Source organism: Arthrobacter sp. 10T413_2 (genome assembly GCF_056394205.1).
Window position 1 is genome coordinate 1 of sequence record NZ_JBFTHK010000005.1, and the last position, 57,671, is coordinate 57,671.

The 57,671-nt window shown below is 67.7% G+C and carries 51 protein-coding genes and 3 tRNA genes (1 of these 54 running past the window's edge); 23 read left to right on the plus strand and 31 right to left on the minus strand.

The features are described 5' to 3' along the window. The 6 genes from kdpA to AC1DBQ_RS01745 form a co-directional block, all read left to right on the plus strand. A partial coding sequence (gene kdpA / locus AC1DBQ_RS01720) for a potassium-transporting ATPase subunit KdpA (RefSeq protein WP_476926848.1) occupies positions 1–1,319 on the plus strand: 1,319 nt, incomplete at its 5' end. Then, a complete protein-coding gene (gene kdpB / locus AC1DBQ_RS01725; RefSeq protein WP_476926849.1) occupies positions 1,316–3,454 on the plus strand; it encodes a potassium-transporting ATPase subunit KdpB in 2,139 nt (712 codons plus the stop codon). The genes kdpA and kdpB, both read left to right, overlap by 4 nt. A 10-nt stretch (positions 3,455–3,464) precedes the next feature. Continuing rightward, complete coding sequence (gene kdpC, locus AC1DBQ_RS01730; protein WP_476926850.1) at positions 3,465–4,085, plus strand: K(+)-transporting ATPase subunit C; 621 nt, start codon at positions 3,465–3,467, stop codon at positions 4,083–4,085. Between the two features lie 12 nt (positions 4,086–4,097). Continuing rightward, positions 4,098–6,767 carry a DUF4118 domain-containing protein gene (locus tag AC1DBQ_RS01735; RefSeq protein WP_476926851.1) on the plus strand — a complete coding sequence of 890 codons (2,670 nt, stop codon included), beginning with the start codon at positions 4,098–4,100 and terminating at the stop codon, positions 6,765–6,767. Then, on the plus strand, positions 6,764–7,438 hold the full coding sequence (locus AC1DBQ_RS01740) for a response regulator (protein ID WP_476926852.1): 675 nt from the start codon (positions 6,764–6,766) through the stop codon (positions 7,436–7,438). The genes AC1DBQ_RS01735 and AC1DBQ_RS01740 overlap by 4 nt, the downstream gene beginning before the upstream one ends. Before the next feature lie 77 nt (positions 7,439–7,515). Then, the gene (locus AC1DBQ_RS01745) at positions 7,516–9,324 is read left to right on the plus strand and encodes a sensor domain-containing diguanylate cyclase (RefSeq protein WP_476926853.1); all 1,809 of its coding nucleotides are present in this window, start codon (positions 7,516–7,518) and stop codon (positions 9,322–9,324) included. Between the two features lie 43 nt (positions 9,325–9,367). Here AC1DBQ_RS01745 and AC1DBQ_RS01750 read toward each other — a convergent pair whose 3' ends face one another. Further along, positions 9,368–10,054: a FadR/GntR family transcriptional regulator gene (locus AC1DBQ_RS01750; protein ID WP_476926854.1), complete on the minus strand. Its 687-nt coding sequence runs from the start codon at positions 10,052–10,054 to the stop codon at positions 9,368–9,370. 262 nt (positions 10,055–10,316) lie between these two features. Here AC1DBQ_RS01750 and eat point away from each other — a divergent pair, with 262 nt between their 5' ends. From eat to AC1DBQ_RS01775, 5 genes are read left to right on the plus strand one after another with little or no spacing between them, the layout of a single operon-like run. Further along, the gene (gene eat, locus AC1DBQ_RS01755) at positions 10,317–11,768 is read left to right on the plus strand and encodes an ethanolamine permease (RefSeq protein WP_476926855.1); all 1,452 of its coding nucleotides are present in this window, start codon (positions 10,317–10,319) and stop codon (positions 11,766–11,768) included. Between the two features lie 59 nt (positions 11,769–11,827). Further along, on the plus strand, positions 11,828–13,210 hold the full coding sequence (locus AC1DBQ_RS01760; protein ID WP_476926856.1) for a glutamine synthetase family protein: 1,383 nt from the start codon (positions 11,828–11,830) through the stop codon (positions 13,208–13,210). Next, complete coding sequence (locus AC1DBQ_RS01765) at positions 13,191–13,940, plus strand: gamma-glutamyl-gamma-aminobutyrate hydrolase family protein (RefSeq protein WP_476926857.1); 750 nt, start codon at positions 13,191–13,193, stop codon at positions 13,938–13,940. The genes AC1DBQ_RS01760 and AC1DBQ_RS01765 overlap by 20 nt, the downstream gene beginning before the upstream one ends. Then, positions 13,937–15,310 (plus strand): aldehyde dehydrogenase family protein, encoded by a 1,374-nt coding sequence (locus AC1DBQ_RS01770; protein ID WP_476926858.1) that lies wholly within the window; start codon positions 13,937–13,939, stop codon positions 15,308–15,310. Before AC1DBQ_RS01765 ends, AC1DBQ_RS01770 begins: the two co-directional genes overlap by 4 nt. 54 nt (positions 15,311–15,364) lie before the next feature. Beyond that, positions 15,365–16,147 carry a 3-oxoacyl-ACP reductase gene (locus AC1DBQ_RS01775; protein WP_476926859.1) on the plus strand — a complete coding sequence of 261 codons (783 nt, stop codon included), beginning with the start codon at positions 15,365–15,367 and terminating at the stop codon, positions 16,145–16,147. 83 nt (positions 16,148–16,230) lie between these two features. On the opposite strand, the gene AC1DBQ_RS01780 is transcribed toward AC1DBQ_RS01775, so the two are convergent. After that, complete coding sequence (locus AC1DBQ_RS01780; RefSeq protein ID WP_476926905.1) at positions 16,231–17,364, minus strand: acyl-CoA dehydrogenase family protein; 1,134 nt, start codon at positions 17,362–17,364, stop codon at positions 16,231–16,233. A gap of 319 nt (positions 17,365–17,683) precedes the next feature. Between AC1DBQ_RS01780 and AC1DBQ_RS01785 the strand changes: the two genes are divergently transcribed. Together AC1DBQ_RS01785 and AC1DBQ_RS01790 are read left to right on the plus strand one after the other, a co-directional pair. Next, the gene (locus tag AC1DBQ_RS01785) at positions 17,684–19,423 is read left to right on the plus strand and encodes an AMP-binding protein (RefSeq protein WP_476926860.1); all 1,740 of its coding nucleotides are present in this window, start codon (positions 17,684–17,686) and stop codon (positions 19,421–19,423) included. 2 nt (positions 19,424–19,425) lie between these two features. Continuing rightward, a complete protein-coding gene (locus tag AC1DBQ_RS01790; protein ID WP_091250456.1) occupies positions 19,426–19,932 on the plus strand; it encodes a MarR family winged helix-turn-helix transcriptional regulator in 507 nt (168 codons plus the stop codon). 8 nt (positions 19,933–19,940) lie between these two features. Here the strand turns inward: AC1DBQ_RS01790 and ctlX are convergent, their stop codons facing one another. From ctlX to AC1DBQ_RS01805, 3 genes are all read right to left on the minus strand, one after another. Beyond that, the gene (gene ctlX / locus AC1DBQ_RS01795) at positions 19,941–20,894 is read right to left on the minus strand and encodes a citrulline utilization hydrolase CtlX (RefSeq protein ID WP_476926861.1); all 954 of its coding nucleotides are present in this window, start codon (positions 20,892–20,894) and stop codon (positions 19,941–19,943) included. Positions 20,895–20,901: 7 nt separating this feature from the next. After that, positions 20,902–21,933, minus strand: coding sequence for an ornithine cyclodeaminase (locus AC1DBQ_RS01800; RefSeq protein ID WP_476926862.1), 1,032 nt, complete (start codon positions 21,931–21,933; stop codon positions 20,902–20,904). A 161-nt stretch (positions 21,934–22,094) separates the two neighbouring features. Then, a complete protein-coding gene (locus AC1DBQ_RS01805; protein ID WP_476926863.1) occupies positions 22,095–22,526 on the minus strand; it encodes an Lrp/AsnC family transcriptional regulator in 432 nt (143 codons plus the stop codon). 263 nt (positions 22,527–22,789) lie between these two features. Here AC1DBQ_RS01805 and AC1DBQ_RS01810 point away from each other — a divergent pair, with 263 nt between their 5' ends. Further along, on the plus strand, positions 22,790–25,960 hold the full coding sequence (locus AC1DBQ_RS01810) for a bifunctional cytochrome P450/NADPH--P450 reductase (protein ID WP_476926864.1): 3,171 nt from the start codon (positions 22,790–22,792) through the stop codon (positions 25,958–25,960). 42 nt (positions 25,961–26,002) lie between these two features. Here the strand turns inward: AC1DBQ_RS01810 and AC1DBQ_RS01815 are convergent, their stop codons facing one another. From AC1DBQ_RS01815 to AC1DBQ_RS01830, 4 genes are all read right to left on the minus strand, one after another. Further along, the gene (locus AC1DBQ_RS01815) at positions 26,003–26,782 is read right to left on the minus strand and encodes an enoyl-CoA hydratase (protein ID WP_476926865.1); all 780 of its coding nucleotides are present in this window, start codon (positions 26,780–26,782) and stop codon (positions 26,003–26,005) included. Between the two features lie 76 nt (positions 26,783–26,858). Beyond that, entirely contained in the window at positions 26,859–27,800 is a 942-nt protein-coding gene (gene mmsB, locus AC1DBQ_RS01820; RefSeq protein WP_476926866.1) for a 3-hydroxyisobutyrate dehydrogenase, read from the minus strand. Further along, positions 27,793–28,866, minus strand: coding sequence for an enoyl-CoA hydratase/isomerase family protein (locus AC1DBQ_RS01825; RefSeq protein ID WP_476926867.1), 1,074 nt, complete (start codon positions 28,864–28,866; stop codon positions 27,793–27,795). Before AC1DBQ_RS01825 ends, mmsB begins: the two co-directional genes overlap by 8 nt. Further along, entirely contained in the window at positions 28,866–30,365 is a 1,500-nt protein-coding gene (locus AC1DBQ_RS01830; protein ID WP_476926868.1) for a CoA-acylating methylmalonate-semialdehyde dehydrogenase, read from the minus strand. The genes AC1DBQ_RS01825 and AC1DBQ_RS01830 overlap by 1 nt, the downstream gene beginning before the upstream one ends. 132 nt (positions 30,366–30,497) lie before the next feature. Between AC1DBQ_RS01830 and AC1DBQ_RS01835 the strand changes: the two genes are divergently transcribed. Both AC1DBQ_RS01835 and AC1DBQ_RS01840 read left to right on the plus strand, forming a co-directional pair. Next, complete coding sequence (locus AC1DBQ_RS01835) at positions 30,498–31,304, plus strand: exodeoxyribonuclease III (protein WP_476926869.1); 807 nt, start codon at positions 30,498–30,500, stop codon at positions 31,302–31,304. Positions 31,305–31,335: 31 nt separating this feature from the next. Next, positions 31,336–32,253 (plus strand): DUF8083 family protein, encoded by a 918-nt coding sequence (locus tag AC1DBQ_RS01840; RefSeq protein ID WP_476926870.1) that lies wholly within the window; start codon positions 31,336–31,338, stop codon positions 32,251–32,253. Between the two features lie 59 nt (positions 32,254–32,312). Here AC1DBQ_RS01840 and AC1DBQ_RS01845 read toward each other — a convergent pair whose 3' ends face one another. From AC1DBQ_RS01845 to AC1DBQ_RS01915, 15 genes are all read right to left on the minus strand, one after another. After that, on the minus strand, positions 32,313–33,380 hold the full coding sequence (locus AC1DBQ_RS01845) for a LacI family DNA-binding transcriptional regulator (protein ID WP_476926871.1): 1,068 nt from the start codon (positions 33,378–33,380) through the stop codon (positions 32,313–32,315). 104 nt (positions 33,381–33,484) lie between these two features. Next, the gene (locus AC1DBQ_RS01850) at positions 33,485–33,739 is read right to left on the minus strand and encodes a hypothetical protein (protein ID WP_476926872.1); all 255 of its coding nucleotides are present in this window, start codon (positions 33,737–33,739) and stop codon (positions 33,485–33,487) included. 26 nt (positions 33,740–33,765) lie between these two features. Continuing rightward, positions 33,766–34,665, minus strand: a complete 900-nt coding sequence (locus AC1DBQ_RS01855; RefSeq protein WP_476926873.1) for a carbohydrate ABC transporter permease — start codon at positions 34,663–34,665, stop codon at positions 33,766–33,768. Next, positions 34,662–35,699, minus strand: a complete 1,038-nt coding sequence (locus AC1DBQ_RS01860) for a carbohydrate ABC transporter permease (protein ID WP_476926874.1) — start codon at positions 35,697–35,699, stop codon at positions 34,662–34,664. Before AC1DBQ_RS01860 ends, AC1DBQ_RS01855 begins: the two co-directional genes overlap by 4 nt. A 7-nt stretch (positions 35,700–35,706) precedes the next feature. Continuing rightward, a complete protein-coding gene (locus tag AC1DBQ_RS01865) occupies positions 35,707–36,993 on the minus strand; it encodes an ABC transporter substrate-binding protein (protein WP_476926875.1) in 1,287 nt (428 codons plus the stop codon). Positions 36,994–37,231: 238 nt separating this feature from the next. Further along, the gene (locus AC1DBQ_RS01870) at positions 37,232–37,843 is read right to left on the minus strand and encodes an Asp23/Gls24 family envelope stress response protein (RefSeq protein WP_476926876.1); all 612 of its coding nucleotides are present in this window, start codon (positions 37,841–37,843) and stop codon (positions 37,232–37,234) included. Next, a complete protein-coding gene (locus AC1DBQ_RS01875; protein ID WP_476926906.1) occupies positions 37,840–38,427 on the minus strand; it encodes a hypothetical protein in 588 nt (195 codons plus the stop codon). Before AC1DBQ_RS01875 ends, AC1DBQ_RS01870 begins: the two co-directional genes overlap by 4 nt. Before the next feature lie 68 nt (positions 38,428–38,495). After that, positions 38,496–38,879 carry a hypothetical protein gene (locus tag AC1DBQ_RS01880; RefSeq protein WP_476926877.1) on the minus strand — a complete coding sequence of 128 codons (384 nt, stop codon included), beginning with the start codon at positions 38,877–38,879 and terminating at the stop codon, positions 38,496–38,498. Then, positions 38,876–39,067, minus strand: coding sequence for a hypothetical protein (locus AC1DBQ_RS01885; protein WP_091250382.1), 192 nt, complete (start codon positions 39,065–39,067; stop codon positions 38,876–38,878). The genes AC1DBQ_RS01880 and AC1DBQ_RS01885 overlap by 4 nt, the downstream gene beginning before the upstream one ends. Continuing rightward, positions 39,064–39,567, minus strand: coding sequence for an Asp23/Gls24 family envelope stress response protein (locus tag AC1DBQ_RS01890; RefSeq protein WP_476926878.1), 504 nt, complete (start codon positions 39,565–39,567; stop codon positions 39,064–39,066). The genes AC1DBQ_RS01885 and AC1DBQ_RS01890 overlap by 4 nt, the downstream gene beginning before the upstream one ends. Positions 39,568–39,714: 147 nt before the next feature. Then, positions 39,715–40,173, minus strand: coding sequence for a hypothetical protein (locus tag AC1DBQ_RS01895; protein WP_476926879.1), 459 nt, complete (start codon positions 40,171–40,173; stop codon positions 39,715–39,717). A gap of 273 nt (positions 40,174–40,446) precedes the next feature. After that, positions 40,447–40,522 (minus strand) — tRNA-Phe (locus AC1DBQ_RS01900). A gap of 48 nt (positions 40,523–40,570) precedes the next feature. Next, positions 40,571–40,644, minus strand: a tRNA-Asp gene (locus tag AC1DBQ_RS01905). Positions 40,645–40,759: 115 nt separating this feature from the next. Continuing rightward, positions 40,760–40,832 (minus strand) — tRNA-Glu (locus AC1DBQ_RS01910). Positions 40,833–41,049: 217 nt separating this feature from the next. Continuing rightward, on the minus strand, positions 41,050–41,652 hold the full coding sequence (locus tag AC1DBQ_RS01915; protein WP_476926880.1) for a LysE/ArgO family amino acid transporter: 603 nt from the start codon (positions 41,650–41,652) through the stop codon (positions 41,050–41,052). Positions 41,653–41,720: 68 nt separating this feature from the next. Between AC1DBQ_RS01915 and AC1DBQ_RS01920 the strand changes: the two genes are divergently transcribed. From AC1DBQ_RS01920 to AC1DBQ_RS01940, 5 genes are all read left to right on the plus strand, one after another. Continuing rightward, a complete protein-coding gene (locus AC1DBQ_RS01920; RefSeq protein WP_476926881.1) occupies positions 41,721–42,602 on the plus strand; it encodes an ArgP/LysG family DNA-binding transcriptional regulator in 882 nt (293 codons plus the stop codon). Positions 42,603–42,721: 119 nt separating this feature from the next. Further along, the gene (locus tag AC1DBQ_RS01925) at positions 42,722–43,753 is read left to right on the plus strand and encodes a DMT family transporter (protein WP_476926882.1); all 1,032 of its coding nucleotides are present in this window, start codon (positions 42,722–42,724) and stop codon (positions 43,751–43,753) included. A gap of 9 nt (positions 43,754–43,762) precedes the next feature. Further along, a complete protein-coding gene (locus tag AC1DBQ_RS01930; RefSeq protein WP_476926883.1) occupies positions 43,763–44,206 on the plus strand; it encodes a metallopeptidase family protein in 444 nt (147 codons plus the stop codon). A gap of 10 nt (positions 44,207–44,216) precedes the next feature. Then, positions 44,217–45,137, plus strand: coding sequence for a cation diffusion facilitator family transporter (locus tag AC1DBQ_RS01935; protein WP_476926884.1), 921 nt, complete (start codon positions 44,217–44,219; stop codon positions 45,135–45,137). 344 nt (positions 45,138–45,481) lie between these two features. After that, complete coding sequence (locus AC1DBQ_RS01940) at positions 45,482–46,981, plus strand: C40 family peptidase (protein ID WP_476926885.1); 1,500 nt, start codon at positions 45,482–45,484, stop codon at positions 46,979–46,981. Positions 46,982–47,084: 103 nt separating this feature from the next. On the opposite strand, the gene AC1DBQ_RS01945 is transcribed toward AC1DBQ_RS01940, so the two are convergent. From AC1DBQ_RS01945 to AC1DBQ_RS01970, 6 genes are all read right to left on the minus strand, one after another. Next, entirely contained in the window at positions 47,085–47,930 is an 846-nt protein-coding gene (locus AC1DBQ_RS01945; RefSeq protein ID WP_476926907.1) for an ABC transporter permease, read from the minus strand. Positions 47,931–48,021: 91 nt separating this feature from the next. Continuing rightward, complete coding sequence (locus tag AC1DBQ_RS01950) at positions 48,022–49,074, minus strand: ABC transporter ATP-binding protein (RefSeq protein WP_476926886.1); 1,053 nt, start codon at positions 49,072–49,074, stop codon at positions 48,022–48,024. A gap of 55 nt (positions 49,075–49,129) precedes the next feature. Further along, complete coding sequence (locus AC1DBQ_RS01955) at positions 49,130–50,206, minus strand: LolA family protein (protein WP_476926887.1); 1,077 nt, start codon at positions 50,204–50,206, stop codon at positions 49,130–49,132. 111 nt (positions 50,207–50,317) lie between these two features. Continuing rightward, positions 50,318–51,139, minus strand: coding sequence for a hypothetical protein (locus tag AC1DBQ_RS01960; protein WP_476926888.1), 822 nt, complete (start codon positions 51,137–51,139; stop codon positions 50,318–50,320). 64 nt (positions 51,140–51,203) lie between these two features. Further along, positions 51,204–53,942, minus strand: coding sequence for a PEP/pyruvate-binding domain-containing protein (locus tag AC1DBQ_RS01965; protein ID WP_476926889.1), 2,739 nt, complete (start codon positions 53,940–53,942; stop codon positions 51,204–51,206). Positions 53,943–53,985: 43 nt separating this feature from the next. Beyond that, a complete protein-coding gene (locus tag AC1DBQ_RS01970; protein ID WP_476926890.1) occupies positions 53,986–55,023 on the minus strand; it encodes a universal stress protein in 1,038 nt (345 codons plus the stop codon). A 481-nt stretch (positions 55,024–55,504) separates the two neighbouring features. Between AC1DBQ_RS01970 and AC1DBQ_RS01975 the strand changes: the two genes are divergently transcribed. Continuing rightward, entirely contained in the window at positions 55,505–56,134 is a 630-nt protein-coding gene (locus AC1DBQ_RS01975) for an NAD(P)/FAD-dependent oxidoreductase (protein ID WP_456509090.1), read from the plus strand. Positions 56,135–56,205: 71 nt separating this feature from the next. Here AC1DBQ_RS01975 and AC1DBQ_RS01980 read toward each other — a convergent pair whose 3' ends face one another. Beyond that, positions 56,206–56,823 carry a copper resistance CopC family protein gene (locus AC1DBQ_RS01980; RefSeq protein ID WP_476926891.1) on the minus strand — a complete coding sequence of 206 codons (618 nt, stop codon included), beginning with the start codon at positions 56,821–56,823 and terminating at the stop codon, positions 56,206–56,208. A 109-nt stretch (positions 56,824–56,932) separates the two neighbouring features. On the opposite strand from AC1DBQ_RS01980, the gene AC1DBQ_RS01985 reads away from it, so the two are divergent. Then, positions 56,933–57,671, plus strand: partial view of an NCS2 family permease gene (locus tag AC1DBQ_RS01985; protein WP_476926892.1) — the 5' portion only. Its footprint extends 704 nt past the window's final position; only the first 739 of its 1,443 coding nucleotides appear in the window; the start codon lies at positions 56,933–56,935; the stop codon falls past the right edge of the window.

The window sequence follows — 57,671 nt, forward strand, 5'->3', positions numbered from 1 at the left end:
CCTATGTACCGGAGACCACGCTGGGCATTTTCGTGCAGATGTGTCTGCTGGCGGTGCAGAACTTCCTCTCGGCCGCGGTCGGCATCGTCGTCGTCGTCGCCCTCATCCGCGGCATCGCCCGCACGAGGACGCAGCGGCTGGGCAACTTCTGGGTGGACCTGGCCCGGACCACTTTCCGGATCCTKCTGCCGATCGCGTTCGTCGCGGCAGTGGTGATGGTCCTCGGCGGCGTGGTGCAGAACTTCTGKCCCACCGACGTCACCAACCAGKCGGCCGGGATCAGCCAGAKCATTCCCGGCGGGCCCGTGGCGTCCCAGGAAGCCATCAAGGAGCTMGGGACCAACGGCGGCGGCTACTTCAACGCCAACTCCGCCCACCCGTTCGAGAACCCCAATGCCCTCATCAGCTTCTTCGAGGTGTTCCTGCTCCTGCTCATCCCCTCTGCCCTGCCGTACGCCTTCGGCCGGATGGTGGGTGACCAGAGGCAGGGCTACACGGTGGCCGCGGTGATGGGCACCCTGTGGCTGGCATCGGTTTCCCTGATGGGATGGGCCGTGGCTTCCGGCCAGGGAACCGCGACGGCGGCGGCCGGCGGCCTGGGCGAAGGCTTTGAACAGCGCTTCGGACCGGCGCCAAGCGCGATCTTCGCCACGTCCACCACGCTGACCTCCACCGGCGCCGTCAACGTCGCCCATGATTCCCTGCCCCCGATGGCTGGCGGTGTGGCCATGGTGAACATGATGCTCGGCGAAGTCGCCCCCGGCGGAACCGGGTCCGGGCTCTACGGGCTGCTGATCCTGTCCATCATTTCCGTCTTCATCGCCGGGCTGATGGTCGGGCGCACCCCGGAGTATTTGGGCAAGAAGATCGGCCCGACGGAAATGAAACTGGCGGCCATGTACATCCTGGTCACCCCGACCGTGGTCCTGGCACTGGCTGGCATTACCGTCCTGTTGCCGGACGCCATGGCCAACGCCCCGGCCACCGGCCCGCACCAGTTCAGCGAAGTGCTTTACGCCTTCACCTCCGGGGCCAACAACAACGGCTCGGCGTTCGGCGGCATCACCACCTCCGGCCCATTCCTGTCGGTCATGATGGGCCTGGCGATGCTGCTGGGCCGCTTCCTCCCGATTGTCCTGGTCCTCGCACTGGCCGGCTCCCTCGCCCGTCAGGGCAAGGTTCCCGCCTCCGCCGGCACCGTCCCCACCCACGGCCCCCTGTTCGGCGGCCTGCTGCTCGGCGTGACAGTGATCCTGACCGCCCTGAGCTACTTCCCGGCCCTTGCCCTGGGCCCCCTCGCAGAAGGACTCCTGAAATGACCCGGTCTAGCACGGCATCAGCCTCGGACCTCGCCGCCGCCACCTACGCCGACGGCAACCCCCTCGGCACCCCCGGCGAGCACAAGCACCACACCAAGGCTCCGGCAAAACTGACGCTCACTTCCGTCGCCGCCGCCCTGCCACTCGCGGTCCGGAAACTTTCCCCACGGCAGATGATCCATTCCCCTGTCATGTTCACCGTGCTGGTCGGGGCCGCCCTCTGCACGGCGATCTCCCTGTACCGGCCGTCGGTATTCGGCATCGCGGTCACGGCCTGGCTGTGGCTCACCGTCCTCTTCGGCACCCTGTCCGAATCCATCGCCGAAGGCCGGGGCAAAGCCCAGGCCGACAGCCTCCGCGCCAGCCGTAAAGGCGTGACGGCCCGGCTCCGGCAGCCCGACGGCACGACTAAAGAGGTGCCCGGGACAGAGCTGCGGCTCAACGACGTCGTGATCTGCGAGGCCGGGGACGTCATCCCCTCGGATGGCGAAATCATCGACGGCCTGGCCAGCGTGGACGAATCCACCATCACCGGCGAATCAGCCCCGGTCATCCGCGAATCCGGCGGAGACCGCTCCTCGGTCACCGGCGGCACGAAGGTTCTCTCGGACAGGATCGTCATCCGCATCACCGCCGAGCCGGGCCAAACGTTCATCGACCGGATGATCAAGCTCGTCGAGGGCGCCGTGCGGCAGAAGACCCCGAACGAAATCGCCCTCCACGTCCTGCTGGTCTCCCTGACCATCGTGTTCCTTGCCGTCACCATGTCCCTGGCCCCGTTTGCCGCCCTGGCCGGCGCCACGCCGTCCCCGATCGTGCTGGTGGCCCTGTTGGTCTGCCTTATCCCCACCACCATCGGAGCGCTGGTCCCGGCGATCGGCATCGCCGGCATGGACCGGCTGGTCCAGCACAACGTGCTGGCCACCTCAGGTCGCGCCGTGGAGACCGCCGGAGACATCACCACACTGCTGCTGGACAAGACCGGCACCATTACCTACGGCAACCGCCGCGCTGTCAATTTCTTCCCCGCCAACCATGTGGACAGGATCCGGCTCATCGAAGCAGCCCGGGTCTGCAGCCTGGCCGACGAAACCCCCGAGGGCCGCTCCATCGTGGACCTCGCCGCGGACAAGGGCGTGACCGGGGCCGACCTGGCCTCCCTCGAACGCAGCTCCGGCGATTTTGCCGTGGTCCCCTTCAGCGCCACCACCCGCATGAGCGGACTGGACCTTGACGGGCTGCAGATCCGCAAAGGCGCCGCTTCMACGGTGACGGCCTTCGTTGCCGAATACGGCGGCCACACCCCGGCCGACGTTGACCACCGGGTCCAGGAAATCTCTGCCCAAGGCGGCACACCTCTCCTGGTCGCCCAGATCGACAAGGACGGCCGCGCAGATATCCTGGGAACCATCCACCTCGCCGACGTCGTCAAACCCGGCATGAACGCCCGCTTCGCCGAACTGCGGCAAATGGGCATCCGGACCGTCATGATCACCGGTGACAACCCCATCACCGCCAAGGCAATCGCCGCCGAGGCCGGGGTCGATGACTTCCTGGCCGAGGCAACCCCGGAGGACAAACTTGCGGTCATCAAGAAGGAGCAGGCCGCAGGCCGGCTCGTGGCCATGACCGGGGACGGCACCAACGACGCCCCGGCCCTGGCCGCGGCAGACGTCGGCGTCGCCATGAACTCCGGCACCCCCGCCGCCAAGGACGCCGCCAACATGGTGGACCTCGACTCCGACCCCACCAAGCTCATCAACATCGTCGGCATCGGCAAACAGCTGCTCATCACCCGCGGCGCCCTGACCACCTTCTCGGTAGCCAATGACGTCGCCAAGTACTTCGCAATCGTTCCCGCCCTCTTCACCGCTGCCTTCCCGGGTCTGGSACTGCTGAACATCATGGGACTCGCCACCCCGGCCTCGGCCATCCTCTCCGCGGTGATCTTCAACGCCCTGATTATCATMGCCTTGGTGCCGCTCGCGCTCCGCGGAGTMAAATACCGTGCCGTCTCCGCCAACCAGGCACTGGGGCGGAATCTGCTGGTCTACGGGCTCGGCGGCCTCATCGCCCCCTTCATCGGCATCAAAATCATCGACCTGATGATTTCCCTCATCCCCGGAATCGGCTAGGAACACCCCCATGAACACACTCACCGGCTACCTCCGGCAGGCAGGCACCGCCGTCCGGTTCCTGCTCTTCGCCACGCTGGTCCTTGGCGTGGCCTACCCCCTGGCCGTCTTCGGCATAGGGCAGGTGATCGCCCCGTACCAGGCTAACGGTTCCATCATCAAAGACAGCACCGGCGCCCCGGCGGCCTCGGCCCTGATCGCCCAGGCCGCGGCGGACGAATCCGGCGCCCAGGACCCGCGGTGGTTCCATGCCCGGCCCTCGGCCGTGAAATGGGACCCGGMGTCGTCCTCGGCGTCCAACATKGGCCCCAACGATCCGAAACTGCTCAAGGCTGTCGCCGCCAACCGCGCGGCCGTCGCGAAGGCCGAAAACGTTCCCGAAGCGGCCGTTCCTGCCGATGCCGTGACCGCCAGCGGCTCCGGACTGGATCCGGACATCTCGCTGGCCTACGCCCGACTCCAGATACCGCGCGTTGCCGCCGCGCACGGGCTCAGCACGGAGACTGTGACCGCCTTCGTCGCGCAACAGACCAGTGGCGGCGCCGTGGCATTCCTGGGGCAGCCCGCGGTGAACGTGACCGTCCTGAACCTCGCAGTCGCAGCCGCGTCGCCCGCGTCCGCCTCCAAGTGACAGAATGACGACATGGCACGTGGAACGCTGCGGATCTTCCTGGGGGCCGCGCCCGGCGTGGGTAAGACCTACGAAATGCTGGAGGAAGCCCACCGACTCCATGAGCGAGGCGAAGATGTTGCGGTAGCGTTCGCGCTCGACCACGGCCGCGCCGACACAAGGGCACTCATGGCCGGCCTTGAAGTCATCCCGCCCYGGCAGCTGAGCTACCGGGGGGCGGAGTTCGAGGAAATGGACMTGGACGCGGTTCTGGCCCGAGCCCCCAAGACCGCAGTGGTGGACGAGTACGCCCACTCCAACGTCCCGGGCAGCCGCAACCAGAAGCGCTGGCAGGACGTGGATGAACTTCTCAGCGCCGGGATCAATGTCCTGTCAACGGTCAACATCCAGCATCTGGCGTCTCTAGGCGACGTCGTCAGCGCCATCACCGACGTCCGCCAGGCAGAAACCGTGCCGGACGACGTCGTGCGCCGCGCCGACCAGATCGATCTGGTCGACATCCCGCCGGAGCTGCTGCGCCAGCGGCTCAGCGACGGAAAGATCTACGCCGCGGACAAGATMGACGCGGCCCTGTCCAACTATTTCCGGCTGGGCAACCTCGGCGCGCTGCGCGAACTCGCTTTGCTGTGGCTGGCCGATAGGGTGGACGAAGGGCTGGCCAAATACCGGGCCGAACAGGGCATTGAAGCCAGCTGGCCAGCCCGCGAGCGCATCGTGGTGGGCCTGACCGGGGGCCCTGAGGGCGAGCCACTCATCCGGCGCGKGGCACGTATCCTGACCCGGGTCAGCGGCGGGGACCTCCTGGCCGTCCATGTTCGCGCCGCCGACGGCGTCGCCTCGGAGTCACCGCAGGCGCTCGAACGGCAGCGGCGGCTGATCCAGGACCTGGGCGGCAGCTACCACATCGTGGCCGGAGAAGACCCGGCGGCCGCCCTGCTGGACTTCGCCCGCAGTGTCAACGCCACCCAAATCGTGGTCGGCATCTCGCGGCACAAGAACCTCGCGGGTGTCCTGGGCGGTCTCCTGGGCGGCGGGGTGGGAACCCGGGTGGTGCGGGGCTCCGGGGACATCGATGTCCACATGGTCTCACACCCCCTCGGCGGCCAGGGCACGGGGGTGCCGCGCCCCCGCGATCTCGGCCGGGTCCGGGTGGCGGTGGGGCTCGTCCTGGCCGTGGTGCTCCCGGCACTCCTGCAACTGCTGCTGCTGGCCCTGAACCCGGAGCAAAATGTGGCCACGGCAATGCTGGTCCAGCTCACCGGCTCCGTCGCGGTGGCCCTGGTTGGCGGACTATGGCCGGCGATCCTCGCGGCGCTGTGGAGCAGCCTGCTGGTGAACTACTTTTCCACCCCGCCGGTCGGCAACTTGACCATCAGTGATCCGCAGAACTTCCTCGCCCTGCTGGTGTTCGTGGGCGTCTCGGCGGCCGTCGCCGTCGTCGTCGACCTTTCGGCCCGCCGCTCCAAGGAGGCTGCGCGGGCCCGTGCCGAGGCAACGACGCTGGGTGACCTGACCCGCGGCGCCGCCGGTTCGGAGGATACCGTTCAGGCGCTGCTGGAGCAGGCGCTGGGTGTTTTCCAGGTCCGGGGCACCGCCTTATTCAGCCGTGATGCCAATGCCGGCGCCGGAAGCACGGCCAGTGGCCGGCCGTGGCGGCTGCTCGCCTCGGCTGGAGAGATCCCGGCTGCTGCCGAGAGCGCTCGGGGGGACGCCGCCACCGGCGACAACGTCGAGGAAATCGATGCCACCACCCGACTGGTCCTCTACGGACGGATCCTGCCAGCAAGCGACCGGCGCCTCCTGGGGGCCTTCGGCGTCCATCTGGCGGCCCAGCTTGAACGCCAGCAGCTGGTTGTCAGCCGTCGGGAGATGCTGCGCCTGGCCGAGAGCAACACGATGCGCACTTCCATCCTCCGCGCCGTGTCCCACGACCTGCGCACCCCGCTGGCCGGGATCAAACTCGCCGTCGGCGGCCTGCGCCACGACKACGTCCGCTACACCGCGGAAGAGGAGCAGGAGCTGCTGGCTACCATCGAGGAGTGCTCGGACCGACTGGACACCCTGGTGGGGAATCTGCTGGACATGTCCCGGCTCACCTCGGATGCCGTCAATCCCCTCCTCAAACCGGTGCGCTGGTTCGAGGTGATCCCCGGAGCCCTCGGCGCCGTCCCCCCGGGCAAGGTGCGGGTGGACCTGCCCGCCAACATGCCGGAGATTGACGCCGACCCGGGAATGCTGGAACGCGTCATTGCGAACATCGTCGAAAATGCCGTGAAATACGCCCCGGACTCAGATATTGTCCTGGTGGGGACCGCCGGCGGCCTCAGCCCGGCKACACTCGAAGGGCACCCTGCGGGCGAGCTGCGGATCATCGATCATGGTCGGGGCGTTCCGGCGGAGAGTGTCGTCGAGATGTTCCGTCCGTTCCAGCGGCTCGATGACACGCCGCAGACCACCGGGATCGGACTCGGACTGGCCGTGGCGAAAGGATTCACCGAAGCAATGGGCGGAACGCTGGCCGCGKAAGAGACGCCAGGCGGCGGTTTGACGATGGTCATCCGGCTTCCCCTGTCCACTGGCGTGCCGTTCGACGCGCGCCGCGCCCAGGCCCCGCTTGAGCCGCAGTCGGCCCTGGGCCGCCGCCATGCACTGCCGCTCAGGCCGGGACCGGACGCCGGATGACCGCCGTCCTGGTGGTCGACGACGACCCGCACCTGCTGAGGGCGCTCCGAATCACGCTGCAGGCCCACGGTTACTCGGTGACCACGGCGGCAGACGGGCGTTCTGCCCTGCTGACCGCATCCCAGCACCCCTTGGCGCTGGTCATCCTGGACCTCGGTCTGMCGGACATCGACGGCACTACAGTCCTGCGGGAGCTCCGGTCCTGGAGCCAGGTCCCGATCCTGGTGCTCTCAGCCCGCCACGGCTCCGAGGACAAAGTGGAAGCGCTCGACGCCGGCGCGGACGACTACATCACGAAGCCGTTCGGCCTCGACGAGCTGCTGGCCCGGATCCGCGCCCTCCTGCGCCGCAGCGTTGACCAGGAGCAGGCACCAGTGGTGACCACCGAGKCCTTCACCGTGGACCTGGGCAAACACCGCGTCATCCGCGACGGCCAGGATGTGCGGCTGACCCCCACCGAATGGAACATTCTGGAGCTGCTGGTCCGGAACCCGGAAAAGCTCATCACACAGCAGCAGCTGCTCTCCGAGGTCTGGGGTCCGGCGTACGCCAAGGAAACCAACTATCTCCGGGTCTACATGGCCCAGCTGCGGCGCAAGCTCGAACCGGACACCGCCAACCCGCGTCATCTGCTCACGGAGGCCGGCATCGGCTACCGGTTCATGCCCTGAGAGTATTTCCTGGCTGTGCTTGCTCACAGTGCCTGCTGATTTTTCGCATGCCGMGGCCGGCAATGGATACTGGGGCAATGACAAATCGCAGCCCGCTCAACTGGGACGATGCCGGCCCGTCGCCGCTGCCGGAGATCCCGGCGCAACTGCAGGCCGCCCTCAACGGAATCCCGGCCATGGTGGGCTACTGGGACACGGGGCTCCGCAACCGCTTGGCCAACGAGGCCTACGGCACGTGGTTCGGCATTGAACCCGGCCAGCTATACGGAAGGCATATCGGGGACGTGCTCGGGGAGGCAGTCTTCGAGGCGAACCGGCCGTACATCGAGCTCGTGCTCGCCGGAGAGCCTCAGCAGTTTGACCGGACCCTCGTGGATGCCGTGGGCGAATCGCGCTACACCGAGGTGACTTACACCCCCGATGCCCGGGACGACGGCGCGGTGCGGGGTTTTTTCGTCCAAGTCACGGACATCACGCAGCGGGTGCTGGCCGATCGGCGCAGGCAGCAGGACATGGACCGGTACCGCGCCTTGGCGCGCAGCGTCCCCGGCGTCTTCGTGCTCCTCTTCGACGCCGATCTACGGTACCTGATCGCCGAAGGGCAGGAACTGGAAACGTTCGGCTACCGCACGGAGGAGCTCGAGGGCCAGCGCATCCAGGACGTGCTCAAGGGCGATCTCGCCAGCGAGCTCGAGCCGCGCTACCGTGCGGCCCTMGCCGGCCGGGAAGTCTCCTGGAGCCGTCAGATCGGCCACCGCACCTACCGGCTCAAAGCCGGACCGGTGCACTCCGACGACGAGGYCACTGCCGGCATGGTCGTGGCGGTTGACGTCACCGAGCGCCTGCAGCAGCAGCAGGTCTGGGAGGCCCTCCACGACATAGCGACCGCTGTCGCCCGCAACGCCGCCCCCGCCGACATCTCCGAGCGCGTCGCGGCCATCGTCCTTGAGCTGTTCAATGTGGACTCCGCCGCCGTCGTCCGTTTCACGGGCGCGTCGTCGGCGGAAATCGTCGCCATGGCCCCCGCCCTCCCGCCGACGCTGAGCCGCCGGCACATCTTTGCCCCGACCGACGAGTCCGCCACCGTCCGGGTGGCATTGACGGGCAAGCCTGCCCTCGTTGTTTACGGGCCGGAGGGCGGACCGGCGGCGGAGCAGATGCGCGCCGGCGGGTTCCAGTCCGCGGCGGCGGCGCCGGTCCGGGTCGGGGGAAGCCTGTGGGGCGTGGTGACCCTGACCTCGAAATCCCGCACGGGCGTCACGGAAGCCATGATGGCGCGGCTGGCCCAGTTCGCGGAGCTCGTCGAGATCGCCATCGGCAACTCGGAGGCAAGGACCGACCTCGAACTGCAGGCCACCACCGATGCCCTGAGCGGCCTGCCCAACCGGCGCGCCCTGGAACGGCACCTCGCCGAACAGCTTGCGCTGGCCGGGACGCGCGGCACCACACTGAGCGCCGTCGTCCTGKATATCGACCACTTCAAAAGGGTCAAYGACACCTACGGCCACCTGATGGGCGACGTGGTCCTGGCCGAAGTCGCGGCGAGGCTCCGGGGAGTCGCCCGGAGCCAGGAAATCCTGGCTCGCTTCGGCGGCGAAGAGTTCGTGTGGCTGCTCCCGGAGACGAACGGCGCCGAGGCCCTGCGGGCGGCGGAACGGGCCCGGGAGGCCATCGCGGCCGAGCCGTTCGGCGACGTCGGCTTCCTGACGATCTCCGCCGGCGTCTGCGAGCAGCGCGACGCCGCGGCCGGGACCCTCCTGGACTGCGCGGACCGTGCGCTCTATGAGGCGAAAAACGCTGGCCGCAACCGCACCTCACGCTACGGCCACGCCACCCAGACGGCCCAAGGGCAGGCCCGGCCCGCGGCGGACGGACACCCGGCCTAGACGAGGCCGGAGACGCCGACGTCACGCAGGCTCCGGGAAGGCCTCAGGACAGGAAGCCACGCAGCAAGGCCGCGGTCCCTTCCAGGTGTTCATTGGTGGCGCGCTCCGCCGCCGCCGCGTCGCCGGACAGGATGGCGTCCGCCATTTGCGCGTGCTGCGCATTGGAATGCTCCAGGTTGGTCCCCAGGAACGGGATCCTGTCCAGGAGTTCATTGACCCTCGACCTCGTTTCCGCCACCGCCGCCACAAGGCTGGGCGAGCCGGTGAGCTCGGCGATCGCGATGTGAAAACGGGCATCGCGTGGCCTGTACGAAGCCTCCGTGGCGTGGGACACCTCCGACAGGCAGTTCCTCAGGTGGCTCCGGGCGGCCGCGGACAAATTGGAACTGGCCGCCAGGGCGCTCGCCGCCGGCTCAATGACTCCGCGGAACAGGAGCACGTCATGAACTTCGGCTGGATCCAGCGGGCGGATTCCCCGGGGTTCTGTCCGCACCGGGTTTTCGGAGACATACGTGCCGCCGTAGCGGCCGCGACGGACGTCAAGATATCCGGCAGCCTGCAGTTCGCCCAGCGCCTCGCGAAGAGTCGCCCGGGACACACCCAGGCGTTCGGCGAGTTCGCGTTCCGGCGGCAGCTTGTCAGCAGGCGCAAAGATCCCTAGCTTGATCGTCTGCAGAATGTGCTCGATGGTCTCTTCGAAAGCATTTCCGCCCCGCACCGGGCGCAACATTGAGTATGGCTGCTGCAACAAGAAATCGGCCAAGGCCAGCTCCCAAAACTAGGCGACCCTATATATACCGCGAGCATACATTTAGCGGACGGGAAAAGACTAGCTAGAAGACCAATTGGCCGAAGTTGGAGCCATACTTCCTAGAATTTCGCCGGAAGTCCTTGACGGATGTGAGTTGCGCCACCACACTGGGAGGCGTGCCCTTGGACTGAAAACAGTCCTTTAGGAATCTGGGCGACACTCCTCTTATCAAGGGAATCGCATGAAATCAGTAGATCATGTCGCCGGTGCGAAGAACGCAGACGGCAGTGAAACGGAGTACCTTCAGCACCGCCGGCTCAAGCGCGGCGCCGCCGGCTGGGTGCTCCTCGCGGGGCTGGGGGTCGCCTACGTCATTTCCGGAGACTTCGCCGGATGGAATCTCGGCCTCGCCCAGGGAGGATGGGGCGGCCTGCTCATTGCTTTCCTCCTGATGGGCGTCATGTATACCTGCATGGTCTTCGGTCTGGCCGAACTCTCGTCGTCGCTTCCGACGGCGGGTGCCGGTTACGCTTTTGCGCGGCGGGCCCTCGGCCCGTTGGGCGGCTTCGCCACCGGCATAGCGGTGCTGATCGAGTACGCCGTCGCACCCGCCGCCATCGCCACCTTCATCGGCGGCTACATCGAGGCACTCGGACTGTTCGGCCTCACCAACTCCTGGCCGGTCTACCTGGTCACCTACATGATCTTCATCGGGATCCATCTCCGCGGCGTGGGTGAGGCGCTGAAGATCATGTTTGCGATCACCGCCTTTGCCGTCGTCGCGCTCGTTGCCGCCGTCGTCGGCCTCGTGCCGATGTTCGACCCGGCCAAACTGTTCGACATCGTCCCGGATGGATCCGCCGGTTCCAGCGCGTTCCTGCCCATGGGCGTCGGCGGAATCCTGGCGGCACTGGTTTACGGCATCTGGTTCTTCCTGGCCGTCGAAGGCGTCCCGCTGGCTGCGGAGGAATCCGCTGATCCCAAGAAGGACATGCCCAAGGGCATCATCGTCGCCGTCCTCATTCTGGTCATCTTCGGGGCCCTGATGCTGGTTCTCGTGCCGGGAGCCGCCGGATCCCAAGCCATGAGCACCTCAGACAACCCTCTTCCGGAGGCCATCCGGCTGGCTTACGGTGGAAACACGCTGCTCGCCGACTTCATCAACTACGCGGGCCTCGCCGGCCTGGTAGCCAGTTTCTTCTCCATCATCTATGCCTACTCACGCCAGCTTTTCGCGCTCTCCCGTGCCGGCTACCTGCCCAAATGGCTGTCCCTCACTKGGGCTCGCCGGACACCTTACTGGGCCCTCATCGTTCCGGGCACGATCGGTTTCCTGCTGGCAGCTATCACCCAGAATGGCGCCCTCCTGATCAACATCGCAGTCTTCGGCGCCACGGTATCCTACGTCCTGCTCAACCTGTCCCACATCGTGCTGCGGATCAAAGAACCAGAACTCGAGCGCGGCTACCGCACGCCGGGAGGCATMGCCACCACCTCCGTCGCGCTCGTCCTGTCCGCGGTCGCCGTCGTCGCCACTTTTGTGGTGGACGTCTACGCAGCGTCCATCACAGCGGCCATCTTCGCCGCCGCCATTGCGTACTACTGGTTCTACAGCCGGCACCGCATCGTCACCGGATCCCCGGATGAGGAATTCGCCCGGCTGGCCCTGGCCGAGGCGGAACTGAAGCAGTAGCTGTCCCCCGGCCACCACCCCACCACCCCTTTTGAAGAGAACAACGTTGCGGAGCAACCATGACTGAAGCATCCACAAACCACGCCCTGAACGCCCAACTCACCCTCGATGAACTGCGGGCAGACGTCGCCTCCGGAGCGATCGACACTGTCATCGTGGCCATCACCGACTCCCTGGGCAGACTCCAGGGCAAGCGCTGCGGCGCCCGCTCCTTTCTCGAGGATGTCCTGGAGCACGGCGCGGAAGGCTGCAACTACCTCCTCGCCGTCGACGTCGAGATGAACACCATCGACGGCTACGCCATGTCGTCCTGGGAGACCGGCTACGGCGACATGATGATGCTGCCCGATGTGTCGACCCTGCGCCGGGTCCCTTGGCAGCAGGGAACGGCCCTGGTTCTTTGCGACATCATGTGGTCGGACAAGTCGCCGGCAGTCGCGTCCCCGCGCCAGATACTGCGCGCCCAGGTGGAACGGCTCGAAAAACTCGGTTACCGCGCCCACATGGGCACGGAGCTCGAATTCTTGATGTTTGACGACTCCTACCGCGAGGCCTGGCAGAAGAACTACCACGGGCTGGATGCCTCGACCCAGTACAACGTGGACTACTCGCTACTCGCCACGGCCCGTCTGGAACCGGTCATCCGGTCGATMCGCACCAACATGGAAGCGGCCGGGCTGGTGGTCGAATCGTCCAAGGGCGAGTGCAACCTCGGCCAGCAGGAAATCACCTTCCGCTTCGATGAAGCCCTCAAAGCATGCGACAAGCACACGTTCTACAAGAGCGGCGCGAAGGAAATCGCGGACCAGCACGGCAAGAGCATCAGTTTCATGGCCAAGTACGACCAGCGCGAGGGCAACTCCTGCCACATCCACTTCAGCCTGACCGACCTGGACGGCAACCCCGTGCTGCCCGGCGACGGCGAGCACGGTTTCAGCCCGGTGATGGAGCACTTCATGGCCGGGCAGTTGGACGCACTGAAGGAACTCACCTATTTCCTGGCCCCAAACGTCAACTCCTACAAAAGGTTCGTCGAAGGCAGCTTCGCGCCCACCGCCATCGCTTGGGGCATGGACAACCGCAGCTGTGCCCTCCGGGTGGTGGGCCACGGTCGCGGCCTGCGTACCGAAATGCGAGTCGGCGGCGGGGACCTTAACCCGTACCTCGCGGCGGCCGCACTGATMGCCGCCGTAATCCACGGTCTCGAGAACCGACTGCCCCTGGGACCTGCCATCCAGGGCAGCGCCTACGCCTCCGACGCGGACCGGCTTCCGACCAACCTGCGCGATTCCCGGGACCTGCTCGCGGAGAGCAGCATCGCACGCAAGGCGTTCGGCGACTCCGTCGTGGACCACTACGTCCACGCCGCCAGCATCGAACTCCGTGCCTACGAGAGCGCCGTCACCGACTGGGAGCGCATCCGTGGCTTCGAACGACTCTAGGGCTTACCGCCCCCGGATTGCCCTGACTAGCTACTACCAGGATGCGGCCTGGGGAGTTTGGGACGCCAAGGCCGCCATCGTCCCGGGAACTTACGTCGAGGCCGTGGTCGCGGCCGGCGGAACTCCGATCCTGTTGCCGCCGCTGGGCACGGATGAAACCGTGCTGGACCTGATGGACGGACTCATCGTGGTGGGAGGACCCGACGTGGATCCCGCCCGCTACGGAGCCGCCGCACATCCCAGGACCGCCTCGCAGCCGCTCCGGGACGAGCACGATACGATCCTGACGCGGGCGGCGGTGGAGCGAGGGCTGCCGTTGTTTGCCATCTGCCGGGGGGCTCAGATCCTCAACGTGGCCTTTGACGGCAGCCTGACCCAGCACCTGCCCGACATCAACCCCAGGGCCAACTACCAGCCGGCCCCGGGAGTCTTCGGCGAAGCATCCTTCACCACCGTCCCGGGAAGCCTGATCCAGTCACTGCTCGGCGACTCTGCCGTGGCGCCTTGCTATCACCACCAGGCCATGGAAACCGTCCCGCCGAGGCTGCGGGTCACCGCGACCTCCGAGGATGGAACCGTCCAGGCCCTGGAGGTCGAAGCCGCCCCAGGCTGGGTCCTGGGCGTGCAATTCCACCCGGAACAAAATCCCGAAGACCTGCGGCTGTTCCGCGGCTTCGTGCATGCCGCGGGCAGCTACCGTGCCAACCGAAAAGAGATGTCCACGATATGACAGCCACAACCTTCRACGYCATCAACCCCTCTACAGAGGAAGTCATCGAGACGGTATCGCTGGCCGGACTGGCCGAGGTCGATGATGCCATCGCCCGCGCGGCCGGAGCATTTGATTCCTGGCGGGCCGTCGCCCCGGCAGACCGCGCGCTGCTGCTGAGGCGCTTCGCCGCGGCCGTGGACGCGGACCTGGAACAACTGGCCAGGCTCGAAGTCCGCAACGCCGGGCACACGATCGGAAATGCACGCTGGGAAGCCGGAAACGTCCGGGACGTCCTCACTTACTACTCGGCCGCGCCGGAACRGCACTTCGGCAAGCAGATCCCGGTCGCCGGGGGCGTTAACATCACCTTTCACGAGCCGCTCGGCGTCGTGGGGGTCATCGTGCCGTGGAACTTTCCGATGCCGATCGCGGCCTGGGGTTTTGCCCCCGCCCTAGCCGCCGGCAACACAGTGGTACTCAAACCCGCTGAGATGACCCCCCTGACCGCGCTGCGGCTGGCCGAACTGGCCCGCGAAGCCGGCATCCCGGACGGCGTCTTCCAAGTGATTCCGGGCAAGGGTTCGGTGGTGGGCGAACGGTTCGTCACCCATCCCGCCGTCCGCAAAGTGGTCTTCACCGGTTCGACCGGCGTCGGCAAGAAGATCATGGCCGGCTGCGCGGACCAGGTGAAGCGGGTGACCCTCGAACTCGGCGGCAAGAGCGCCAACATCGTCTTCGACGACGCCGACCTCGGGATGGCCGCCGCCGCCGCACCCGGTGGAGCATTCGACAACGCCGGCCAGGACTGTTGCGCCCGATCGCGCATCCTGGTCCAGCGCAACGTCTATGACCGCTTCATGGAATTGCTTGAGCCCGCCGTCAAGGCCATCACCGTCGGTGATCCCGCGGATGAGGCAACCACCATGGGTCCGCTGATCTCCGCCCAGCAACGCCGGACAGTCGCGGGTTTCGTGCCGGACGACGCCCCGATAGCCTTCCAGGGCCAGGCCCCGTCCGGAGCCGGCTTCTGGTTCCCGCCGACGGTGCTGACACCCGGTCTGGACTCGCCGTCGTTCACGGAGGAAATCTTCGGGCCCGTTGTGACTGTGGTGCCATTCACCGACGAGGCGGACGCCATCCGGATCGCGAACAACACCGACTATGGACTGTCCGGTTCCATCTGGACCTCCAGCGTGGACCGCGCCCTGCGCGTGGCGCGCGGCGTCGAGTCCGGCAACCTGTCCGTAAACTCCCACTCGTCCGTCCGCTACTCCACCCCGTTCGGCGGTTTCAAGCAATCCGGACTGGGCCGGGAGCTCGGACCCGACGCCCTCGATTMCTTCACCGAAACCAAGAACGTCTTCATTTCCACGCCGTCACTCGGCTGAACGTCCCTGACTCGCAATATAGCCCCGAATTTTACCCCGCACAAAGGAGTTCCCATGCAGACAGTAGTATCCAACCGCCTAGCCGGACGCAGCGCAGTCATCACTGGTGGCGCCAGCGGCATCGGGCTGGCTACCGCCCGACGGATGGCCGCGGAAGGCGCCAATGTCGTCATCGCCGACATCGAACCCACCTCCGGCCTCGCTGCGGCCACCGAGGTCGGCGGCCTGTTCGTCAAGGTCGACGTCACGAGCGAAGACGACGTCCGGAACCTCTACGCCCAGACCAAGGAAACTTACGGCAACGTTGACATCGCCTTCAATAACGCCGGGATCTCCCCCGCCAGCGACGGTTCAATCCTCGACACCGGCATCGATGCCTGGCGCAAAGTCCAAGAAGTGAACCTGACATCCGTGTACTACTGCTGCAAGTACGCCATCCCCTACATGCAGGAACAGGGCAAGGGCTCCATCATCAACACGGCCTCGTTCGTGGCGGTCATGGGCGCGGCGACCTCCCAGATCTCCTACAGTGCCTCCAAAGGCGGTGTGCTTTCCATGAGCCGGGAACTCGGCGTCGAATTCGCCCGGCAGGGCATCCGGATMAACGCCCTCTGCCCGGGCCCGGTGAACACCCCGCTGCTGAAGGAACTCTTCGCGAAGGACCCGGAAAAGGCCGCCCGTCGGCTGATCCACGTTCCGCTGGGACGCTTCGCCGAGCCCGAGGAACTGGCCGCCGCCGTCACGTTCCTGGCCAGCGACGACGCCTCCTTCATCACGGCGTCCACCTTCCTGGTGGACGGCGGGATCTCCGGCGCGTACGTCACGCCCATCGACTGAGCCGGGAGTACAAGTACGGCACTAGGGGTGCCGGCCGGGATCGCGTCCCGACCGGCACCCCAGCGGCTTAAACGCACAGCGGATTAAACGAACGCCGACTTTCCGGTCACGGCCCGGGCCACGATCAGTGAATTGATCTCGTAACTGCCCTCATAGGTGTAGAGGATCTCGGCGTCGCCGAAGAGCTTGCCCATCTCGTAGTCGCTGCTGATCCCGTTGCCGCCCATGAGGGACCGGCCCATCGCCACCGACGCCCGCGCCAGCCGCGTGGTGGTGGACTTGGCCATCGCGGCCTGGACCATCTCCAGCTTGCCTTCCTCCTGGATCCTCGCCAGCTGGGCCATCAGGGCCAGCGAGGCGGTCGCGTTGCCCAGGATCTCGGCGAGCTGCTGCTGGATGAGCTGGAAGCGGGCCAGCTCCTTGCCGAACTGCCGGCGCTGCAGCGAATAGGAACGCGCGACGTCGAACGCGGCCAGCTGGATGCCGGCGCCTTGCCAGCCCACCCAGGCGCGCGAATCGCGCAGGAGCTCGTTGGCCTTGGAGAAGTCGGTGGCACCCGGCAGCAGGTTGGCTTCCGGGATGCGGACCTCATCGAGGACGATGTCCGCGTTCTGCATGATGCGCAGGCCGATCTTGTTGGCGATCTTCGTGGCGGTGTACCCGGGCCGGTCCGTCTCCACGATGAAACCCTTGATGTGCTCGTCGGCGACGTCCCGGGCCCAGACGAGAGCGAAGTCCGCGATCGTGCCGGCCCCGATCCAACGTTTGGCGCCGTTGATGACCCACTCGCCGTTCTCCAGCCGGGCGGTAGTCTCCAGGCCGCCGGCAATGTCCGACCCGTGGTCCGGCTCGGTCAGGGCGAACGCTCCGAGCTGGGTGAAGGCGGTGAGGCCGGGGAGCCATCGGGCCTTCTGTTCCGGGGAGCCGAGCTGATCGATCATGCCGACAATCAGCTCGTTGTGGATGCCCACGAGCGCCGAGAGCGAGACGTCGGCGCGGGCCACCTCGACATACATGAGGCCCTTGAAGAGCTTGGACGTGCCGTCCGTCTGCAGCCCGCCCAGACCGTACTTTCCGAGTTCCGCGAGCATCCCGAAGGGGAACTCCTCGCGGTTCCAGTAGTCGATCGATGCCGCCCGGATCCGGGACTGCAGGAAATCCCGGACCTCCTGGTACCGGAGCTGTTCGTCCGGCGGCAGCAGGTCCACGATGTACATGAGGTCGGCGTCGGGAAACGGCGGCTCTGCCGCGGAGGCCGCAGCAACCGTTCCGGCTGTGGCTGATTCGGCTGTGTCTGATTCGGCTGACGCCAACTGTCCGTTGGCACGTCCTGGTGACTGCACGGGCACGCATCCCTTCGTCATGCGCCGCCAGCAGAGCGACGCCGCTCTTCCAAACCCTTGGATGTCCTAGTATATTGCAGAGTGACGGGGATCACTAGACGGGCGCCGCGGCGGGCCGGCGGGGTCCCAGGCAACGGCGTTGTGCCACGGACCGCCCGGAACGGCTGCGCCAGCGAACTTCGAAAGGTGCACCATGACCGTAACTGAGGAATTCCGCGCCGCCAGAGACCGGCTGCTGGCCCTGCGCGGGGACTACGAGGGCGCCCGCAGCGAATTCCAGTGGCCGCGCTTCGAAGAATTCAACTTCGCGCTGGACTGGTTCGACCAACTCGCGGCGGATCCGGCCAAGGCGGACAACCCGGCCCTGGTGATCGTCGAGCAGGACGGGTCAGCAACGCGCCGCAGCTTCGCGGACCTCTCCCGGCGCTCGTCCCAGGTGGCCAACTGGCTGCGGAGCCAGGGCGTGCGGCGCGGGGACCGGATGATCATCATGCTCGGCAACCAGGTGGAGCTCTGGGAACTCATGCTGGCCGGCATCAAGCTGGGCATCGTCATGATCCCCACCACCACCCTGATGGGGTCCGCGGACCTTCAGGACCGGGTGGAGCGCGGCGGCGCGACCTGGGCCGCCGTCGGAAGTGCCAACATCGCCAAGTTCGCCGACGTCGCGGGTAATTACACGCTGATCGAAATCGGCGACGCCGCCGCAGAACCCGCCGGAGCACAGGACACGGCGCTGCAGTATGCGGAAGCCGACGCGGCCGKAGAAGACTTCACCCCGGACACCCCCACCCTGGCCAACGAGACCCTCCTGCTCTACTTCACCTCCGGCACCACGTCCAAGGCCAAGCTGGTGGAGCACACGCACACCTCCTACCCGGTCGGTCACCTGTCCACGATGTTCTGGATCGGGATGGAACCGGGCGACGTCCACCTCAACGTCGCATCCCCGGGCTGGGCAAAGCACGCCTGGTCCAACGTGTTCACGCCGTGGATCGCCGAGGCTTGCGTGTTCATCTACAACTACGAGCGTTTCGACGCCAAGGCCCTCATGGAGCAGATGGACCGCGAGTCGGTGACGAGCTTCTGCGCCCCGCCCACGGTCTGGCGCATGCTCATCCAGGCCGACCTCACGCTGCTCAAGAACCCGCCGACCAAGGTGGTGTCCGCCGGCGAACCGCTCAACGCCGAAGTGATCKACCAGGTCCACCGCGCCTGGGGCCAAACCATCCGGGACGGCTTCGGGCAGACCGAATCGACCGTGCAGATCGCGAACACCCCGGGCCAGCCGATCAAGATCGGCGCCATGGGCAGGCCGCTGCCCGGCTACGACGTCGTGCTCGTGGACCYCGCCACCGGTGAGGAGTCCGACGACGGCGAACTCTGCCTGCGCCTGGACCCCCGCCCCGTAGGGCTCATGAAGGCCTACTACGGCGACCCGGAGAAKACCGCGGAGGCTTTCCGCGACGGCTACTACCACACCGGCGACATGGCCAGCCGGGACGAACGCGGCATCATCACGTATGTGGGCCGGGGCGACGACGTCTTCAAGTCCTCCGACTACCGGCTGTCCCCGTTCGAACTGGAGAGCGTGCTGATCGAGCACCCGGCGGTGGCGGAGGCCGCCGTCGTGCCCTCCCCCGACCCGCTCAAGCTGTCCGTGCCGAAGGCGTTTGTGGTCCTGGCCGCCGGGCACCAGCCCGGCCCGGAGCTCGCCGAGGACATCCTGCGGTACTGCCGCGAACACCTGGCCCCTTTCAAGCGGATCCGCCGCCTGGAGTTCGCCGAACTCCCCAAGACCATCTCCGGCAAKATCCGGCGCGTGGAGCTCCGCCACAGCGAGGAAATGCGCCACGGCGGCGGACCCGTTCCGGAGGGCCTGGGCATCGAGTATTCCGAGGCCGATTTCCCGGCACTGAAGGGGCAGAGCTGACCGTGGGAACGCCGCTGCCCCGAGATCCGATCGCCGACGCCCGGCTGAACTGGGAGCGCCACGGCTGGGCCGACGTCGCCGCCCCGATGGCGGCCATCACCGCCATCATGCGGACCCAGCAGATTCTGCTGGGCCGGATCGAAGCCGTGCTCAAGCCGTTCGGGCTCACCTTTGCACGGTATGAGCTGCTGGCATTGCTCAGTTTCGCACGCAGCGGCGCGCTGCCCATGAACAAGGCGAGCGCGCTGCTTCAAGTCCACCCCACTTCGGTCACCAACGCCGTGGACCGGCTCGAGAATGCCGAGCTGGTGGTCCGCTCCCCCCATCCGACGGACGGCCGCACCACGCTGATCGAGCTCACCGCGGAGGGCCGCGCCCTGGCCAAACAGGCGACGGCGGTGCTGAACTCCGAAGTCTTCGGCCGCTCGGGCTTCGCAGACCAGGACGTGGACCAGCTGATCCGGATCCTTGGCACATTCCGCAGGAACGCCGGGGACTTCAGCGATTAGAGGACCGGTCAGCCACCGACGCCGGCAGGGACGGGCCTGCGGTCGAGATGGATGCCGGCGATCATGCATCGCACGGACCCCCCGGCCAGTTCGATCGTGGGAACGTCCACGGGCAGGAGGGTGCAGCTTCGTTCGATGATGGCCTTCTGCGCCGCCGTCAGGGTTCCCAGGGCCCGCCGGGAGAGCGCCAGCACGCGGCCTTCCGCGCCTTGCAGCTCGATCGCGTTGCCTGCGAAATTGCTGATCTGGTGGGGGCTCAGCTCGATGACCGCTCGTCCCCCGGAGGCCAGTCGTTCCATCACCTCACGCCGGCGTCCCGCCGAGCGGATCAGGTCCACTCCKACCATTGCGAAGTCTGTCGCCACAGTCATCATCACATTCGTGTGATAGACGGGAGTGCCGTCTGCATCGACCGCGTCGAACAGCATGGGCTCATAGCCGAAGTTGGTACAGAACCGCTCCAGGGCCACGGGGTCAGCCCGGCGGGAACGTGCGGCATAGGCCACACGGGAGCCGTGGTCCAGGACCATGGCCCCCGTTCCCTCCAGGAAGACACTGTCCATTTCCAGCCCGGAGTAGTCGATGACGTCCTGCACCCGGTAATGGGTCTTCAGGAAGTCCAGGATGTCGCTGCGGCGTTCGTGGCGGCGGTTGGGGGCGTACATCGGGAAGATCCCGATCCGGCCACCCGCATGGGTGGAGAGCCAGTTGTTGGGAAACACACTATCCGGGCGGGTTTCGTCATGGTCCTCGAACATGTTCACCGTGACACCGGCCGCCTCCAGCGCCTCGGCCAGCCCCGACACCTCCTGACTGGCGGCGGCGGCCAGCGTTTGCCGGTCCCCGGAGTGAGCCTGCATCTGGAAGGCCGCCTGGAAGGCATTGTCCAATGCCGTCGCCTCGTTTGGCATGAAGTTGTGCGGCCTCACGAGAACGACGGCGGAGGGGGCTTGAACGGACATCGCAGGCTTACGAGCCGACCGGGGAAAGGGCGCCCACGAGGCCGAACAGGTTCTTCGGGTCCTCCGGGCTGGCGACGAGGTCGATCTCCACGAAGAATTCGGTGCCGGCGACAGCGTCGCGCACGAACCGCAGGGCGGAAAAGTCCTCAATGGCAAAGCCGACCGAGTCGAAGATGGTGATCTGTGCATCGTCGGTTCGTCCGGGTGCTTTCCCGGTCAGGACCTGCCAGAACTCTGTGACACCAAAGTCTGCCGGCATGTGCTGGATCTCCCCTTCGATCCGGGTCTGGGGGGCGTATTCGACGAACACGTCGCCGAGTCCGAGGATCGCCGTTTCAAGCTCGGTCTTCCCGGGGCAGTCCCCGCCGATGGCATTGATGTGGACGCCCGGTTCAATCAGGTCCGCCGTGAGGATGGTGGCGTTGGCCTTGTCCGCGGTGCACGTCGTGATGACATCKGCTCCCCGCACCGCATCCGCCGCGGATGTGGCGATCGTGATGTCAAAGCCCAGCGGCGCCATGTTGGCCACGAACTTCTTGAGCGCGGCGGGATCCGTGTCCCATACCCGGAGCGTGGAGATCCCCAGGGCACTCCGGAACGCGAGGGCCTGGAACTCGGACTGGCTTCCGCTGCCGATCATCGCCATGACGCGCGAGCCGGCACGGGCGAGCTTCTTGGCCACCATGCCGGACGTCGCCGCGGTGCGCAGCGCCGTCAGGACTGTCATCTCGGTGAGGAACGTGGGATAGCCGTTGTGGACGTCGGCCAGGACGCCAAACGCTGTCACGGTCTGGAAACCGCGCGCGGGGTTGGACGGGTGGCCGTTGACGTACTTGAAACCGTAGGTCTCGTGATCGCTCGTGGGCATGAGTTCGATGACGCCGAACGGCGTGTGGCTGGCGATCCGGGGAGTCTTGTCGAACGATTCCCAGCGCCGGAAGTCATTCTCAACGTACTCGATCATGCCGGAAATGAYGGTCTCCGGCCCGCGTCCGGCGGCCCAGCGCACCATGTTGTGGACATCGACAAAGCGCGTCATTGCGCCTCCTCATTCTCTAGTTAGTTGCTGATGCCACAACTCTAGGATTCGGCGATATGCAGTCTCAATTGCCAAACAGCAAGCTTTTTGTTGTGCCACTGAGCATAATGATGACGCTAATTGTATATTTCGTTGGCTGGACCCTTTKGGCCCCGTGATCCCTAGCGCAGCACGGAGCTCAGCAGGAGGCTCGTTTCGCTGTTGACAACGCCATCAACGCCCCGGATCCGGCCCAGGACCTGGTCAAAGTCGACAAGACTCTCGGTGCGGAGTTCAGCCACAAGGTCCCACCCGCCGTTGGTGGTGTGCAGTGCCGTGATCTCGGGAAAGCCCCTGAGCTGGCGGATGACCCTGTCCGTCGTCCTGCCTTCCACCGCAATCAGAGCAACGGCGCGGATCGCCAGCGGGTCGAGCTCATCGCGCACCCGGACCGTGAATCCAACGATGGTCCCGGATGCCACAAGCCGCTCCAGCCGGCTGTTGACGGTAGCCCGTGCAACATCCAGCCGGCGCGCCAGGCTGGCCACCGAGGCCCTGCCGTCCTCGCGGAGGGCGGAGAGGAGCCGGCGGTCAAGATMATCAAGGGCGGTCATTGTCACAATGTATGTCCAGGCTCAGTATTTTGCGACTTCTGTCAATGAAAAGTGAAGTCTCTGACAGTTGAGTGGGCATATCGTCCACACCTCGGTCCCGACCTATTGCCCCTATTGCCCGGGATCTGAGCGGAGTCCCTATTGCCCGGGATCTGAGCGGAGTATCGTGGATCCGGGCAGGGCGGTGCCGTCCGGTCCGGCAGGAATCCCCCGCAGGAAACAGTACTCACGAGCGTCAACCGGCGACCGCTTAGGAGGGCCCCGTGCCGTCATCCAGCGTCCCCATACCCCAGCCCCCACCACGGCCGGTCGTCGGGAATCTGCCCGATATCGACTCCAGCAAGGGAGTCCTGGGGCTGGTCGAAGTGGCCGAGCAGTACGGCTCCATCGTCCGCATTCAGTTCTTCAACCGCAGCATCGTCGCTATCTCCTCCCAGGAGCTCGTCAACGAGGTGTGCGACGAATCCCGCTTCGGCAAGGTGCTCGGCACTGCCCTCCGCGAGGTGCGGCAGTTCGCCGGTGACGGCCTGTTCACCGCGGAAACACAGGAACCCAACTGGCAAAAGGCACACCGGATCCTGATGCCGGCGTTCGGGCCCGCGGCGCTCAAGCGGATGTTCGTGGGCATGGACGACATCGTCGAGCAGCTGCTGCTCAAGTGGGAACGGCTCGGTCCCACAGCCAGGATCGACGTTCCCGACAACACCACCCGCCTGACTCTGGACACGATCGCCCTGTGCTCGTTCAAGTACCGGTTCAACAGCCTCTACCGGGAAGAGATGCATCCCTTCGTTGGGGCCATGGTCCGCGCGCTGGTCGAATCCGGCGGACGGGCACGCAGGCTCCCGGTACAGAACAAGATMATGCTGCGCAGACGGCACCAGCTCGAGGAAGACAACGCCTTGATGTTCGAGGTCGCCGAGCAGATCATCAGCGACCGGCGGCGCAATCCKAGCACGGCCGGCAGCGAGGACATCCTCKACACCATGCTCAGCGCGGCGKACCCCGTGACCGGCGAGCGGCTCTCGGATGAGAACATCCGCTATCAGATGGTCACGTTCCTKATCGCCGGGCACGAGACCACAAGCGGCCTGCTGTCCTTTGCCCTCTACGAACTGCTGCGCCATCCGGCCGTCCTGGCCAAGGCGCACGCCGTGGTGGACGAGGTCCTGGGCTCGGACAGCGCCAGGTTCGAGCACCTGCCCCGGCTGGGGTACCTGGACCAGATCCTCAAGGAAACCCTGCGGCTCTGGCCGACGGCCCCGGCGTTCAACGTCGCCCCGTTCCAGGACACGACGCTCGGCGGCCGCTACGACGTCCCCKMGGGCCAGCCCATCCTGGTCCTGCTCCCGCGGCTGCATCGGGACAAGGCGGCTTGGGGAGAGGACGCCGCCGAGTTCGACCCCGAGCGGTTCTCCCCGGACCGGGCCGCGACCATCCCGGCCAATGCCTGGAAACCTTTCGGCAACGGCCAGCGCTCCTGCATCGGCCGGGGTTTTGCCCTGCAGGAGGCCATGCTCTTCCTGGCCAAGCTGCTGCAGCGCTTCGAGATCGCCTCGGCGGATCCCGGCTATGAGCTGCAGATCAAGCACACGCTCACGATGAAGCCTGAAGGTCTGTACATCCACGCGCGCCGGCGGGACGTCAGGATCGCGGCCGGCCATGCCGCCGTCGAACAGGCCCGGCAGGCGGAAGCGCCGGCTGCCGCCCCCAACGGCGTCCCGATCCGGGTGCTCTACGGCTCCAATGCGGGCACGTCCAAGGACTTCGCCCAGCGCATAGCCAACGACGCCGGACGGCGCGGCTACAGCCCCACGATCGGGCCGCTCGACGAGGCCGCGGGCGGGCTGCCGGCGGAAGGGCTCGTCACGATCGTGTCCTCTTCCTACGAGGGGCAGCCGCCGGACAACGCCCGGAAATTCCTGGCCTGGACCCAAGGCCTGCAGCCGGGCAGCCTCGCCGGAGTGCGATACACGGTCTTCGGCAACGGCAACAAGGACTGGGCGCGAACGTACCAGGAGGTGCCCAAGGCCATCGACGCCCGGCTCGCGGCCGCCGGCGCCGTGCCGGTCTATGCCCGGGGCGAGGCCAATGCCCGCGGCGACTTCTTCGGCGATTTCGACGAGTGGTATGCGGGATTCTGGCCCGCGGTGGACGCCGCCCTCGGGCAGCGGACCATCTCCCCGGCCGCGCAGCCCCAGCTTGAACTGCAGTTCGTGGGCAATGTCCGGGACCCGCTGCTGCGCCAGAACGGCCTCGCCCTCGGCACCGTCGTCGCCAACCGGGAGCTGGTCGATCTGGCCAAGCCCGGCGCCCGGTCCAAGCGGCATGTCGAGATCGCCCTGCCCGAAGGGATGAGCTACCGGACCGGCGACTACCTGGCCGTGCTGCCACTGAATCCCGCCACACTCGTCCAGCGGGCGCTGGCCCGCTTCAACCTCGACTATGACTCGCACGTCCTGCTGAGCATGGAACGGGGAGACACGTTCCTGCCCACCGGCTCGCCCGTGGCCGTGGGCGAACTCCTGAGCAGTTACGTCGAACTTGCGGTCCCCGCCACCCGCACACAGCTCGAGGACCTGGCCGACGTCGCCGCGGATCCTGCAGAGCGGAGCGGGCTTGAGGCCCTGGCGCAGGACCGCGGGCGCTATGCGACCGAGATCCTGGAGAAGCGCGTCTCCCTCCTGGACCTGCTGGAGACGTACCCGTCATGCCAGCTGTCGTTCACCTCGTTCCTRCAACTGCTGACGCAACTGACGCCCCGGCGGTACTCGATCTCCTCGTCCCCGCTCTGGAGCCCCGACCACGCCACCTTGACCTTCGCTGTCATCCAGGCTCCGGCGTGGTCCGGCCGCGGCACCTTCGAAGGGGCCTCTTCCACGTATCTCGCCCAGGCCAGGCCGGGGTCAAGGATCGCAGTGACGGTTCGTCCTTCGAATGCCGCTTTCCACCCGCCGGCGTCCTTGGCGGTMCCGCTCATCATGGTCTGTGCAGGGACCGGGCTGGCGCCCTTCCGCGGCTTCGTCCAGGATCGCGCGCTGCGGGCCCAGGCCGAAGGCGTGACGCCGGCACCGGCCCTGCTGTTCTTCGGCTGCCGCGCCCCGGACACGGATTTCCTCTACCACGCCGAACTTGCCTCTTGGGCGCAGGAGGCCAATCTCGATCTCCGGCCGGCCTTCTCCACCGTCCCCGAGGGTGGCCGGAAGTACGTCCAGGACCGGCTGTGGTCGGACCGCGCCGACGTCGTGGAGCTGGTAAAGCAGGGCGCCACGGTCTACGTTTGCGGCGACGGCGAATACATGGCGCCGCAGGTCCGCGACACGTGCGTGCAGATCTACCGGGAGGCCACCGGCGCCTCCCTGGCGGACGCCGAGGCGTGGATGGATGAGGTGGAGCGCACCCACGGCAGGTACGTGGCCGACATCTTCACCTGATCGGGCCCCGCCGTGGCGCGCCGGCCGCCCGGCCTCCGGCCCCTAGCGGTGGTTGAACTCCGGCTGCCGCTTCTCGGTKAAGGCCGCCATGCCCTCTTTCTGGTCCTCGGTGGCGAACAGTGAGTGGAACACGCGCCGCTCGAACAGCACGCCCTGGGCCAGGCCGGTCTCGAAGGCAGCGTTCACGGCTTCCTTGGCCACCATCGCCACGGGCTTCGACTTGGAGGCGATMACCGTGGCGGCCTTCAGTGCCTCCTCGACGACGTCGGCGGCCGGGACCACCCGGGACACCAGTCCGGCACGTTCGGCTTCCTCGGCGCCCATGAACCGTCCGGTCAGGATCATGTCCATCGCTTTGGATTTGCCCACCGCGCGGGTGAGGCGCTGCGAGCCGCCCATGCCCGGGAGCACCCCGAGGTTGATTTCCGGCTGGCCGAACTTGGCGTTGTCCCCGGCGATGATGAAATCGCACATCATGGCCAGTTCACAGCCACCGCCGAGGGCGAACCCGGACACGGCAGCGACCACGGGGATGCGGAGCCTGGTGAAGTCCTCCCAGCCGCGGAACCAGTCCGCCGCGTACATGTCCATGTAGCCCTTGGACTGCATTTCCTTGATGTCCGCGCCGGCGGCGAAGGCCTTGGCGGAGCCGGTCACCACTACCGCTCCCACGCCCGGGTCCGTGTCCATCGCGGTGACGGCCTTCACGAGCTCGTCCATCGTGGCCTTGTTGAGGGCGTTCAGGGCCTCCGGCCGGTTGAGCGTCACGAGGCCCACGCGGCCGCGGCGCTCCACCAGGATGTTCGCGTACTGTTCCGTCATGCGTGTTCCCCTTAGCTGGTTCTGAGCCTGCGTGGCCCCGAGCCTGTCTGGTTTCAGATGCTGCTTCCGTCCGGGACTAGTGCCCGGACGTGTCGGATTCTGACTTGTCGCGGATGTCGGTGATGATGCCGGAGAAGTCCCGCCCGGCACCGCCCTCCGCGGCAAAGGTATCGTAAATTTCGGAGGCKAGCGGGCCCAGGCGGGCCGCGACGCCGGTGCTCTGGAGCGCGTTGAGCGCCAGTTTGAGGTCCTTGGCCATTAGTGCCCCCGCAAATCCGGGCTGGTAGTCCCGGTTGGCGGGGCTCGTCGGAACCGGCCCCGGCACGGGGCAATTGGTGGTCAGCGCCCAGCACTGTCCCGAGGCTGCGGAGGCGACGTCGAACAGCGCCTGGTGGGTCAGCCCGAGCTTCTCGCCCAGCACAAAGGCCTCGCTGACGACGATCATCGAAACGCCCAGGATCATGTTGTTGCAGATCTTGGCCGCCTGGCCGGCACCGTGCCCGCCGCAGTGGACCACACGCTTGCCCATGACGTCCAGCAGCGGCTTGACGGCCTCGAAGTCTTCAGGGAGGGCACCGACCATGAACGTGAGCGTGCCGGCTTCGGCGCCCACCACACCTCCGGACACAGGGGCGTCGACGGCGCGGTKGCCCGCCGCGACGGCGAGCTCCGCGGCCTCACGGGCCTCGTCGACGTTGATGGTGGAGCAGTCAAGGAACATGGTGCCCGGCGCCGCGGCCTCCAGCAGGCCGGGCTGGCCGCCGGTGCCCCGGTAGGCGTCGAGCAGGTGCTGCCCGCTGGGCAGCATGGTCAGCACGACGGCGGCCCCTGCCGCGGCCTCGACGGCCGTCCCGGCGGTCGGAATGCCATGTTCCCGGGCGGCGTCCAGGGCCGCCGGGACGACGTCGAAACCGGTCACGCTGTAACCGGCCTTGACCAGGTTAACGGCCATCGGGCCGCCCATGTGGCCGAGCCCGAGGAAAGCGATGCGGCCTTCCCGTGGTGTGGTCTCAGGCATTGTTCTTCTCCTTTGAAGAGAGCTTCAGTTCACGGTCGCCCAGCGGCGCAAAATGGGCCTCGACGTCCTCGTTCGTCACGTMTGCGAGGGTGGCGGGCTGCCAGTGTGGCGTGCGGTCCTTGTCCACCACCTGCGCCCGGATGCCCTCGCGGAAGTCGGGGCCGGCAAGGAACCGGAGGCCCACCCGGTACTCCTGTTCCAAGGCCTCCGCCAGGCTCAGTCCGCGGACCCGGCGCAGGGATGCCAGCGCCACTTTCACGGCCGTCGGTGATTTGGCGGTGATCGTGTCCGCGGCCTCGGCGGCTGCTTCTCCCCCAATAGTGCGCAGCCGGCGAACGATCTCCCCGGCGTCGTCACTGGAGTAGCAGGCGTCGATCCACTCGCGCTGTCCGGCAAGAACTGACTGCGGCGCCGGTTCGGCGAACCGTGCGACGACGGCGTCCGCCGGCTCGGTTTCGAGCGCCGCCGCCAGCTCCGGCAGCCGGGCCGAAGCCACGAAGTGGTCTGCAAGGCCCAGGAACAGCGCGTCCGCCCCGCTCAGGTGGGCGCCGGTCAAGGCCGCGTGCGTGCCGGTCTCCCCCGGTGCGCGGGACAGCAGCAGGGTGCCGCCGACGTCGGGCACGAACCCGATGGTCGTTTCCGGCATGCCCGAGCGGGTGCGTTCGGTGACGATCCGCACCGAACCGTGCGCGGAGATGCCCACCCCGCCGCCGAGGACCAGCCCGTCCATGAAGGCGACGTAGGGCTTGGGATACTCGGCGATGAGCAGGTTCAGTCGGTATTCGACGGCCCAGAAGTCCGCGGTGGCGTCGCCGCCGTCGAGTAGGTCCCGGTAGATGGCCACKATATCGCCGCCCGCGCACAGGCCCCGGTCGCCGGCGCCCCGGACCAGCACCGCCGCGACGGCGTCGTCGTCGGCCCAGACCGTGAGCTGGTCCAGCATCGCGGCAGCCATTCCGGCGGTGAGCGCGTTGACGGCCTTGGGCCGGTTCAGCGTCACGACGCCGAGGCGGCCGCGGCGCTCGAACAGGACGTCGGCAGTCTCGTCGGCCCCCTGGTCCACCATCAGCTGCCTTCCGGCATGACGAAGCTGGCGCCCGTGCGAATGCCGGAGGGCCAACGGGTGGTGACCGTCTTGGTCTTCGTGTAGAAGCGGAAGGCGTCGGCGCCGTGCTGGTTGAGGTCGCCGAAACCGGAAGCTTTCCAGCCGCCGAAGGTGTAGTAGGMGATCGGCACAGGGATGGGGACGTTGATGCCCACCATGCCCACCTGGACCCGGCTGGCGAAATCACGGGCGGCATCGCCGTCGCGGGTGAAGATGGCCACGCCATTGCCGAACTCGTGCTCGCTGCACAGGCGCAGCGCCTCGTCGTAGTCCTCCGCGCGAAGCACGCTGAGCACCGGGCCGAAGATCTCTTCCTTGTAGATCTTCATGTCCTTCGTGACGTTGTCGAACAGTGTGGGACCCACCCAGAAGCCGTTGTCGTAGCCCTCTACCTTCAGGCCGCGGCCGTCGGTGACGAGGCTGGCACCTTCCTCGACGCCGGAGGCGATGTAGCCTTCGATCCGCTCCTTGGCGGAGGCCGCCACGACGGGGCCGAAGTCGGAATCCTTGGCCAGGCTGTGGCCCACTTTGAGCACGGCGATGCGCTCCTGCAGCTTCGCCACGAGGGCATCGGCGGTTTTCCGGCCCACCGGGACGGCTACCGAAATCGCCATGCAGCGCTCGCCCGCGGAACCGAAGCCTGCCCCGATGAGGGCGTCCGCGGCCATGTCCAGGTCCGCGTCCGGCATGATCACCATGTGGTTCTTGGCCCCGCCGAAGCACTGGGCGCGCTTGCCGTTCGCCGCGGCGGTCGCGTAGATGTACTGGGCAATGGGCGTGGAGCCGACGAACCCGATGGCMTGGACCCGGGGATCCGCGAGCAGCGCATCCACCGCTTCCTTGTCCCCGTTGACCACGTTGAAGACGCCGTCGGGCAGGCCCGCCTCGGTGAAGAGCTCGGCCAGCCGGAGCGGCACGGAGGGGTCCCGTTCGGAGGGCTTGAGGATGAAGGCGTTGCCGGCGGCGAGTGCCGGTCCTGACTTCCAGAGCGGGATCATGGCCGGGAAGTTGAACGGCGTGATGCCGGCGACGACGCCGAGGGGCTGCCGCATCGAGTGCACGTCGACGCCGGTCCCGGCGCTGTCCGAGAACTCGCCTTTKAGCAGGTGCGGGGCGCCGGCGGCGAATTCGACGACTTCGATGCCGCGCTGGATGTCACCCTTGGCGTCGAGGAAGGTCTTGCCGTGTTCGGAGGACAGCAGGGTGGCGAGTTCGTCCATGTTCTGGTTGACCAGGTCCACGAACTTGAGCAGGATCCGGCCTCGCCGCTGCGGGTTCATGGCGGCCCATGCCAGCTGGCCCTTCTCCGCGCTGGCAATGACGTTGCCCACCTCCTCTGCGCTGGCCAGCGGCAACCGGGCCTGGACCTCACCGGTGCAGGGATCGTACACATCGCTGAACCGGCCGGAGGTGCCGTCCACCCGCTGCCCGTCAATGTAATKGGATAGCTCTCGAACCATGACCGAATGCTCCTTTGCATGTGACCTAGATCATCTCTCCAGCCGAATATACTCGGACTTCCTACTAATTTCCAGAGGACCGGTGGCAGGCGGCCGCTTCGTCCGCGGGCCAAGTTCGGTAAGTTAGGGACTGTGAAGATTGCTACCTGGAATGTGAACTCGCTCCGTGCCCGCGCCGACCGCGTGGAGGCCTGGCTTCAGCGCACGGACTGTGACGTCCTGGCCATTCAGGAAACGAAGTGCAAGGACGAGAACTTCCCGTGGGAGCTTTTCGAGAACTTGGGCTACGAGGTGGCGCACTTTGGCCTGAGCCAGTGGAACGGCGTCGCCATCGCTTCCCGGGTGGGGCTCGACGACGTCGAACGCACCTTCCTGGACCAGCCGGTGTTCGGCAAGAACGGCAAGGACGCCGTGCAGGAGGCCCGGGCCATCGGCGCCACCTGCGGCGGCGTCCGGGTCTGGAGCCTMTACGTCCCCAACGGCCGCGCCCTCGACGACGAACACATGCCCTACAAGCTCAACTGGCTGGACACACTGAAAACCCATKCCGGAGCCTGGGTCAAGGACGACCCCCAGGCGCAGATCGCGCTGATGGGTGATTTCAATATTGCGCCCCTGGATGAGGACGTCTGGGACATCGACTACTTCCGCTCCSAGGGCCTCACCCACGTCAGCGAGCCCGAACGCGCCGCCTTCCACGCCTTTKAGGAGGCGGGATTCCAGGATGTGGTCCGCCCGCACACCCCGGGGCCCGGCGTCTACACCTACTGGGATTACACGCAGCTCCGCTTCCCGAAAAAGGAAGGGATGCGGATCGATTTCATCCTGGCCTCCCCGGCGCTGGCGGCCCGGGTGACCGGTGCGATGATCGACCGCGAGGAACGCAAGGGCAAGGGCGCCTCAGACCACGCCCCGGTGATTGCGGAACTGGCGGACTGATGGCTGCCGCCGAGGGAAGCGTCGTGATCCGATGACGGGGAACATCTACCGCGGACAGGCCGGACTGCCGTTCTCTTCCGCGCTCCGGATCTACGAGCCCCTCGAGGCATTCCCCGCGCAGCAGCAGGAAACCCTGCGGGCGGCCGGCGCCGGGCAGGGATCGCGCGCCGCCGTGRAGAACGCCGAGCTGATGGCGTCCCTGGGCCGGATCACCCGTCCCGACGGGKATCCGTTTCCCACCGGCCGGACCGACCTCGTGCGCGTTGTCCCGGCCCCGGCCAAGCAGGCCTCGGCCGGTGCAGCGCACGACGCCGCGGAGTCCGGCAGCGGCACCGCCGCGGCGGGCCAGGCCGACCGGCTGTTGTATTGCCCCAGCCAGCTGGTCCTGCGCGCGGGGCTGGCGGCCAATGCGCTGATGGAAGGCATCCACGGGCCCTTGGCCCAGCTTCTGATCCCGGAGGAGCAGCGGGACAAGCATCAGGAGCGCATTGATGAGGTGCGGGCCCACGATGGTGTGAGCCGGGTCCACACCCGGGCGTCCACGTGGGGTATCCCGTTCAGCTGGTTCTGCCTTTTCCAGGAATCGGACCCCACCGACGTCGTGGAGTCCGAGGGTCACATTGTCACGGTCCGCATCCGCGCCGGCATCGGCAAGGCGCTGGAGCGTGTGAGTTATGCGGTGGCGCACCTGGCCATGGCCGCGCCCGATCTCGACATGCTCGAGGACCTGACCCAGCTCACGGAGTGGCTTGAGCTCTTCCACCCGGATTCCGTCGTGGAACTCGATTACGGCGCTGTGGCCGACAAGGTCTACCCGGACGATTCGCCGTTGGACGTGCGCCTGGGCATCGAGTGCCTGGCGGAAGGCGACATGACCGGGGCCGCCGCGGCCTACCGACGGCTGGCCTCGCGCTGGGTGCCGATCCGGCAACTGGCCCGGGCGTCCTAGATCCGTGGGACTGCCGCCGTGCCGGCCGGCGCCAGGCGGACGGCCCTAGGCGGCCGGCGCTAGGCGGACGGCTTTGGCCGGCGGTGCGGCGGCGCCGTCGTCCTCCGCACGATCAGGCGGTGCGGCGCGACCGTGGACTGCACGGCCCCGGCGATTCCGTCGAGTTCGTCCAGCAGCATCTTGGTGGCGAGTTCGGCCTGTTCGTCCGGTTGCTGCCCCACCGTCGTGAGCCCCATGGCCTCGGCGAAGTCGTGGTCGTCGATGCCGATGACGGACAATTCCTCCKGCACCTTCACCCCGGCCTTGTTGGCCTCGAAGATGACGCCCATGGCCATCTCGTCCGAGGCGCAGAAGATTGCGGTCGGCTTGGGTCCGTTCCGGGCCCACAGGCGCCGGAACGCCTCCTGGCCGCTGCGAACGGTAAAGTCCCCCCACTCGTCCCATTCCGGCCGGACAGGCAGCCCTGCTTCGCGCATGACGTCCTGGAAGGCTTGGATCCGGACCCGGGGGACGTCGAAGTTGAGGTCGGTTTCGTCGTCGCCGTGCAGGAGCGCGATATCKGTGTGGCCGAGCCCGATCAGGTGCCGGACCGCGGTGGCCGCCGCGGCGTAGTCGTCGATGCCGATGTAGGGGCATTCCTCGACGTGCCCGCCCACGACCACGAGCGGGATCTCGATCTTCTGCAGGTGCTCGATTTCCTCATGGGTGAGCGCCATACAGAGGACCAGCAGGGCGTCGATCTGTTTGTAGACCATGGTCTTGCTGAAGAGCCGCTCACGGTGGCTGCCGTGGCCGCCGAGGTTGAAGAGCGAGAGGTTGTACTGGCGGGCGTGCAGCTCGCGGTCTGCGCCCTCGATGGCCTTCGAGAAGAACCAGCGGCTGACGAACGGGGCCAGCACACCGATGGTCTTGGTCCGGCCTGTCGCCAGGCCGGATGCCGAGGACGAGGCGACGTAACCCAGTGAGTCGGCGATGCCGAGGATCTTCTCCCGCGTCGCCGGGGAAACGCGGGGCAGTCCGCGGACGGCCCGGGAGACCGTTGCCGTGGAGACGCCGGCGGCGGCAGCGACGTCCTCGATGCTGACGCCGGTGTGGCCGCCGCGCTGCGCCCGTTCTATCCGTGCCACTTGTGTCCCCTTGCTGACGTTCCGTGGATCCCTGACGGCTGGCCGCAGACGTGCTGTGCCCCGCCTCCCCCGCGGCAGTTGAATAATAGTGCCGGCCTCCCGGCCTAGCCGCGCCTGCCGGCTGTCCGGCGCGGCAGGCGCCGGCGCAGCCGGATCATCCCGTAGAGGGCCAGCAGTGCGGCGAGCAGGCCCAGGGCCCAGCCGAGGGCGTCCTGGGCGGTCACCTCCATCCAGACGGTGACCACCAGCAGAACCAGGGCCMAGAAGCCGAGGAACCCGATGATGATGTCGAAGTCCTCGCCGGAACGCACCTTTCGACGCGATGCCGGCACGTGGCCCTGGTTCTGTTCGTCTGTCACGGCTCCGCCCTCACTCGAGGCCATCCTCACTTGACGGCGCCGGCGGTCAGACCGGCCACGATCTTGCGCTGGAACACCAGCACCAGGATGACCAAGGGGATGGTCACTATGGTGCCCGCCGCCATGATCGCGGTGTACGGGATCTGGTTTGGCTGCGCGCCGGCGAAGCTGGCGATGRCCACCRTGACCGGCTGCGTCGCGTCGCTCKAGAGCTGGCTGGCGATCAGGAATTCATTCCACGAGGAGATGAACGCCAGGATAGCGGTCGTGAAGATCGCCGGTGCGGCCAGCGGCATGATGACCTTCCGGAATGCCTGCCCCTGCGTGCAGCCGTCCACCCGTGCCGATTCCTCCAGTTCCCACGGCATCTCCCGGAAGAAGGACGTCATGGTGTAGACKGTCAGCGGCAGTACGAACGAGATGTTCGGAATGATCAGGGCCTGGTAGGTGCCCATCCACCCGATGTTCGTGAAGAGCTGGAACAGCGGCGTGATGAGGGCAACACCGGGGAACATGGAGGCCCCCAGGATGAAGCCCAGCACTAGGTACTTGAACTTGAAGTTCAGCCGTGCCAGCGCGTACGCGGCAAACACGCCGATCAGCAGCGACACCACGGTGACAACGGTGCCGATGAACAAGCTGTTGAGCAGGGCCTGGCCGAAGTGGTTGCCGAACGAGGTGTCGAACGCCGTCTTGAAGTTGTCCAGCGTCACGTGGGTGGGCAGGATCGAGGTGTCGTAKGTGTAGCCGACGTCGCGGAACGCCGTCACCACCATCCAGTAGGCCGGGGCCAGGCACCAGATGAGGATCACGACCGCACTGATGTAGGTGCGTCCCTGGGACCACTTCTCGCGATTTTGCGCGGTCTTCCGGCCCCGGTCCTGCTCTGCGCGCAGCTCGGTTGCGGCGCTCGTCGCGGCGGTCATTTCTTCCCCTTACCTGCGCCGGTCTGCTGCTCCACCACGTTCGCTCCGAGGAAGCGCACAAAGATGAAAGCCACCAGAAAGATGATGATGAACGTGATGGTGGACAAAGCCGCCGCCACGTTGAAGCCCTGCCTGATCTGGTTGATCACCAGGATGGACAGCGTGGTGGTGTTGTTGGCCCCGCCCGTCAKGATGTACGGAAGGTCGAACATCCGCAGTGCATCCAGGGTGCGGAACAGGATAGCCACCATGAGCGCCGGCTTCACCAGCGGCAGAGTGATCATCCGGAAACGCTGCCAGGCGGTGGCGCCGTCGACCTTGGCTGCCTCGTACACTTCCGCGGGAATCATCTGCAGGCCGGCCAGAATCAGCAGCGCCATGAAGGGAGTGGTTTTCCAGACGTCGGCGATGATCACGGCCCACCTCGCCGGCCATTCGCTGCCGGTCCACAGGATGGACGTGTTGAAAAGTTTGTTGCCGATGCCTTCGAAGGCGAAGATGAACAGCCACAGCTTGGCCGTAACGGCGGTGGGGATGGCCCACGGCACCAGGACAGCCGCGCGGACCAGGCTACGGCCGCGGAAGGCCCGTGCCATGATGACGGCCATCCAGAAGCCGAGCACGGTCTCCAGCCCCACCGTGACGATGGTGAAGAAGAACGTGGTGGCGGTGGCTGACCAGAACTGCGCACCAAGGGTTCCCGGCGGGCAGTCGACGGTTCCGCCGTCCGGAGCCGGGCACTGCTGGAAAATCCAGTTGTAGTAGTTCGAGAAGCCGGCCGGGCCGCCTTCGACGAACAGACCCGTAGCGGGGTCCAGGCCGGCATCTTTCTGGAATGACATCACGATGGCGGTGATGATCGGGTACACGATCACGACCGACAAGGYGATGATAGTCGGCGCCAGGAGCCAGGCTGCCCAGCGCCCCTGCGTCGCGATGCGGTTGTCCTCTCCTACACCCTTGGGTGCATGGTGGATCGGAGCACCGCCCGACGCCGGTGCCTTGACCGACGTCGGGCCTACTTCAGTTGCCATGATGAACCTACTGTCCCGCGCTAGCGGACTCGATGGACTTCTGCATGTCGGACAGGGCAGCGTYTACGGTCTTCTCGCCCTTGATGGCCGAGTACGCGTTTTCCTGGATGGCCTTGGTGACGGCCGGGTAGAACGGGGTGACCGGACGGGGCACGGCGTTCTCGATCGAGGTCTTCAGGACCGGCAGGTACGGCAGCTTGGCGACAAGATCCTTGTCGTCATAGAGCGCACCGAGAACCGGGGCGAGCGAACCCTGCGTGGCGAAGAACTTCTGGGTCTCTTCCGTGGTGAGGAACTTCAGGAAGTCCAGTGCTGTGGCCTTGTTCTTCGAGTAAACGCTGATCGCGGCGCTGTGGCCGCCCAGGGACGAGGCGCCCGGACCGTCCTTGCCCGGGAKTGCGGTCATGCCCAGGACGTMCTTGACCTTGGAGGAACCTTCCGTGGTGGCCAGGTTGTAGACGTAGGGCCAGTTGCGCAGGAACAGCAGCTTGCCGTCCTGGAACGCCTGGCGGCTCTCCTCCTCCTGGAAKGTGATGGCTTCCTTCGGGATGCTGCCGTCGGCGTAGGCCTTGGTCMGGTTGGCCAGACCGGCCTTTGCCTCAGGGGTGAGCAGGCTGGGCTTGCCATCGGCGTCCAGCACGGCTCCGCCGGCGGAGTTGATCGCCTCGGAAGCGTTGACGGTCAGCCCCTCGTACTTCTTGAACTGGCCCGAGTAGCAGCCCATGTTGTTGGCCTTGGCGATGGAGCACATGCTCATCATCTCGTCCCAGGTCTTCGGGGGCGTGGGGACCAGATCCTTGCGGTAGTACAGGATGCCGCCGTCGGATGATTCCGGTGCCGCGTACAGCGTGCCCTTGTAGGATGCGGCAGTGACGGTCGGCTTCAGCATGGCCGAGGTATCCAGCGCCATCTTGTCCTTGAGCGGCTGCAGCCAGCCCTTGGCCGCAAATTCGGCGGTCCAGACGACGTCGACGCTGGCAACGTCATAGCCAGCGTCCTTGGCCTGGAAGTGCTGGACGAGGTCGTCGTGCTGCTGGTCCGCCTGGTCGGTCTGCTCCTTGAAGGTGACCTTCTCATTCGGGTGGGCGGCGTTCCACTTTTCGATCAGCGGCCGKACCACGTTGCTGTTGTCCTTGCCCTGGACATACGTGATGGGACCGCGCCCGTCCAGGCCCTGCGAGGCAGCGTCGCTGCCRCCACTGGAACTGCCGCCACCTCCGCCGCCACAGGCCGAAAGGGTTAGTGCCAAAACGCCTGCCGTGGCGACGGGAAGTAGGAAATTGCGGGTTTTCATACTGGAGTGCTCCTCGCTGAGTACCGGTAAAAACGGCCGTGCAGTTGGTGTGTCGACCATCACAGTAATCAACAGTCAGCGAGGAATGCAAGCGTTTACATGAAACCTTAATACAAAGGAGACTTAGTAGTTCCCCCGGAKGCCCCCGGCCCTCGGGGCGGCCAACCCGCCGGTTCGGCCGCCCCGCACGCCCCGTTCAAGCGCCTACCAGGTATGTTGCGCCCACCTCACCGCGGCTTTATCGGACGCGCTCGGCCCGACCGAACCGCGACCGCGTCCCGGAACCGATATGAATCAGGACCGGTGTGCGCTTGCCGATCACGGCGTCGAGCGCCTCCACGAGTGCCGAGACTTCGGCGGCGAGCGCGTGCGGCGCGACGCCCTGACGCGGCTCCACCCGGATCTTCAAGGCAGGTTCCCCCCGGATCTCGTAGGCGGCAACGGTGACTCCCGCCAGGTCGGGCCGGTCCGCGAGGGCCGCGCGTAGCGCCTGCTCCGCCACGCCGCCGCTGATCCCGACATTGCCCGGGACGCCGCCCGGGCGCTCCTCGGCCGCGATCAGGCTGGTCCGGCCCTTGCCCTGCTGGGCCACCCAGGCGACCATTACGCCCAGCACCACGACGAGCGCACCGCAGATGGCAAACCACAGCCAGCTCCMCTGGCGGCGGGGGAACTGAGTCCGTTCGAACAAGTCGAGCCAGAAGTTCAAAACGCCGCCCGCCCACTCATGCCACCAGACGCCGACGGCGGGGACGCTCGCGAGGAGCATCAGCAGGACGCCGATGGCGAGCAGCTTGATGCCGAGGATGCCGATCAGAACGCGGTTCAGGACTCTCGGAGTGTTGTTCATGCCCCCACCACCCCTGACGTGGCTACACGGATCCGGACTTCCGGCATGGGCGACGGGCCCATGTCCTGCAGTTCCCGCCGCACGGCGTCAAGGACGGCATCGGGGCGCAGCGGCACACCTGAGGTGGGCCGGACGTTAACCTCCACCCGGTTCCGCGAGACGATCACCATCACCTGACCCTGTGTCACGTTGGCGGCCAGCCGCGCCCGGCGTGCCAGGGCCGCCGCGATCACTTCATCGTCGACGACGACGCCGGCCCGGCGGTCCGGGAGCAGGTGCCGGGCGCGGCGCCCCGGCAGCACGGCATTGAGGAAGAAGAACAGCCCCGCCATGGCCACCACGGCGCCGGAGACGCCGAGCAGGAGCGGCGGAATCCCGGCCGGGAGGGCGACGGCACGCTCGGCCGCGGTCTGCGGATCTATGAGCCACGGCGGTTGCCCGAAGGCACGGACCGCCGTTTCAAGCAGCGCGTAACCGCACACCACAATGACCAGGGCGGCCGCCATCACGGAGACAACGGCACGCGATGAGTGGGTCTCCCGTTTGAGGATCCGTGCCATGCCGGCCGCACCGGAGCCTGGCATTCCGCTCTCCGTCACCGCGCCGGCGTCGTACGGGCCGGAGCCGACCGTGGCATCCCGGGTATCCTGGCTCAACGCACCCGCCCTCCCCCGTGTACGGTGGCCCCGCTGATGCGGATATCCACCCGACTCAGCTGCGCCCCGGTCAATGCGGTGACCCGGTGCAGGATTTCGGCCTTGGCGGCGACGGCACGGTCCCAGATGGCGCCGCCGAACCCGGCCACGCGCGCGGGGTCCCGGAGAACCGTACTGAGGGGCGGGATCCCGATCGAGGTGACCAGCGAGAGCGCCAGCAGCCCGTCATCATCCGACCACTCGGCCCGCACGTCCTGGGCMGGCACGCCGAGCGCTTCACCCGCGGCCGCCCGCGCGACGCTCGTCAGGGCCTGGGTGCTGATGCGGTTGTGCCCGGCCACCGCKGCGCCGCGGATCGGCGCCCCAGCAGTGATGCTCATGAGGAGGAACGCCGGCCTGTGAGGGCATCAAACACGCTGCGCAGGTCCAGTTTCCCCTCTGCGGCCCGGCCCAGGAGGGCGCCGATAGCCATGAAGAACAGGGCGCCAAGGAAGCCCCAGGCCCCGAACTGGAAGGACATGAAGGCCACGAAKGCGCCCATGGCGATTCCCACAACCGTCAGATTCACTGGATTGCCTCCCTTACCGGCCGGACCTCGCCGGCCACAGCCGGTTTGGCCGGGCCGGGCACATAAACGTCATTGATCTCGATGTTTACCTCGATCACCTCAAGCCCCACCAGTTCCTCCACGGCGGAGTAGACGGCGGCACGGATCTGGTCGGCGAGGGTCTGCAAGGGGGTGCCGTAGACCGCGACGAGGTCGATGTCCACGGCGACCTGCGTTTCCCCGACTTCGACGCGGACCCCCGCCCCGTGATCGGCKCTGCCGACGGCGTCGCGAATGGCACCGAGGGCCCGCGACGGTCCGGATCCCAGTGAGTACACACCGGGTACCGCCCKGGCGGCGATGCCCGCGACCTTGGCGACGGCGGCTTCGGAAATGACCGTGCGTCCGGTGCCCGACAGCGCGGGCAGCCCGTCCACAGGGCCGGCTACGGGACTGGCTACTTGACTGGGCACCGGGCTGGGCACAGGACCCGCCACGGGCTGAGAATCTTGGTATTCCATGGAGCACTCCCCCTTCTCTTTGACACAACCCTAGTCCCTGCCTTGGGCCGCGCGGGGGAATCTTGCCGCGCCCGGTTACCACGGCCCCCACGAGTGCCGGAAGAGGGGTCCGTGGCGCCCGCGGCAGCACGCGTGGATCCGCTGGACCTACTTACAGTTGGTGGCGATCCAGGTTGTTACCGGCGCCATGGCGGCCTGGAGCTTTCCGCTGGAGAACACCGTCTGGTCAGTGACGCCCGCGATTGCGACTTCCTTGAGGTTGGCGAAATCGGCCTTGAGGCTGTCGGGGACGAGGTCGGCCGTATCGGCCAGATCCGCTTCGAACTGTTGCAGCTCCGCGGTCTTGCCCTGGGCTGCCGACAGCGGAAGGAGAGTGGCGCCGGTGGCCTGCTGCGAAATCTTGCTGCATGCCTCGGCGGCGCTGGCGAAGCCGCCGAAAGGTCCGGACGTCGCGGTGGGGCTTGGCGTGGCAGACGCGGGCGCCGTGGCCGTGTCTGCGGCGGACGACGGAGCACTTGCGGCTTGCGGTGCCGAGCAGCCGGTGAGGGCCAGAGCGGCGAGGAGGGCGGTTGCGGCGAGAGGACGGGCAATATTCTTCGAAGTCACGTTGCAGAATCACTTTTCGGTTGAGATTGCGCCGCCCGCCCGGACAGGGCTGCCGGCGGCCTTGGTGTTCTTTCCCCAGCGTGCGAGTCTAGCCCGCCCGGCTGGACGGCCCCCAAACGGGCTCCCGCCGTCGACCTCCCGCCGACCCATGCATCGATTGCTCCGTAACGGCCCTTTTGACCCGCCAGAAGGGCCGTTACGGAGCAATCGATGGGGGTTAGGTGGGGGTTAAAGAAGAAAAGCACCAGTTCTAAAAGAACTGATGCTTCCCAGTGGTGGCTCCGACCGGCGTCGATCCGGTGACCTTTCGATTTTCAGTCGAACGCTCTACCAACTGAGCTACAGAGCCTAGGTGACATGTCACCTTGACGGCCGGAATTTCTTCTGGCAATCAGAGCGACCCTGACGGGACTTGAACCCGCGACCTCCGCCGTGACAGGGCGGCGCGCTAACCAACTGCGCTACAGGGCCTTGCTTGTTTACTGCTTGTACTGCGTGTTTCTTGCTCACCGCGGTATCGCTACCGCAATTTTTCAAGGCCTTTAGCCTACCAGACTTTTTCATCCGGTTTGACCACTTCCTTGCGTACCCCCAACGGGATTCGAAMCCGTGCCGCCGCCGTGAAAGGGCGGTGTCCTAGGCCGCTAGACGATGGGGGCCAGGACGCCATCCGGTGAACATTTCTGGGCAAAAATTAAGGGCCGAAGCCTTTCGTTTTTGTCCTTTCGGGTTCCTCCGAACTGGACTATAAAACTATAAGGGCAGACCCCCGGTTTATCCAAAATCGGCCAGGAACGGCCATCGCCGGGGCCGCACCGCCCGCCCGTTCGGGAATGCTCGACGGGAAAGCCCGCCCGCTCACGCAGGCAGCCCGGCTCAGCTCAGTAGGAGCACCGCGAGGGTGATCATCACGACGGCGATCCCCGCGTCGAGCACCCGCCACGCCGCCCGCCGCCGGAACACGGGCGCCAAGAACCGGGCCCCCGCGCCCAGTGCGGTGAACCATGCGATGCTCCCGAGTCCGGCCCCGGCAGCGAACCACCAGCGTCCGGACTCGCCGTGGGCCGCGGSGAGGGACCCGAGCAGCAACACGGTGTCCAGATAGACGTGAGGGTTCAGCCATGTGAAGGCCAGGCAGGTGCCCAGTACGGCTCCCCGGCCGCCGGCCGGCCTGTCTCCGGGGTGATCCATCTGTTCGCCCCGGACCGCCCGCCGGGCAGCGAGCGCCCCGTAGACGAAAAGAAACGCTGCGCCGGCCCAGCGGATCACCACGAGGGCGGCGGGTGCCCGGTCCAGGAGGACGCCGATGCCCGCCACGCCCAGCAGGATCAGCACCAGGTCCGACGCTGCGCAGACTGCCACAACCATGGCGACGTGCGAGCGCTGGATGCCTTGGCGGAGGACAAAGGCGTTCTGCGCGCCGATGGCAACGATGAGGGACAGTCCGGCGGAGAGACCGGAGAACAGAGGAAGGATCACCGTTCCACGGTAGGTGTCCGGCTCGGATGAAACCAGTTAAAGTTTCTGCCCGAACATAAGATGATCTAATGATCGACATTTCCCCCGAACAGGCCCGGACGCTGGCCGCCATCGTCACGCACGGAAGCTTCGACGCCGCGGCCGCCCACTTGTCCGTGACGCCCTCGGCCGTCAGCCAGCGGATCCGCGCCCTCGAGACGGCCGTCGGCAGGCCGGTCCTGACCCGGGCCCGGCCGGCCGGGCTCACGGAGTCCGGGCAGGCCGTTGTGCGGTTCGCGAGGCAGCTTGAACTGCTGTCGGCCGACCTTGCCGAGGAGCTGCAGCCGGAGGAACCCCCGGGGCCGACGCGCCTGACACTGGTAATCAACAGCGATTCCTTGCACACCTGGGCGCTGGCCGGTCTCGCGGCGGCCAGCGACAACATCCAGCTGGAGATCGTGCGCGAGGATCAGGAGCACTCGCTGGACCTCCTGCGCGCCGGCGCCGCGGCTGCCGCGATCACGGCTACGGCGACGCCCGTGCCCGGGTGCTCGTCCCGCAAGCTAGGCATCATGCGCTACCTGCCCGTATGCGCGCCGGACTTCAGCCGCCGCTGGTTCGGTTCCGGCGTGAGCGCGGCGGCCCTGGCCAAGGCCCCCGTCCTGGTTTACGACCGCAAAGATGATCTGCAGGACCGCTGGCTGCGCCGGTTCAGCCGCACACCGCCCCAGGCACCGCGGCACTACGTACCGGCCGCCCAGGAGTTTGGCGATGCCATCCGTTGGGGCATGGGCTGGGGGATGATGCCGGAGATCGAAATCGGCGAAGACCTCCGGAATGGCACGCTCGAGACGCTCACTGCCGGCGCGCATGTGGACGTCGCTCTCTACTGGCAGCAATGGCGGCGCGGCTCTGCGGCGCTGACGGAGGTTKCGGGCTCGGTCAAGGCGGCGGCCCGCGTCCTCCGCTGAAGCCGTCTGGCGTCCCAGGCAATACCCTGGCGGCACTTTGGCAGAAGTTGGCGGAAAACCGTTTAGACGTGACCGATTTCCGCCAGCTGAGGCCGGGGGCGAGAGGCTAGATTTGCAACATGGCAACAACCGCCGAAACAGGCCCTCCCAGTCCGGACCACACCCAGCCGGCCGGCACGCACGACGTGCCCTCCCAGGCGGTCACCCCCGCCCCCGTCCGGGCGGTCACCTCCGCCACCGTCCAGCCGAAGGGCCCGACCGGCCCCCGCCGCCCCGGCCAGCCGGCCCCGATCAGCAGGCGCGGCATCGCCGCCGTCGTCGTCACCGTGGTGCTGTGGGCTTCCGCTTTCGTGGGCATAAGGGCCGTGGGCCCGAGCTTCTCCCCCGGCCCCCTGACGCTCGGGCGGCTGGCCGTCGCCGCCGTCGTTCTGGGCCTGCTGGTGGTGCCGAAGCTCAGGGGGCTGCCCCGGGGACGCGAGTGGTGGCCCATCCTGGCCTACGGCGTCATGTGGTTCGGAGCCTACAACGTGGCCCTGAATGCCGCCGAGCACATGCTCGACGCCGGCACGGCCGCCCTGCTGATCAATGTCAACCCCATCCTGGTCGCCGTGATGGCCGGCGTGATCCTGAAAGAGGGCTTCCCGCGCTGGCTGATCATCGGCAGCCTGATCGCCTTCGGCGGCGTGGCCGTGATCGCGCTCGGTTCCGGCCAGCGGTCGACGGCGGACGTGGCCGGCGTGTTGCTCTGCCTGCTCGCGGCCGCGCTGGCCGCAGTAAGCGTGATCGTGCAGAAACCGGTGCTCCGGAAATTCCCGGCCGCCCAGGCCACGTGGTTCGGCATTATGGTCGGCGCCATCTGCTGCCTGCCCTTCAGCGGCCAGCTGATCACTGAACTGCAGGCCGCTTCCCTGCCGGCCACGCTGGGACTGGTGTACCTGGGCATCTTCCCCACCGCGATCGCCTTCACMACATGGGCCTACGCGCTGTCCCTGATTGACGCCGGACGCCTCGCCGCCACCACCTATCTGGTCCCGGGCACMACGATCCTGATCTCGTGGCTGGTACTGGGCGAGATTCCGACCATCTGGGGCCTGGTGGGTGGCGTGATCTGCCTTGTGGGCGTGGGGCTGACCCGGCGCCGGTCCCGCTAGAGTTTCCCCATGACACCGTCTCTGCCGCCCGGCCTGCCGATCATTCCAAGCGGCGGGGACGACGGTGACGGCCCGGCAGGCGGGCCGTTCCCGATGTCAGAGAACGACTTCGAGGCCGCCGTGAGCGACGCCCTGGACCGGATCCMGCCCGAACTGGCGAAGACCATGAGCAATGTCGCGATCTTCATCGAGGACGACTACACCCTGCAGCCCGGCGAGGACCCGGACACCGTACTGCTGGGGCTCTACGAGGGGGTTCCCCTGACCGAGCGGGACTCCTGGTGGGACGCCGGCTCGCTGCCGGACCGGATCACGATCTACCGCCAGCCCATCCTGGAGATCTGCGCATCCCGKGAGGACGTGATCGAGGAAGTCACCGTGACCGTGGTGCACGAGATCGCGCACCACTTCGGCATCAGCGACGAACGCCTGCACGAGCTCGGCTGGGGCTAGCCTTAGAGGCATGGGACACGACCACAGCCACTCGCACKGCGTCACCGCCACCGGGAAACATCGGAAGCGCCTGATCGCCGTCCTGGCCATCACGCTCGCTGTGGTGCTMGTGCAAACCATTGGCGCCGTCATMTCGGGTTCCCTGGCGCTGCTCGCCGACGCCGGGCACATGCTCTCCGACGCCGCCGGCGTCTTCATCGCCCTGCTGGCCGCATGGATCGCCACCCGGCCCGCCAGCGACCTGCGCACCTACGGATACCAGCGCGCCGAGGTCTTGGCCGCGCTGGCAAACGCCCTCGTCCTGATCGTCATCTCGGTGGTGATCTTCACCGAGGCGATCCGCCGGCTCGGCTCGGCCCCGGAGGTCCACACGGACGTCATGCTGTCCGCTGCGGTCCTCGGCGCCGTCGCCAACCTGGTCTCTCTGCTGATCCTGCGCGGCGCCCAGAAGGAAAGCCTCAACGTCCGCGGCGCCTACTTGGAAGTCCTGGGCGATCTGCTGGGATCCTTTGCCGTCATCGCGGCGGCGCTGGTMATCATGATCACCGGATTCCAGGCGGCAGACACCATTGCCTCGATCCTCATTGCCCTCATGATCCTGCCGCGGGCCTGGCACCTGCTGCGCGACGTCGTGGATGTGCTCCTTGAGGCCACCCCCAAGGGCGTGGACGTCCAGATGATCCGCGAGCACATCCTCGCGGTGGACGGCGTGGTCTCCGTCCACGACATCCACATCTGGACCATCACCTCGGGCGTCCCCGTGTTCTCCGCGCACGTGGTGGTGGAGGACGCCGCGCTCGGGGCCCGCGGCGCCGACCGGGTCCTGGACAAGCTCGCCGCCTGCCTGGGCTCCCACTTTGACACGGAACACTGCACCTTCCAACTGGAACCCGCCACCCATTCGGAGCACGAAGCACACCAGCACGCCTGAGCGACGGGCGCGCGTTAAGCCGGGGCAGACCGCCGTCGCCGCTGGCGTTCCGGCTGCTCCTCCGACTGCTGCTCCGGACGCCGCTTGCTGCTTGTGTTCCTCGCTGCGCTGCCCCGGCCCGGCCCGGCTGATGCTCCKCCGATGACCTGCACTCCGGCCGGACACACCCCGAGCAAACGTGGCTAAATGACACCACTGTTGTTTATGTTGTTGGTGTGACTCGTGTTGCCAAAGTGGTCTTTGGCACGTAGCCTCATGCCTGCTGGGTGATCCGCAGAGGGGCTTCTTCACGTGCCAAATCCAACCTCGCTCATTCCAGCCTGAGACTTCAGCGAGGTTTGCCCATGAGCTGGACCGGATCCGGTCGCAAGACGGCYGTGCTGTGCACCGCCGTCGTCCTCCTGGGAACGCTCGCGCTCCCGGCGCAGGCCTCTGCACTGACTCTTGCGCAGGGGCGTGGAGCCCTGCCTGCTGCCGGCCGGGTTCCGGCGTCGCCGGAGATCCCCTCGCCGGAAGAAATTGCCGCCGCCAAGTCCAGTGAAAGCGCGACGGCGGCGGAGGTCACMAGGATCGACGGGCTCCTGGCCGATGCCTCGGCCGCCCAGGAAGCCAGCCTCGGCGCATCCCTGCAGGCGAACAACGCCTACGGCGAGGCCCTCGTGGAGCTCGCCACGCGGCGTGACGCGGCAACCGTCGCAGCAGCCAGGGCTGCCGCCGCCGAGGCCGAGCAGGCCAAGACCCGCAAGCAGGTCKGCCAGCTGGCCGGCGATTTGTACCGCAACGGCGGCCTGAATCCGGCCCTTAGCAGCTTTGTCAGTGGCACCGGGCAGGCGCTCGAAGATGCTGCCACCCTGGAAGCCGTGACGGCCGGACGCGCCCGGGCCTTCCAGTCCGCGGAAACCGCGGCCGCCGCCGCGCAGTCGTTGACGGAGGCCGCGGCAGATGCCAACCGTGCCGCCGACGAGGCGGCCACGACGGCGGAAGCCCGCAAGACCGACGCCGACCGCGCGACGGCTGCCCAGCGCCAGGCCGTGGCAGATGCCAAAGCCCAGCGGTCCGCCCTGGTGGACCAGCTGGCAAGCCTTAGGAACACCACCGCGGCGATGGAGTCGGCCCGGGTGKACGCCCTCGACCGGCAGCGCCAGCAGGAACGGCTGGCGGCCCTGACCGCCGCTGCCGGCTCCGCCCCGCAGCCGGGCACGGGCACGGGCTCCCAGCCTGCTTCAGGTTCCCAGCCGGCCCCGGCATCACCGGGAGGAGGCGGTTCAGCCGCCCCGCAGCCGGCCGCGCCGGCCCCCGCCCCGGTCGAGGTGCCGCCCGCTGCCGCCCCGGAGCCCGCGCCTGCTCCCGCTCCTGCGCCTGCTCCTGCTCCTGCTCCTGCTCCTGAGCCCGTTCAGGCACCGGCACCGGTACCCGTTCCGGTTCCTGTGCCCGGCCCGGCACCGGTCCCGGTTCCCGCGCCGATTGCCGGCGGGTCAAACCAGACGGCCATTTCGGTGGCGCTTGGCAAGACCGGATCGCCGTACTTCTACCAGTACGGCGGCACCGGGGCCTATGGGTTTGACTGCTCGGGTCTGGTGCAGAATGCATTCGCCGCGGCCGGCAAATACCTGCCGCGCACGGCCTCCCAGCAGTTCGCGCAGGCCCCCGTCCACGTCCCGCTCTCCCAGGCCCGTCCCGGCGACTTGCTCGTCTGGGGTTCACCTCCGGGGTTCTATCATGTGGCCATCTACCTCGGCGGCGGCCGCGTGGTCCAGGCCCTCAATCCCGACGCCGGCATCACCGTCACCGATGTGGCCGCCATGTCCGGGATGCAGCTCTACGGTTACGCGGCCCGCTACTGAGAGCCGCTACCAGGGCCCGCTAGCGGGCCCCTTCGGTTGGTCCCGCTCGTGGGACCACGCCCCTGGGCGCCGGGTTTTGCGACGCGAGGGCCGGGTCCCGGAGCTAGGAAAGCACGTCCTTGGTGATGAACCGGCCGTAGGCCAGCGCACCGAAGACGGCGACGTAGCCGGCCTGCAGGACGGCGTTGGCGGCGAAGGAGTCCCAGGAGACCGGCTGGCGGAGGAGATCGCCAAAGTCCAGCCAGTAGTGGCTGAACAACCAGGGATGCAACCATTCAAGTTGCGGCAGCGCGTCCAGGACCTGCGCAACGACGGAGAGCACCACGGTAGCCGCCATGGCCCCGACGGGAACGTCCGTCAGGGTGGAGATGAACAATCCGATCGCGGACAAGCCCAGCAGCGAAACCGCCAGATAGGCGGCGATCAGCAGCAGCCGGACCATGGCCTCGCCGGTATTGATCGTGTCGCCGGAGAGCAGGGTCACGGGTCCCACGGGGAAGAGCGCCGCACCGATGCCTGCTCCGACCAATGCCACGACGAGCGGGGCAACGACCACGAACAGTGCCGCGCCGGCATATTTGATGAGTAACAGGCGGACCCGCCCGGCCGGAGCCACCAGCAGATACCTGAGGGTTCCCTGCCCGGCCTCGCCGGCGATCGTGTCTCCGGCCACCACGCCGACAGTCAGCGGCAGGAACAGCGKAACGGAGACCACCATCGCCGTGACGCCTACGAACAGGCCGTTCTGGGTGATCCTGTCCAGGAAGGCGGGCCCGCGGCCGGCCGGCACGGCCGAGGAGACCCGCACTGCCACGGCGATCAGGATGGGGATGGCCGCCAGCGCGCACAGCATGGCCCACGTCCTGCGGCGGCGGAACAACAGGCCGAGTTCAGAGGCCAGCAGGCCGCCGGCCAGGGACCGGCGTCGGCCCGGCAGGCCCGCCGCCATAACGTCGGTGGCGGCGTCGCCGGCCGCTCCGCTGGGGCTGCCGGCCGGGCTGMCTGATGGGGCCCCCGACGGGCCGCCCGCGGATGAGCCGTTACTGGACAACGTCGAACCCCTCCCCCGTCAACGCCACGAAGCGGTCCTCCAGGCTGACCTGTTCGGTCGCGAAGCCGCGGACCCGGACCCCCGCTGCCACGAGGGCGGCCACCACGGCTTCGGGTTCCACAGCTTGTGGCCCCGCGTCCACGGCCCCTGCCGCCTCCCGTGGCGCCGGGGCCGGCGCTGCCGCCGGTGCAGGCAGCGGCGCGAAAAGGACCGCGTCGGGCCCCGCGGAAGCGGCGCCGTCGGGACTCACCGTGGCGGTCAGTCCCAGCCCGGCCAGCACGTGGGTCGCGGTGCCGGGGTCCGGCGTCAGCACGCGGATCCGCGCCTGGCCCGCCCGGCGCAGCTCCGACAKGGTTCCCTGCGCCACTAGGCGTCCCGCGCTCATGATGGCCGCATGTGTGCAGATCTGTTCCACTTCGGCGAGCAGGTGGCTGGAGACGAACACCGTGGCGCCGTCGGCCGCGAGCGAACGCACCAGGCTGCGTACTTCCCGGGTGCCCTGGGGATCCAGTCCGTTGGTGGGTTCGTCCAGCACCAGAAGGTCCCGCGGCGTCAGCAGGGCGTTGGCGATCCCCAGCCGCTGCTTCATGCCCAGTGAATAGGCGCGGACCTTCTTGTCCGCGGCGTGCGTCAGGCCCACCCGGTCCAGGGCCGACTGGACCCGGGCCCGTCGCGTGGCGGCCGGGCCGTAGGGATCTGCGGCGTCCATGCGGTGCAGGTTGGCGGCGCCGGAGAGGAAGGKGTAGAAGGCCGGCCCCTCGACCAGGGCTCCGACCCGGGGCAGCACGTCATTKAGTTTCCCGGGCATCTCCTCGCCCAGGACGCGCATGGAGCCGCCGGTGGCCGAGGCCAGGCCCAGCAGGAGCCTGATGGTGGTGGTCTTCCCCGAGCCGTTGGGGCCCAGGAAGCCGAAGACGGCGCCTTTCGGCACGGCGAGATCGACATCGTCGACTGCCAGTTGATGGCCGAACCGCTTGGTCAGGCCCCTGGTCTCAATGCTCAGCTCGGTGCGCAGCTCGGCCGCCGGCCCGGCGGCGCTCACGCGGCCGTCACCGGCAGGTCCCCGGAAACCGGGCCGGTATTCACTTCTGCGCGGTTCACTTCTGCGCGGCAGCGGCCTGGAGCCGCTCCACAGGCACCGAGCCGGCAAAGATCCGCCCGTCGTCGAGCATCAGGACGTTCACCAGCGCGGTGGACAGGAGCCGGCCGCCCTGGACCGGGGCGGTGAGCTGTTGGAGCGGTGCCGCCGCGTCCGACGTCGGCTTCTGCGTTCCCGCCGGGAACTCAACCACCGCGTCCCAGCCGGACCCGGTGACGGCCGGTTTGCGTGCGCTGTCCTTGGCCGGGGGCGTCGCCTTTTCGGAGTCAGTGCCGTGCTTGTGCTCCGGGACCGGGATCTCCTTGACCGTGGCGCCCGGCGGCGGGCTGAACGCGAAGACGGACGCGTCGGGGGCCGCAAGAGTCAGGCTCGTGTAGGCGACGCGGAAGGCGGGATCCGACTGTCCGCGGGCTTTGACCTCAACGCCCAGCGGCAGGCCGGTCTGGCCGTCCACGGCAACTGCGATGGACGAGACCAGGGTCGCGTCGGACTTCGGCGTGAGCACCAGGTTGTACGCGGGCCGGCCTGCCACCTGGACATCGGCGCCCACCGTGACGTCAGTGCTGGGGTCGATCTTGGCCAAGAACATTGCGGCGAGCTGGTCCGGGGTGGCCGTGGCGTCCTTGCCGCTGTTGTGGGCGTTGCCGGCGTCGGCCGGGAGCTGGACGTGGGAGGCCGTGTTGTCCTTGGAGTTGTAGAACCACACGTCGTTGCCGTTGCGGACGGCGTTCCGTTCGGCCAGCTGGTCCATCACCTGAATGCGGGCGTGGTCCGGGCCGTCGCGATAGACGCGCGCGGTGTGCGGCCCGGTCAGCAGTTCGAGCCAGGCGGTGCTTGAAGAATCCGCGCCGGGACCGGTCTTGGGGAGTTCGGGAAGGCCCAGCTCCGAGGACTGTTCCAGGGTTCCGGAGAGCGCGGGCTCGCTGTGCTGGGCGATCAGCTGCAGCACCTGTTCGGGCGTCTTGGGCGGCAGCGGATCCCCGGCGCTGGCGGGCAGGGATCCGGCCAGCGCACCGGCGGCGATGACGGCGGGAACGGCCACGGCGGGCAGCCACCGCAGCCACTTGCGGGTCATCGTGACCCCGCCCCAAAAAGAAGTGATTCACAATTCCGCGTCTGAAGAACGCGTGCTCCAGCAGTGCAGCTCATACATCAACAGTACGCCTGGCCACGGCCGCGCGGTGTCCTACTTCAGCACGTTGATGGTCAGCTCGACGGCGCCGAGCAGGAACGCGAGCACCGAGGTGCCAAGGCCGGCCACGAGCAGCAACCCGGGATGGGCGAGGCCCACCACCACCCGCTTCAGCCGCGGCCTGTCGCGCAGGAACTTCTTGGGCACGGTGCCGGATCCCGGAGCTTGTTTCCAGCCGCGGAGCCGCCGCAGGAACCAGGCACAGCGGATGATGAAGGCCAGCCACAGTACCGAGACCACCAGCGGGATCGCGGCCAGCAGGAGGTTGAAGCCCACCGCTGTGATCTCGCGTTCGGATGCGCCGACGAGCGACTGAAGGGTCGTTGAGATCGAGGCGCTCATGACCACGGACACGCCCCACACGAGGAACGCGGCAATCAGGGCGAGGAAGCGGACAAAGAAGTGGCCGAGCACGGAGTCCCGGCGCGGCTTCAGGTACCGGCGCGGGGTCGCGTGCAGCAAGGCGATGCTGGCCAGCAGGGTCGGCAGCGCGGCCATGCCCACCAGCACATACCAGGACCAGCCGGCCAGGTCCAGGAACTCGTCGGCCACGATCAGCGCCGCCCAGAACCCGGCCCACGCCCATCCGGCCGTCAGCGGATGCTCCACGAGCCACGCCGGCAGCCATGCATCGCGGTCCAGGGACCGGAGCCGGCCGGAAGCTTCCGGGGCGCGCGCCTCCGGCCCGGGGGTTTCGGGCGCAGGGGCTTCGGGCGCAGAGGTTTCGGGCGGTGCGGTCTCGGCTACCGGGGCGCCCGTGCCGGGCATCCCGCTTGCCCCGGGATGCTGGCCCTCCGAACCGTGTGCTTCGCTCATGGCCCCACTGTAGCGAGCAGCGCTACTGTGACGGCGTCACGGTGCCGGTATCACGGTGCCAGCGTCATGGTGACGACGTCACGGTGCCGGCGGCGCCGTCGACCGTGATGTCGTCGCCCGTGGCGATCMGCGATGTCGCGTCGGGGACGCCCACCACCGCGGGGATGCCGTATTCCCGCGCGACGACGGCGCCGTGGGAGTTGGGGCCGCCCATTTCCATCACGAGGCCGCCGGCCGTCAGGAACAGCGGCGTCCAGCCGGGATCCGTGGACGGCGCCACGAGGATCTCGCCCGGTTCCAGATGCGCGCCCTGCGGGTCCAAGATCACGCGGGCCCGGGCGCTGACGGTCCCGGCCGAGGCAGGCGTCCCGGAGAGCACCCCCGCCGATCGGTCCGCGTCCCCGGTACCCCGGCCACCGGCGTCGGACTGCACGGCTTCGGGCTCGGTGCCATCGGACAGCAGCACGCGCGGAATGTGCCGCCGGCCCAATTCGGCCACGTACGCCTCCCGGCGCTGCTGCACGATCCCGCGCAGCGCGGCGCCGCCCAGGCCCGCGTGCGCCTCGCCCAGGTCGAGGAAGAAGATATCGTCCGCCGCGTCGATGACCCCTGCTGCGGCGAGTTCGGCCCCCACCGCCGCGAGTTGTTGCCGGACAGCGCCGAGCGCCTCCACGAGGTGGTACTTGGGCAGTTCACGCAACCCGGCGAACATCCGGGTCCGTCTCAGCGCGGCCCGGACAAGCGTTCCGCGCAGGCGGCTGCGCTGCTTCGCCGCAGCCACAAGCCGCTCCACCTGCGCGTCCGCCTCCCGCGCCGCCTTCTCGAATTGCCGGTCCGGGGCGAGGGCCGGGTCATCCACGCGCAGATAGTTGGCCAGGACGCCGAGGATGTGGGTCGGGTCGTCAGACCAGCGGGGCATGCCGAGGTCGATTTCCGCCACGGCCCGGTGGCCGTACCGGCTCAGGAAGCCGGAGAGCCCGGACTGCACGACGCCGGGAAGCTCCCCTGTCCGGTAGCGCCGCGCCAGCTCGGGCAGTGCGGCCCGGCCGAACACCGCCGCCGCTGCGGGGTCCGTCCGGATGGCGGCAGCCAGCGCCCAGAGGTCGAGGTCCATTTCGGTGGTCACATTGTTGGGCAGGCCCCGCAGGACGTCCTGCAGTGCCCCGTTCCCCGGGCTTCCCGCGAGTTTCCCGGCCGCGGCCAGCAGCGCGAACCCCAGCGCGGGCAGCGGCATGAGGGCGGGAACCACCGGAAAGACGTTTCGGCCGAGGATCCGCTCAACGTGGTCCAGTCGCTGCGMGGCCGTGGCGGCGGCGGGCACTGTGAGKGCAGCCCTGAGCTGTTCGCCCACACGGTCGGCCCGGCGCAGCGCGTCCTCCGGCCGGAACAGGCCGCGGACCAGGGTCTCCGGGACTCTCGCCCGCGCCGCCACCGGGGCGAYGCGGCGCAGGAGCCGCCACGGCGAGCTGGTGACGACGGAGAACCTGGGATCGGCGAAKAGCTGGCGCAACACAACCGCTGACCGCGCCTCCATGATGTCGAAGACCCGGGGGACGAACGCGCGCCCGGCCTTGCTCCGGACCACGGGAGTGAGATCGAAGAAAATGCGTTGCCCGGCCTCCGCGTACGGCGAGGGCCCGTCCCGGGGCACCGGCACCGGGACGTGCGCCGCCTCCGCCACGGAGGATGCAATCAGCCGGATGCCGGCGAGGCCCATCGGCGTCAGCGGCCGGGTCAGGCCCTGGGCCAGGCTGAAGCACAGATAGATGCGCGGCCCCGGCCCGGTCGGCGGCTTGTCCGGCATCGGATAGAGCGTCGTGATGGGCCTGGACTGCGTCAGCCACACGGCACCGTCCCGGCCGATGGCCCACTCGAGGTCCTGCGGCGAGCCGAAATGCACCTCGGCACGGCGGCCCAGAAGTTCCAGCGCAGCCAGCTGGGCATCGTTCAGGCTTGGCCCGGACCCGGCCCCCGGCTGGGCCACCCGCTCGGTTCCGCCGCCGGGGAGGGGCCGGATGAGCAGTCCTTTGTCCCCGATCMGCCGCTCCAGGATCGTTCCCGTGCCACAGTCGATCACGAAGTGGTCCGGGTTGACGGCCCCGGACACCACGGCCTCCCCCAGTCCCGGGCTGGMGTCGATGACGGCCTCGTGCCGTCGCCCGGTGACCGGGTTGGCTGTGAAGAGCACCCCCGCCACGGCCGCGTCCACCATGCGCTGGACCACCACCGCGAGGGACACAGCGGACGGTCCGATTCCCTGCACCGCGCGGTACGTCACCGCGCGGTCGGTCCACAGCGAGGCCCAGCACTGCCGGACGGCGGACAGCACCGCATCCGCGCCGACCACATTCAGGAACGTGTCCTGCTGGCCGGCGAAACTGGCAAAGGGCAGGTCCTCGGCGGTCGCGGAGGACCGCACCGCGACCGCCGTATCGTCGCCCAGCGCCGCATAGGCGGCCCGCACGGCGGCATCGATGCCGGCCGGGACGGCGGCGTCGAGCACCAGCGCCCGGGCCTTTGCGGCGAGCAAGGCCAGTCCGGCCAGGTCACCGGGGGCGGTTGCGGCGATGGCATGGTGCACGTCCGCCAGGGCCGGGGAGGCCGTAGCGTCCAGATAGGCCCGGGTCGTCAGGCAGAAGCCGGGGGGAACGGGCAGGCCTGCCCGGGCCAGCTCGCCMAGGTTGGCCGCCTTGCCGCCGGCCTCGGCCAGCATGTCCTGGCCAAGACGTTCCAAGGCCAGGACCGGCGCGTCCTGGGCCAGGACCGCGTCTTCGGACGGGTCCGGCCTCCGGGGGTGCTCCATGTGCGGACCGTCCTTCCGGCGTCGAGCCCGTAGCCTCAGGCGGTTAGGAGTCGCCGAGCATCGGGCCKAAGCTGGCCCTGTCCGCCAGCCGGGGGTCGTCGCGGTCCGGCACCACCATGACCGGTCCCTTGGCGTGGTGGAGGACGCCGTCAGTTGTGGAGCCCAGTAGCATTCCGGCGAAGCCGCCGCGGCCGCGGGTGCCGAGCACCACKAGTTCCACGTGCCGGCTGGCGTCCACGAGAATGTCAACGGGAGAACCGTCCACGAGCTGGGTCTCGACCTCCAGGCCGGGGAAGTGGCTCCGCACCCAGGCCACGCCGGCGTCGAGCTGGACCTTGATGTCCGCGAATAAGGCATCACGGTCCATCGGGGTGGGCACCCAGGCCAGTGAGCCGGTGTACTGCGGCACGGYGCACACCAGCCGCAKCCGGGCGGAGAGCCGTTCGGCCTGTGCGGCAGCCTCCAGCACCGCGATGCGGGCCTGGTCGGAGCCGTCGACGCCGGCCACCACGACGTTCTCGACAGGCTGGTGGCCCGACTTCGCMCGTTCGGCCAGGACGTGCTTGTCGTCGGTGATTTCACCCAGGCKGTCCGCGCAGATCAGCGGCACGGTGACGGTAGGGCACTTCGCGTGGGCGGGCAGCGCGCTGCTGACGGAGCCGAGCAGCCGGCCAACAAAGCCGCCGCGGCCGCGGGTTCCGAACACCAGAAGTTCCGCGGTTTCGCTGATGTCCAGCAGTACGCCGGACGCGTCGCCGTTCTCCACGGACGCGTCGACGTCGATGTTGTAGCCGGCCACCTTGTCCAGGGCGTGCTTGAGGATGGCTTCGGCGCCTTCGCGGATCACGGAGTCGTCCACGGTGGCGTAGCCGCCGTCGAGCCCGGACGCGGCAAAGATCGGAACCGAATAGGCGGTGACGATGTGCAGCGGGCGACGACGGCGCTCGGCCTCGCGGGCTGCCCACACGAGGGCACAATGGCTGTGGTCCGAGCCGTCCACGCCCACCACGATGCCACGCGGAGGCGCCTGCTCGCCGCCGGTCTCCCCTGCCGGGTCCGGATGCACCTGTTCACGGCCCATAGGGTCCGCCTCCTCGCGATTCTTGCCTGATGTTGCGGCTATTCTGCCAGAAGTACCGGCGCCCGGCGTTCACCGGCGAGGCGGCCCCGAATCTGCGCCCAGGAACCCCTGATTTTCCTCACTATTCCCCCTTAATTTCGAACACACAAGACGGCGGTCCGGACGGGTCCGGCGGCCCTCGGCCGAAGGATTTACGCAGAGTTAACACGCTGTTTCCCGGCCCGGTTTCCMGGGCATTCGGGGCCGGATCCCCGCGACGGCCGGCCCGGAATCCGCGAAAATCCGGGACTTCGGCCAATGTCCTACCTCCCCTATCCATCGGCGCGAATCTTGGGTATCCTTCGAGGCGTTGCTGAACCGAGACCGGCATTACAGAACGCAGCTACGGGGGTTGCTGCGGCCGGAACCAGGTTTCGGTCAGCGTCCGGGGTTTCACCCCGCGACTGGCACCATTTCGAGGAGGAACCCTGCAGTGTCGAGCATGCCTTTGTACGGCGGGATTGAGCGGACTACGGCCGTAGTCATCGGGACGGGTCTCTCCGGGCTGGCTGTGGCCAGCGAGCTCCAGCGCCGCGGCGTCGCGTCCATCATTGTGGACGGCCTGGACCTTCTGGGGTCCGGCCATCCGGCCAACACCTCCTCGCTCCAGCGCTGCGACGCGGCGGATGCCGCGAGCCTGAAGGAGCGCAACGAAATCCTGCGGCACCTGCGCAATTACGCGGCAAGCCACAAGCTCGATGTGCGGAACAACATCCGGGCCCTGCAGCTGGACCACCTTGAGGCCGGGGCCGACGGGGCCCCCACCGAGCAGTGGGCCGTCCAGACCCCCGGCGGTGTCCTCCTGGCCGACCACCTCGTCCTGACCCGCTGCGCCCACAGCCAGCTGCGCCGCATGCTCTCGCAACTCGGCATGGCGGCCGGACAGAACCTCATGACGGCGATGCATGCCCTCGGGATGTACCTCGTGGGGGTCGGCGAGCTCATTACCCCCACGCCCAAGGAGGTCCTGCGCCAGGCCAAGGTGGTGGGGCAAGCGATCTCCGCCAAGGTCTACCCGGATGGCCTCCCCACGCTCCTGCCGGGCGGCTTCGCCCTGGCGGCTCCCGCTTAGCAGCGCGGGGCCAGTTATGGCCTATCAGAGGGCGCCGGATGGGTCATAACTGATCCCGCGTTGCTTTTGGTTCAGCTGTCGGCGTCGCTGCCTGAGTCGTCGGCGGTTTCGCTGTCCGCGTCCGGGGTGAGGCGGCGTTTGGCCATCAGGCCSAGGGCCACCAGGATGCCGACCCCCACCGCGACGAAGCCCATGACGCTCCAGGGAAACGGCTGCGATGCATCCGGCACCGGGGCCGGCGCCTGCGTTGCGCCCGGCTGGGCGGTGCCCATCGTTGGGACTGCGGAAGCCGCCGTCGTGCCCGATGCGGCGGCGGTGGCGGTGAACGTGAAGCTGCCCTCGATCGGGTGGCCGTCGKAGCTGGCCACCCGCCACCGTACGGTGTAGAGCCCTGCAGGGGCGCCGGACTTTAGTTTCTGTGAAGCGACGTTGTCCACGATCTCCACGGAACCGTCCGCCCAGTTGGCGCCCGTGGCGTCGTTGACCAGGATCTCCGAGCCCAGGGCCAGCGGATTGTGGTTGAACGTGACGGAGACCTTGTCCGGAGGGGTGGCCACGGTGGCTCCGGAGGCCGGGCTCGTGGACTCCGCGGTATCGTGCGCCGACGCCGGGCCGACGGCTCCCAGCAGGACGGCCGCAAAGACGACGGCGCCCAGCAGGGCACTCAAAAGGTGTCGGACAGGGCGCATGGGCAGGCTACTCCTAGTGTTGTCTTCCTTACAGACTAGGCGAAAACAAAGGGTTGGCCGCGGGGCTCCCAATAGGATTTAGGCAACACCCATCACTCCCGGAGGACTAATGCTCAAGCAGGGCTCTGCACTCGACCGGTATTTCAAGATTTCCGAGCGGGGGTCGAACTTCTCGCGCGAGATCCGCGGAGGGTTCGCCACGTTCTTCGCCATGAGCTACATCGTGGTGCTAAACCCGCTGATCCTCTCCGGGCCCGACTCGACAGGCACGACGCTCGGCTTCCCAGCGGTCGCCRCAACCACCGCCTTCGTGGCGGGCATCCTCACGATCCTCATGGGCGCGTGGGCCAAGCATCCCTTTGCCCTGGCAACCGGACTCGGCGTCAACGCGTTCGTCGCCGTCACGGTGGCCACCAACCCCGGGCTGTCCTGGCCGGACATGATGGGCCTGGTCATGCTCTCCGGCATCACCATGCTGATCCTGGTCCTCACCGGCTTCCGGACGGCCGTGTTCAAGGCCGTCCCCGACGGGCTCAAGACCGCGATCGTGGTCGGCATCGGCCTCTTCATCGCCCTGATCGGCCTCGTCAACGCGGGCTTCGTGCGCCGCATCCCGGATGTCGCCGGCACCACAGTTCCGGTCGGCCTGGGCTTCGACGGCAAGCTACTGGGCTGGCCCACCTTCGTGTTCGTCTTCGGCCTGATCCTGACCATCGCCCTGGTGGTCCGCAAGGTCAAGGGCGCCATCCTGATCGGCATCGTCGCCTCGACCATCCTGTCCGTGATCCTGGAATCCACCCTGCACATTGGTCCCAGCTTCGACGGCAAGACCCACAACCCGCAGGGCT

Bases quoted from the DNA above. Each gene is read 5' to 3' on its own strand.
- AC1DBQ_RS01750 (WP_476926854.1), bottom strand. From the start codon at position 10,054: ATGTTGCGCCCGGTGCGGGGCGGAAATGCTTTCGAAGAGACCATCGAG.
- AC1DBQ_RS01975 (WP_456509090.1), top strand. From the start codon at position 55,505: ATGCCTTTGTACGGCGGGATTGAGCGGACTACGGCCGTAGTCATCGGG.
- AC1DBQ_RS01960 (WP_476926888.1), bottom strand. From the start codon at position 51,139: ATGAGCGAAGCACACGGTTCGGAGGGCCAGCATCCCGGGGCAAGCGGG.
- AC1DBQ_RS01780 (WP_476926905.1), bottom strand. From the start codon at position 17,364: ATGTACATCGTGGACCTGCTGCCGCCGGACGAACAGCTCCGGTACCAG.
- AC1DBQ_RS01875 (WP_476926906.1), bottom strand. From the start codon at position 38,427: ATGCCAGGCTCCGGTGCGGCCGGCATGGCACGGATCCTCAAACGGGAG.
- AC1DBQ_RS01955 (WP_476926887.1), bottom strand. From the start codon at position 50,206: ATGACCCGCAAGTGGCTGCGGTGGCTGCCCGCCGTGGCCGTTCCCGCC.